The organism is Streptomyces altiplanensis (assembly GCF_053591575.1).
Window position 1 is genome coordinate 1 of record NZ_JBSFUB010000051.1, and the last position, 50,567, is coordinate 50,567.

Annotated in this window: 44 protein-coding genes and 2 pseudogenes; 30 read left to right on the plus strand and 16 right to left on the minus strand. The window is 72.1% G+C overall.

Features of this window, described 5'->3' with window-relative positions; genetic code table 11:
• The first annotated feature begins 273 nt into the window (after nt 1-273).
• The 10 genes from ACWD0Y_RS21725 to ACWD0Y_RS21770 all read left to right on the plus strand — a co-directional run bounded on the left by ACWD0Y_RS21725 (nt 274) and on the right by ACWD0Y_RS21770 (nt 8,419).
• Complete coding sequence (locus ACWD0Y_RS21725; protein WP_450261975.1) at nt 274-1,251, plus strand: Rossmann-like and DUF2520 domain-containing protein; 978 nt, start codon at nt 274-276, stop codon at nt 1,249-1,251.
• Entirely contained in the window at nt 1,248-2,369 is a 1,122-nt protein-coding gene (gene panC, locus ACWD0Y_RS21730) for a pantoate--beta-alanine ligase (protein WP_450261976.1), read from the plus strand. Before ACWD0Y_RS21725 ends, panC begins: the two co-directional genes overlap by 4 nt.
• Nucleotides 2,366-4,105 carry an L-aspartate oxidase gene (locus tag ACWD0Y_RS21735; protein WP_450261977.1) on the plus strand — a complete coding sequence of 580 codons (1,740 nt, stop codon included), beginning with the start codon at nt 2,366-2,368 and terminating at the stop codon, nt 4,103-4,105. Before panC ends, ACWD0Y_RS21735 begins: the two co-directional genes overlap by 4 nt.
• A gap of 2 nt (nt 4,106-4,107) precedes the next feature.
• Nucleotides 4,108-5,109: a carboxylating nicotinate-nucleotide diphosphorylase gene (nadC, locus tag ACWD0Y_RS21740; RefSeq protein ID WP_450261978.1), complete on the plus strand. Its 1,002-nt coding sequence runs from the start codon at nt 4,108-4,110 to the stop codon at nt 5,107-5,109.
• 3 nt (nt 5,110-5,112) lie between these two features.
• Nucleotides 5,113-5,919 (plus strand): type III pantothenate kinase, encoded by an 807-nt coding sequence (locus tag ACWD0Y_RS21745; protein WP_138904395.1) that lies wholly within the window; start codon nt 5,113-5,115, stop codon nt 5,917-5,919.
• 175 nt (nt 5,920-6,094) lie between these two features.
• Complete coding sequence (locus ACWD0Y_RS21750; protein ID WP_450262008.1) at nt 6,095-6,661, plus strand: hypothetical protein; 567 nt, start codon at nt 6,095-6,097, stop codon at nt 6,659-6,661.
• A gap of 14 nt (nt 6,662-6,675) precedes the next feature.
• Complete coding sequence (locus ACWD0Y_RS21755; protein WP_093799725.1) at nt 6,676-6,861, plus strand: hypothetical protein; 186 nt, start codon at nt 6,676-6,678, stop codon at nt 6,859-6,861.
• Between the two features lie 109 nt (nt 6,862-6,970).
• Nucleotides 6,971-7,411 (plus strand): BlaI/MecI/CopY family transcriptional regulator, encoded by a 441-nt coding sequence (locus ACWD0Y_RS21760; protein WP_450261979.1) that lies wholly within the window; start codon nt 6,971-6,973, stop codon nt 7,409-7,411.
• 9 nt (nt 7,412-7,420) lie between these two features.
• Complete coding sequence (locus ACWD0Y_RS21765; protein WP_093799724.1) at nt 7,421-7,939, plus strand: amino-acid N-acetyltransferase; 519 nt, start codon at nt 7,421-7,423, stop codon at nt 7,937-7,939.
• A gap of 144 nt (nt 7,940-8,083) precedes the next feature.
• The gene (locus tag ACWD0Y_RS21770; protein WP_344495277.1) at nt 8,084-8,419 is read left to right on the plus strand and encodes a histone-like nucleoid-structuring protein Lsr2; all 336 of its coding nucleotides are present in this window, start codon (nt 8,084-8,086) and stop codon (nt 8,417-8,419) included.
• Here ACWD0Y_RS21770 and ACWD0Y_RS21775 read toward each other — a convergent pair.
• Nucleotides 8,398-9,018 (minus strand): SCO3374 family protein, encoded by a 621-nt coding sequence (locus ACWD0Y_RS21775; RefSeq protein WP_450261980.1) that lies wholly within the window; start codon nt 9,016-9,018, stop codon nt 8,398-8,400. The genes ACWD0Y_RS21770 and ACWD0Y_RS21775 overlap by 22 nt on opposite strands.
• A gap of 430 nt (nt 9,019-9,448) precedes the next feature.
• Here ACWD0Y_RS21775 and ACWD0Y_RS21780 point away from each other — a divergent pair, with 430 nt between their 5' ends.
• On the plus strand, nt 9,449-11,977 hold the full coding sequence (locus tag ACWD0Y_RS21780) for an ATP-dependent Clp protease ATP-binding subunit (RefSeq protein ID WP_450261981.1): 2,529 nt from the start codon (nt 9,449-9,451) through the stop codon (nt 11,975-11,977).
• A gap of 202 nt (nt 11,978-12,179) precedes the next feature.
• Here ACWD0Y_RS21780 and dacB read toward each other — a convergent pair whose 3' ends face one another.
• Nucleotides 12,180-13,820: a D-alanyl-D-alanine carboxypeptidase/D-alanyl-D-alanine endopeptidase gene (dacB, locus tag ACWD0Y_RS21785; protein WP_450261982.1), complete on the minus strand. Its 1,641-nt coding sequence runs from the start codon at nt 13,818-13,820 to the stop codon at nt 12,180-12,182.
• Between the two features lie 166 nt (nt 13,821-13,986).
• Nucleotides 13,987-17,319 carry an NACHT domain-containing protein gene (locus ACWD0Y_RS21790; RefSeq protein WP_450261983.1) on the minus strand — a complete coding sequence of 1,111 codons (3,333 nt, stop codon included), beginning with the start codon at nt 17,317-17,319 and terminating at the stop codon, nt 13,987-13,989.
• 440 nt (nt 17,320-17,759) lie between these two features.
• Here ACWD0Y_RS21790 and ACWD0Y_RS21795 point away from each other — a divergent pair, with 440 nt between their 5' ends.
• Entirely contained in the window at nt 17,760-18,467 is a 708-nt protein-coding gene (locus ACWD0Y_RS21795) for a M23 family metallopeptidase (protein WP_450262009.1), read from the plus strand.
• On the opposite strand, the gene ACWD0Y_RS21800 is transcribed toward ACWD0Y_RS21795, so the two are convergent.
• A complete protein-coding gene (locus tag ACWD0Y_RS21800) occupies nt 18,457-19,029 on the minus strand; it encodes a TetR/AcrR family transcriptional regulator (protein ID WP_450261984.1) in 573 nt (190 codons plus the stop codon). The genes ACWD0Y_RS21795 and ACWD0Y_RS21800 overlap by 11 nt on opposite strands.
• A gap of 144 nt (nt 19,030-19,173) precedes the next feature.
• On the opposite strand from ACWD0Y_RS21800, the gene ACWD0Y_RS21805 reads away from it, so the two are divergent.
• The 3 genes and pseudogenes from ACWD0Y_RS21805 to ACWD0Y_RS21815 form a co-directional block, all read left to right on the plus strand.
• A complete protein-coding gene (locus tag ACWD0Y_RS21805) occupies nt 19,174-20,721 on the plus strand; it encodes an MDR family MFS transporter (RefSeq protein WP_450261985.1) in 1,548 nt (515 codons plus the stop codon).
• Between the two features lie 163 nt (nt 20,722-20,884).
• Nucleotides 20,885-20,965, plus strand: a pseudogene (locus tag ACWD0Y_RS21810) (helix-turn-helix transcriptional regulator); the annotation flags it as partial.
• Nucleotides 20,966-21,245: pseudogene (locus tag ACWD0Y_RS21815) on the plus strand (VOC family protein); the annotation flags it as partial. It lies immediately after the preceding pseudogene.
• 19 nt (nt 21,246-21,264) lie between these two features.
• Here the strand turns inward: ACWD0Y_RS21815 and cseC are convergent.
• The 5 genes from cseC to ACWD0Y_RS21840 form a co-directional block, all read right to left on the minus strand.
• Nucleotides 21,265-22,554 carry a two-component system sensor histidine kinase CseC gene (cseC, locus tag ACWD0Y_RS21820; protein WP_450262010.1) on the minus strand — a complete coding sequence of 430 codons (1,290 nt, stop codon included), beginning with the start codon at nt 22,552-22,554 and terminating at the stop codon, nt 21,265-21,267.
• Between the two features lie 74 nt (nt 22,555-22,628).
• The gene (cseB, locus tag ACWD0Y_RS21825; RefSeq protein ID WP_450261986.1) at nt 22,629-23,333 is read right to left on the minus strand and encodes a two-component system response regulator CseB; all 705 of its coding nucleotides are present in this window, start codon (nt 23,331-23,333) and stop codon (nt 22,629-22,631) included.
• A gap of 30 nt (nt 23,334-23,363) precedes the next feature.
• Nucleotides 23,364-24,032, minus strand: coding sequence for a hypothetical protein (locus ACWD0Y_RS21830; protein WP_450261987.1), 669 nt, complete (start codon nt 24,030-24,032; stop codon nt 23,364-23,366).
• Nucleotides 24,020-24,577 (minus strand): SigE family RNA polymerase sigma factor, encoded by a 558-nt coding sequence (locus ACWD0Y_RS21835; protein ID WP_450261988.1) that lies wholly within the window; start codon nt 24,575-24,577, stop codon nt 24,020-24,022. The genes ACWD0Y_RS21830 and ACWD0Y_RS21835 overlap by 13 nt, the downstream gene beginning before the upstream one ends.
• Before the next feature lie 195 nt (nt 24,578-24,772).
• Entirely contained in the window at nt 24,773-25,693 is a 921-nt protein-coding gene (locus ACWD0Y_RS21840) for an A/G-specific adenine glycosylase (protein ID WP_450261989.1), read from the minus strand.
• 102 nt (nt 25,694-25,795) lie between these two features.
• Between ACWD0Y_RS21840 and ACWD0Y_RS21845 the strand changes: the two genes are divergently transcribed.
• Nucleotides 25,796-27,511 carry a sensor histidine kinase gene (locus ACWD0Y_RS21845; RefSeq protein WP_450261990.1) on the plus strand — a complete coding sequence of 572 codons (1,716 nt, stop codon included), beginning with the start codon at nt 25,796-25,798 and terminating at the stop codon, nt 27,509-27,511.
• 5 nt (nt 27,512-27,516) lie between these two features.
• Nucleotides 27,517-28,194 carry a response regulator transcription factor gene (locus ACWD0Y_RS21850; RefSeq protein ID WP_450261991.1) on the plus strand — a complete coding sequence of 226 codons (678 nt, stop codon included), beginning with the start codon at nt 27,517-27,519 and terminating at the stop codon, nt 28,192-28,194.
• Here ACWD0Y_RS21850 and ACWD0Y_RS21855 read toward each other — a convergent pair.
• Entirely contained in the window at nt 28,184-28,837 is a 654-nt protein-coding gene (locus ACWD0Y_RS21855) for a phosphatase PAP2 family protein (RefSeq protein WP_450261992.1), read from the minus strand. The genes ACWD0Y_RS21850 and ACWD0Y_RS21855 overlap by 11 nt on opposite strands.
• A 289-nt stretch (nt 28,838-29,126) precedes the next feature.
• On the opposite strand from ACWD0Y_RS21855, the gene ACWD0Y_RS21860 reads away from it, so the two are divergent.
• Nucleotides 29,127-29,903 (plus strand): hypothetical protein, encoded by a 777-nt coding sequence (locus tag ACWD0Y_RS21860; protein WP_450261993.1) that lies wholly within the window; start codon nt 29,127-29,129, stop codon nt 29,901-29,903.
• Between the two features lie 52 nt (nt 29,904-29,955).
• Here the strand turns inward: ACWD0Y_RS21860 and disA are convergent, their stop codons facing one another.
• Together disA and radA are read right to left on the minus strand one after the other, a co-directional pair.
• Complete coding sequence (disA, locus tag ACWD0Y_RS21865; RefSeq protein ID WP_093799712.1) at nt 29,956-31,080, minus strand: DNA integrity scanning diadenylate cyclase DisA; 1,125 nt, start codon at nt 31,078-31,080, stop codon at nt 29,956-29,958.
• A gap of 91 nt (nt 31,081-31,171) precedes the next feature.
• A complete protein-coding gene (gene radA / locus ACWD0Y_RS21870) occupies nt 31,172-32,587 on the minus strand; it encodes a DNA repair protein RadA (RefSeq protein WP_093799711.1) in 1,416 nt (471 codons plus the stop codon).
• A gap of 139 nt (nt 32,588-32,726) precedes the next feature.
• On the opposite strand from radA, the gene ACWD0Y_RS21875 reads away from it, so the two are divergent.
• Nucleotides 32,727-34,427: a BACON domain-containing protein gene (locus ACWD0Y_RS21875; RefSeq protein WP_450261994.1), complete on the plus strand. Its 1,701-nt coding sequence runs from the start codon at nt 32,727-32,729 to the stop codon at nt 34,425-34,427.
• Between the two features lie 69 nt (nt 34,428-34,496).
• Here ACWD0Y_RS21875 and ACWD0Y_RS21880 read toward each other — a convergent pair whose 3' ends face one another.
• Nucleotides 34,497-35,324, minus strand: coding sequence for a hypothetical protein (locus ACWD0Y_RS21880; RefSeq protein WP_450261995.1), 828 nt, complete (start codon nt 35,322-35,324; stop codon nt 34,497-34,499).
• 41 nt (nt 35,325-35,365) lie between these two features.
• Between ACWD0Y_RS21880 and ACWD0Y_RS21885 the strand changes: the two genes are divergently transcribed.
• The 4 genes from ACWD0Y_RS21885 (at nt 35,366) to ilvD (ending at nt 39,965) form a co-directional block, all read left to right on the plus strand.
• On the plus strand, nt 35,366-36,301 hold the full coding sequence (locus ACWD0Y_RS21885) for a Ppx/GppA phosphatase family protein (protein WP_450261996.1): 936 nt from the start codon (nt 35,366-35,368) through the stop codon (nt 36,299-36,301).
• A gap of 112 nt (nt 36,302-36,413) precedes the next feature.
• Nucleotides 36,414-37,232: a sugar phosphate isomerase/epimerase family protein gene (locus ACWD0Y_RS21890; RefSeq protein WP_093799707.1), complete on the plus strand. Its 819-nt coding sequence runs from the start codon at nt 36,414-36,416 to the stop codon at nt 37,230-37,232.
• A gap of 38 nt (nt 37,233-37,270) precedes the next feature.
• Nucleotides 37,271-37,906, plus strand: a complete 636-nt coding sequence (locus tag ACWD0Y_RS21895; RefSeq protein WP_450261997.1) for a TetR/AcrR family transcriptional regulator — start codon at nt 37,271-37,273, stop codon at nt 37,904-37,906.
• A gap of 208 nt (nt 37,907-38,114) precedes the next feature.
• Nucleotides 38,115-39,965: a dihydroxy-acid dehydratase gene (gene ilvD, locus ACWD0Y_RS21900; protein WP_450261998.1), complete on the plus strand. Its 1,851-nt coding sequence runs from the start codon at nt 38,115-38,117 to the stop codon at nt 39,963-39,965.
• A gap of 82 nt (nt 39,966-40,047) precedes the next feature.
• Here the strand turns inward: ilvD and ACWD0Y_RS21905 are convergent, their stop codons facing one another.
• Complete coding sequence (locus tag ACWD0Y_RS21905) at nt 40,048-42,297, minus strand: protein kinase domain-containing protein (protein WP_450261999.1); 2,250 nt, start codon at nt 42,295-42,297, stop codon at nt 40,048-40,050.
• Between the two features lie 127 nt (nt 42,298-42,424).
• On the opposite strand from ACWD0Y_RS21905, the gene ACWD0Y_RS21910 reads away from it, so the two are divergent.
• The 6 genes from ACWD0Y_RS21910 to proC all read left to right on the plus strand — a co-directional run bounded on the left by ACWD0Y_RS21910 (nt 42,425) and on the right by proC (nt 47,254).
• A complete protein-coding gene (locus tag ACWD0Y_RS21910; RefSeq protein ID WP_450262000.1) occupies nt 42,425-42,787 on the plus strand; it encodes an SH3 domain-containing protein in 363 nt (120 codons plus the stop codon).
• A gap of 399 nt (nt 42,788-43,186) precedes the next feature.
• The gene (locus tag ACWD0Y_RS21915) at nt 43,187-43,729 is read left to right on the plus strand and encodes a hypothetical protein (RefSeq protein WP_450262001.1); all 543 of its coding nucleotides are present in this window, start codon (nt 43,187-43,189) and stop codon (nt 43,727-43,729) included.
• 97 nt (nt 43,730-43,826) lie between these two features.
• Nucleotides 43,827-44,144, plus strand: a complete 318-nt coding sequence (locus tag ACWD0Y_RS21920) for a hypothetical protein (protein WP_450262002.1) — start codon at nt 43,827-43,829, stop codon at nt 44,142-44,144.
• 614 nt (nt 44,145-44,758) lie between these two features.
• Nucleotides 44,759-45,547 (plus strand): ABC transporter ATP-binding protein, encoded by a 789-nt coding sequence (locus tag ACWD0Y_RS21925; RefSeq protein ID WP_450262003.1) that lies wholly within the window; start codon nt 44,759-44,761, stop codon nt 45,545-45,547.
• Nucleotides 45,544-46,281, plus strand: a complete 738-nt coding sequence (locus tag ACWD0Y_RS21930; RefSeq protein ID WP_450262004.1) for an ABC transporter permease — start codon at nt 45,544-45,546, stop codon at nt 46,279-46,281. Before ACWD0Y_RS21925 ends, ACWD0Y_RS21930 begins: the two co-directional genes overlap by 4 nt.
• A gap of 163 nt (nt 46,282-46,444) precedes the next feature.
• On the plus strand, nt 46,445-47,254 hold the full coding sequence (gene proC, locus ACWD0Y_RS21935; protein WP_093799695.1) for a pyrroline-5-carboxylate reductase: 810 nt from the start codon (nt 46,445-46,447) through the stop codon (nt 47,252-47,254).
• A gap of 8 nt (nt 47,255-47,262) precedes the next feature.
• On the opposite strand, the gene ACWD0Y_RS21940 is transcribed toward proC, so the two are convergent.
• Complete coding sequence (locus tag ACWD0Y_RS21940; RefSeq protein ID WP_450262005.1) at nt 47,263-47,916, minus strand: cysteine hydrolase family protein; 654 nt, start codon at nt 47,914-47,916, stop codon at nt 47,263-47,265.
• A 74-nt stretch (nt 47,917-47,990) separates the two neighbouring features.
• On the opposite strand from ACWD0Y_RS21940, the gene ACWD0Y_RS21945 reads away from it, so the two are divergent.
• A complete protein-coding gene (locus ACWD0Y_RS21945; RefSeq protein ID WP_450262006.1) occupies nt 47,991-49,004 on the plus strand; it encodes a GlxA family transcriptional regulator in 1,014 nt (337 codons plus the stop codon).
• On the opposite strand, the gene trpS is transcribed toward ACWD0Y_RS21945, so the two are convergent.
• Complete coding sequence (gene trpS / locus ACWD0Y_RS21950; protein WP_450262007.1) at nt 48,971-49,969, minus strand: tryptophan--tRNA ligase; 999 nt, start codon at nt 49,967-49,969, stop codon at nt 48,971-48,973. The two genes, ACWD0Y_RS21945 and trpS, sit on opposite strands and share 34 nt — an antisense overlap.
• Nucleotides 49,970-50,567: the final 598 nt, after the last annotated feature.

Sequence of the window (50,567 nt, forward strand, 5' to 3'; positions counted from 1 at the left end):
CGCGGGGCGCGCCGCCGCTGCGCCGGCCGCTCCCCGGGCGCCGTCCGCGCGGAGGAGCGCGAAAGTACGCGACCGGAGCCCTTCCACGCGGTGAGCCCGCGCCTGCGCTGCTCCTGCTCACCGGTGTCCGTCATCAGCGGGCATCGCGTACGGCTGTGCCCGTGCCCACAGCCTGTGGACAGCGAAGCGGACGCGCGAAACGCTGGCGTAGCATGACGAGAAATCGTCCGGTACCCCCTGCGGACTGGAACGGAAGGCCGTCCCCGCGTGAACGTGAACGCACCAAACGCAGCACATGAGCCCCTGGACGCCAGGGACCGCCCTGCCCGCCTCACCGTCGGCGTGGTCGGAGCCGGCCGGGTCGGCCCCGCGCTCGCCGCCGCGCTGCGGCTCGCGGGCCACCGCCCGGTCGCCGTCTCCGGCGTCTCGGACGCGTCCGTACGCAGGGCCGCCGCGCTCCTGCCCGACGTCCCGATCGTCACCCCCGCCGAGGTCCTGGCCCGTGCCGAGCTCGTCCTGCTGACCGTCCCCGACGACGCCCTGCCGGGCCTGGTGGAGGGCCTCGCCGAGACCGGCGCCGTCCGTCCGGGACAGCTGATCGTGCACACCTCGGGGCGGTACGGGACGGGCGTCCTCGCACCCGCCCTGCGCGCCGGCGCGCTGCCCCTCGCCCTGCACCCCGCCATGACGTTCACGGGAACGTCCGTGGACGTCCAGCGGCTGGCCGGCTGTTCCTTCGGCATCACCGCGCCCGATGAGCTGCGTCTCGCCGCCGAGGCCCTGGTCATCGAGATGGGCGGCGAGCCCGAGTGGGTCGCGGAAGAGGCGCGTCCGCTCTATCACGCGGCTCTCGCCCTCGGCGCGAACCACCTGGTCACCCTGGTCGCCCAGTCCATGGAGCTGCTCCGTACGGCAGGCGTCGGGGCCCCCGACCGGATGCTCGGCCCGCTCCTGGGCGCCGCCCTCGACAACGCCCTGCGCTCCGGCGACGCGGCCCTCACCGGACCCGTCGCGCGCGGCGACGCGGGAACGGTCGCCGCGCACGTCACGGAGCTCCGCAAGCACGCGCCGCAGACCGTCGCCGGATACCTCGCCATGGCCCGTACGACCGCCGACCGCGCCCTCGCGCACGGGCTGCTCAAACCGGAGCTCGCCGAGGACCTTCTGGACGTACTGGCCGACCGGGCCGGGACCGACGGGGCCGGGACCGACGGGGCCGGGACCGACGGGGCCGAGGGAGACGACCGATGAGCAGCACCTCCGAGACCTCGGAGACCTCCGGGGCCTTCCGGCTGGTCCCCACGCGCGAGGACCTCCAGCACGTCCTCGGCCAGTACGCCCCCGGCCGCTCCGGCGCCCCCGGCCGCACCGCCGTCGTCATGACCATGGGCGCCCTGCACGAGGGCCACGCGACGCTCGTCCGCGCCGCACGGGACCACGTGGGGCCCGAGGGCTTCGTCGTCGTCACCGTCTTCGTCAACCCGCTCCAGTTCGGCGCCGGCGAGGACCTCGACCGCTACCCCCGCACCCTGGACGCCGACCTCGCCCTCGCCGCACAGGCCGGTGCGAACGCCGTGTTCGCGCCGTCCGTGGACGAGGTCTACCCGGGCGGCGAGCCGCAGGTCCGTATCGCCGCCGGGCCGATGGGCGAACGCCTCGAAGGGGCGTCCCGCCCCGGCCACTTCGACGGCATGCTGACCGTCGTCGCGAAGCTGCTGCACCTGACCGGGCCCGACGCCGCCTTCTTCGGGCAGAAGGACGCCCAGCAGCTCGCCCTGATCCGCCGCATGGTGCGCGACCTGAACTTCCCCGTCGAGATCGTCGGCGTACCGACGGTCCGTGAGGACGACGGCCTGGCCCTGTCCAGCCGCAACCGCTACCTCTCGCCGGCCGAGCGCCGCACCGCGCTCGCCCTCTCCCGCGCGCTGTTCGCCGGCCGTGACCGGCTCGCCGCCCAGGAGGCACTGCACGCGCGCGCGACCGCTCTCGGCGGCCCGCACCCCGCCCGCGCCGCAGCCCTCGCGGCCGTCGGCGAGACACGCGCGGCGGCCGACGCGCACGCCGTCGAGCAGGCGGGCCACGCGGACCTGAGCGGTCCCGCGGCCGTCCGCGCGGCGGCATCCGCCGTCCTGGACACCGCCACGCGCTCCGACCCGCCGCTCACCCTCGACTACGTCGCCCTGGTGGACCCGTCCGACTTCACCGAGGTCCCCGACACCTACCGCGGCGACGCGGTCCTCGCCGTGGCCGCCAGGGTCGGCGCCACACGGCTGATCGACAACATCCCGCTGACCTTCGCCCACGGAGCCGGCGAAGACAGCGAAGACAGCGAAGACGGCCAGGACAGCGAGCAGGGAGCTTCGGCATGACCCGTACCGGTATACGGCTGAAGGCCCCCGCCCCCGGCTGGACCGTCGAGGCCGACGTCGTGGTCGTCGGCTCCGGCGTCGCCGGCCTCACCGCCGCCCTGCGCTGCACCGCCGCCGGCCTGCGCACGGTCGTCGTCACCAAGGCCCGCCTCGACGACGGCTCCACGCGCTGGGCGCAGGGCGGTATTGCCGCCGCCCTCGGCGACGGGGACACCCCGGAACAGCACCTGGACGACACGCTCGTCGCGGGCGCGGGCCTGTGCGACGAGGAGGCCGTGCGGACCCTGGTCACCGAGGGCCCGGACGCCGTACGCCGCCTGATCGACACCGGCGCCCTCTTCGACACCGACCCCGAATCGGGCGCCATCCAGCTCACCCGCGAGGGCGGCCACCACCGCCGCCGCATCGCCCACGCGGGCGGCGACGCGACCGGCGCGGAGATCTCCCGGGCGCTCGTCGAGGCGGTACGGTCCGCCTCTCTTCGTACGATCGAGAACGCCCTGGTCCTGGACCTGCTGACGGACCTCGACGGGCGCACGGCGGGCGTCACCCTGCACGTCATGGGCGAGGGCCAGCACGACGGCGTCGGCGCCGTCCGGGCCCCGGCCGTCGTCCTCGCCACCGGCGGCATGGGGCAGGTCTTCTCGGCCACCACCAACCCGTCCGTCTCGACGGGCGACGGCGTCGCGCTCGCCCTGCGCGCCGGTGCGGAGGTCTCGGACCTCGAATTCGTCCAGTTCCACCCCACCGTGCTCTTCCTGGGCGCCGACGCGGAGGGCCAGCAGCCGCTGGTCTCCGAGGCGGTACGCGGCGAGGGCGCCCACCTGGTCGACGCGGACGGCGTGCGCTTCATGGTCGGGCAGCACGAACTGGCGGAGCTGGCCCCCCGCGACATCGTCGCCAAGGGCATCATGCGGCGGATGCGCGAGCAGGGCGCCGAGCACATGTACCTCGACGCCCGGCACTTCGGCGCCGAGATGTGGGAGTCCCGCTTCCCGACCATCCTGGCGGCCTGCCGCTCCCACGGCATCGACCCGGTCACCGAGCCGGTCCCGGTCGCCCCGGCGGCCCACTACGCGTCCGGCGGCGTACGGACGGACCTGCACGGCCGTACGACGGTCCCGGGCCTGTACGCGTGCGGCGAGGTGGCGTGCACGGGCGTGCACGGCGCGAACCGGCTCGCGTCCAACTCCCTCCTGGAGGGCCTGGTCTTCGCGGAACGCATCGCCGAGGACATCGCGGCCCGCCCCGCCGCCCCCGGCCCCGCCGTACGGAGCGAGGAGGCCCCCGGCCCGCTCCTCGACCCGGCCACCCGCATCGAGATCCAGCGGATCATGACGGCGGGCGCGGGAGTGCTCCGGTCGGCGGCCAGCCTCGACCACGCGGCGGACGCCCTGGAGGCCCTGTACCGCAGCGCGGCCGCCGAAGCGGACCGGGACCGGGACCCGGGGAACGGCGCCGACGGCACCAAGGACACCAAGGACACCAAGGACACGGAGCCCGGCGTCGACGCCTGGGAGGCCACCAACCTCCTCCTCGTCTCGCGCGTCCTGGTCGCCGCCGCCCGCGCGCGCGAGGAGACCCGCGGCTGCCACTGGCGCGAGGACCGTCCCGACCGCGACGACGACACCTGGCGCAGCCACCTCGTCGTACGGCTCACGCCCGGCCGCACCCTCGCCGTACACCGCACCGAATCCGCCTCATTCCCGCCCGTACACCTCCCGAGGGAGCAGTAACCGTGAGTACGCCCGACAACCCCCAGCTCCTGCCGACCGCGTCCGGCGGCTGCGGCGACTCCTGCGGCTGCGAAGGCGACGGGACGGAGGCGACGTACGAACTCGACACCGCCGAGTGCGGCCTCGACCCCGATCTCGTCCAGCTCCTCGTCGCGGCGGGCCTCGACCCCGTCGAGGTCGAGGACGTCGCGAACGTCGCCCTGGCCGAGGACCTCGCCCACGGCCCCGACGTCACCACCGTCGCGACCGTCCCCGAGGACGCCGTCGCGACCGGCGACTTCACGGCCCGCGAGGCCGGCACCGTCGCGGGCCTGCGCGTCGCCGAAGCGGTCCTGTCCATCGTCTGCACGGACGAGTTCGAGGTCGAGCGGCACGTCGAGGACGGCGACCGCGTCGAGGCCGGGCAGAAGCTGATCAGCGTCACCACCCGCACCCGCGACCTGCTCACCGGCGAGCGCAGCGCGCTCAACCTGCTGTGCCGCCTGTCGGGCATCGCGACCGCCACCCGCGCGTGGGCGGACGCTCTGGAGGGCACGGGCGCCAAGGTCCGCGACACCCGCAAGACGACGCCCGGCCTGCGCGCCCTGGAGAAGTTCGCGGTCCGCTGCGGCGGCGGCGTCAACCACCGCATGTCCCTCTCGGACGCGGCGCTCGTCAAGGACAACCACGTGGTCGCGGCGGGCGGTGTGGCCGAGGCGTTCACGCTCGTGCGCAAGGCGTTCCCCGAGGTCCCCATCGAGGTCGAGGTCGACACGCTCGCCCAGGTCACCGAGGTCCTGGAGGCGGGCGCCGACCTGATCCTCCTGGACAACTTCACCCCGGAGCAGACCGCCGAGGCGGTCGCTCTCGTGAACGGCCGCGCGACCCTCGAATCCTCCGGCCGCCTCACCCTGGAGAACGCCCGCGCGTACGCGGACACGGGCGTCGATTACCTCGCCGTCGGGGCTCTCACGCACTCCTCCCCGATCCTCGACATCGGCCTCGACCTGCGCGAGGCGGAGTAACCCATGCTGCTCACCATCGACGTCGGCAACACGCACACCGTCCTCGGCCTGTTCGACGGGGAGGAGATCGTCGAGCACTGGCGCATCTCCACCGACGCCCGCCGCACGGCTGACGAGCTCGCCGTACTCCTCCAGGGCCTGATGGGCATGCACCCGCTCCTCGGCGACGAACTGGGCGACGGCATCGAGGGCATCGCGATCTGCTCCACCGTCCCGTCCGTCCTGCACGAGCTGCGCGAGGTGACCCGCCGCTACTACGGCGACGTCCCGGCCGTGCTCGTCGAGCCGGGCATCAAGACGGGCGTGCCGATCCTGATGGACAACCCGAAGGAGGTCGGCGCGGACCGCATCATCAACGCGGTCGCGGCGGTCGAGCTCTACGGCGGCCCGGCGATCGTCGTGGACTTCGGCACGGCGACGACGTTCGACGCGGTGTCGGCGCGCGGCGAGTACACGGGTGGCGTCATCGCCCCGGGCATCGAGATCTCGGTCGAGGCGCTCGGCGTCAAGGGAGCCCAGCTGCGCAAGATCGAGCTGGCCCGCCCCCGCAGCGTGATCGGCAAGAACACCGTCGAGGCCATGCAGTCGGGCATCGTGTACGGCTTCGCGGGCCAGGTCGACGGTGTCACGCAGCGCATGGCGCGCGAGCTCGTGGGCCCCGACGGCGACCCGGACGACGTGACCGTCATCGCGACGGGCGGCCTGGCCCCGATGGTGCTCGGCGAGTCCTCGGAGATCGACGAGCACGAACCGTGGCTGACCCTGATCGGCCTGCGCCTGGTGTACGAGCGCAACGTCGCCCGGATGTGACGCCGGGCGGAGGTGAGGCCGGGCCGGGCGGAGGTGACGTCGCCCGGAGGTGACGCCGGGCGGGTGCGACCGCGGAAAGGCCGTCCGGCGCGCCGTCATACATGCATTAAGCAGATTGTGTCTGTTTAGTGCGTATTGTCACTGCATGCCCACGCCATACGGTTCCCGTGGCGGCATGGCGTTCGGCGCGGACGAGCTGCGTGTGCTCCGACGCGCCCTCGCCATCGCCCTCCATCCCGCGTCACTGTCCGACGAAGACGTCCAGGACTGCCTGCGCCTCGCCGGCACCCTGGACGAGGCGGTCCGCGAGGCGGGCCGGCTGCGCGCGTTCCTCCTCGCCGACCTCGCCCGATACCGCGCCGCACTCCCCGCGGCCGCCAGCGGCTACCTGGGGCTGCTCCAGGACGCCCTGGCCACCGGCTACCAGCCGACCCCCGACGACCTCGTGGCGCTGCGCACCCTGCGCGGCATGCCGGCCGGCGAGCTGCTCCACGACCACTGCCGGGCCATCGTGGAACAGTCCGTACGGGCCCGCCTGGCCGGCCGCAGCGACGCGCCCCTCCCGCGCGCCCGGCTGCTGGCCATCGCCGGCGGCCGCGCCACGGCCGACGACGAACCGTCGAAGCCCAGGGGCCCGTCGCCGGGACGCGAGCCCGCGCAGCGTCCGACGCCGAAGCCTTCCGAGGTGTTCCCGCCCCGCAGGCGCCCCGCGCCCCCGCGGGAGCGAAGGGTGGCGGGGTAGCTACCCTGGACGGCATGGACTACGTTTCCGCGCTCCTGCCCCCCGTGGTGATGGCCGCGTTCTTCATCGCCCTGGTCACCACGATCGTCAAGACGCAGGGCGGCTCCAACAAGGCCAAGGAAGACGCGGCCGTGGACGCCACCCTCGCCCGCGCCGAGTCCGCCCGGCAGGCGGGAACCCCCAAGACCGGCGGCGCCTGACCCCGCCCGCCCCGCACTTCACCAGGGCGTACGACTCGTTTCGAGCCGTACGCCCTTTTCGCTGCGCAAATAACCTGCCATTACCGATATTTCCTACTATGGTGGCGCTGTGCCTCGCCAATTGGGAGAGCTGGAAGACGCCGTCATGACGCGCGTGTGGCAGTGGAACCGACCGGTCACCGTCCGGGAAGTCCTCGAGGACCTTCAGAAGGAACGGTCCATCGCCTACACCACGGTCATGACCGTAATGGACAATCTCCATCAGAAGGGCTGGGTGCGCAGGGAAGTCGACGGCCGTGCCTATCGATATACGGCCGTGTCCACCCGGGCCGCCTACTCGGCCGCACTGATGAACGAAGCCTGGTCGACGAGTGACAACCCCGCGGCGGCTCTTGTCGCGTTCTTCGGCATGATGTCGGCGGAGCAGCGCGAAGCCCTTCAGGACGCGATGCGCGTCGTTCAGCGCGACGATCCCGCGACCGATCCCGCAACTGATACGGCAACCGGACCGGCAGAGGGTGACGAGAGCCCCGGCGCTCCGGGGCGATAGCGTCCAGGTATGTCTTCAGAGCTAAAAGCCATCACCGTCCGGCGGGCGAGGACCAGTGATGTGCCGTCCGTACGCCGCCTCGTGGACACGTACGCGCAGAAGCGGATCCTGCTCGACAAAGCGAACGTGACCCTTTACGAGGACATCCAGGAGTTCTGGGTCGCCGAACGCGACGAGGACGGGGCCGTGGTCGGCTGCGGTGCGCTGCACGTGATGTGGGAAGACCTCGCCGAAGTCCGCACTCTCGCCGTGGACCCGTCCTTCAAGGGCGCCGGAGTCGGACATCACGTGCTGGACAAGCTGCTCCAGACCGCCCGCTGGCTCGGTGTGCGCAAGGTTTTCTGTCTCACCTTCGAAGTCGAGTTCTTCATCAAGCACGGCTTCGTGGAGATCGGAGAGGCGCCGGTCGACGGAGATGTCTACAGCGAGCTGCTGCGTTCCTATGACGAGGGTGTAGCAGAGTTCCTCGGTCTCGAACGAGTGAAGCCGAACACCTTGGGCAACAGCCGGATGCTTCTGCACCTGTGATCGACAGAAGCGGTCAGATCCCTATGTCCGAAACGCGCACGTTTCCCGTCTTCTTGAGGTACTGAACCTCCTCCGGGGGTTTGTGTTTTCCAGGGAAAAGCGGTTTCCTTTCCGCGTACTGCATTTTCGATGAAAGGAAATCCGGTGGCACAGAAGGTTCAGGTCCTTCTTGTCGATGACCTCGACGGCGTCGAGGCGGACGAGACCGTGACGTTCGCTCTGGACGGCAAGACCTACGAGATCGACCTCACCACCGCGAACGCGGACAAGCTCCGTAGCTTGCTCGACCCGTACACCAAGAGCGGCCGGCGCACCGGTGGCCGTGCGGCTTCGGGCCGTGGCAAGACGCGCGCGGCCGCGGGCGGCAACCAGAACACCGCCGAGATCCGTAAGTGGGCCAAGGCCAACGGTTACAACGTGAATGACCGCGGCCGCGTCCCGGCCGACATCCGTGAGGCCTACGAGAAGGCCAACGGCTGAGCATTCGCGTGAGCGGAATTCGCACGCAACAACTGGGCCCGGTGGCATTCCGTCGCCGCCGTGCTCACGAGTCGTACGAGATCGGGTGTTTCCCCACGGCATCCGAGCCCGGCGAAGGCCGGCAGCGTCGGTTCCACCTCGTGCCGCGGCTCGGGGGGCCGCAGCCAGACGGCGGCCCCCTGCGACCCGTCGCCCGGTGATCCGCCGCTCCGCCGGCCGGCCCACCCCGGCGGCGAGGGCGCGGTCATCTGCCCGCCCGCGCCGATCGCGCGCAGATCCAGGGCGACGCCGCCCCACTCCAGCCAGTCGAGCAGCCCGGGCAGTTCCTCGGCGCTCCCCGCGGCCACCAGCAGCCGCATCCGCCGCCCTCCGAGCGCGACGGGACCCGTGAGCCCCGCGTGACGCCGCAGTACGGCGAAACCAGCGTCCTCGGGCAGCTCCAGCACGTCGAAGCGGAGCCCCGTCAGCAGCCGGACCGGCAGGCCCTCCGTGGCGGCCGGTGCGGAGGCCCAGCCGAGTTCGTGCTCGTACCACTGTGCGACGCCGTCCCCGGGCGGCAGGGGCAGCGGTGTGCGCGGCGGCGGAACCGTGGGCGTCATGTCCGGACCAACTGCCGAAGCGCTCCGAAGTTACGCTGCGTACCCGTCCGGGTGCGCTGCGTTGCCTCCGCGGGGGCGTGCGGAGGCATTCGGCGGCGCAAAGATGTTCGCCCATAGCTGAGGGAACCAGCGCGCGCCGCATGGAGTGTCAGTGCTTGCGGGTAAGACATCCCTAGTGGGAAGGGGCGACACGCTGGCCGGAGCGTCTCACGTTCGCCATCGGCGTAGTGGATGAACGGGTATCTGCTTGGCCTGCGGGAACATCGTCTCGCACCATCAGGTTGGAGCAGTTGTCGGCTGTTCGGGGCAGGAGGCCAAGGACGGGTGTCGGCAGTTGGAATGAGCTGTCCTGCCCAGCGGGACTAGCATGCGGAAGGACAGGGAGGGGACCGACCCCTAACTGCCTGACCGCTCTGAGGAGCGATTAACGATGTTCGAGAGGTTCACCGACCGCGCGCGGCGGGTTGTCGTCCTGGCTCAGGAAGAAGCCCGGATGCTCAACCACAACTACATCGGCACCGAGCACATCCTCCTGGGCCTTATCCACGAGGGTGAGGGTGTCGCCGCTAAGGCCCTGGAGAGCCTCGGGATTTCGCTCGAGGCGGTCCGCCAGCAGGTGGAGGAGATCATCGGTCAGGGCCAGCAGGCTCCGTCCGGTCACATCCCCTTCACCCCCCGTGCCAAGAAGGTCCTGGAGCTGTCGCTCCGCGAGGCTCTTCAGCTCGGCCACAACTACATCGGTACGGAGCACATCCTGCTCGGCCTGATCCGCGAGGGCGAGGGCGTCGCAGCCCAGGTCCTCGTGAAGCTGGGTGCCGATCTGAACCGGGTGCGGCAGCAGGTCATCCAGCTGCTCTCCGGCTACCAGGGCAAGGAGACCGCCGCCGCCGGCGGCCCGGCCGAGGGCACGCCCTCGACCTCCCTCGTCCTGGACCAGTTCGGCCGCAACCTGACGCAGGCCGCCCGCGAATCCAAGCTCGACCCGGTCATCGGGCGCGAGAAGGAGATCGAGCGGGTCATGCAGGTGCTGTCCCGCCGTACCAAGAACAACCCGGTCCTCATCGGCGAGCCCGGCGTCGGAAAGACGGCGGTCGTCGAGGGCCTGGCGCAGGCGATCGTCAAGGGCGAGGTGCCCGAGACCCTCAAGGACAAGCACCTCTACACCCTCGACCTCGGCGCGCTCGTCGCCGGTTCCCGCTACCGCGGTGACTTCGAGGAGCGCCTGAAGAAGGTCCTGAAGGAGATCCGCACCCGCGGCGACATCATCCTGTTCATCGACGAGCTCCACACCCTGGTGGGTGCGGGCGCCGCCGAGGGCGCGATCGACGCGGCTTCGATCCTGAAGCCGATGCTCGCCCGTGGTGAGCTCCAGACCATCGGTGCGACGACGCTCGACGAGTACCGCAAGCACCTCGAGAAGGACGCCGCGCTGGAGCGCCGCTTCCAGCCGATCCAGGTGGCGGAGCCTTCCCTCCCCCACACGATCGAGATCCTCAAGGGCCTGCGCGACCGCTACGAGGCGCACCACCGCGTCTCCATCACGGACTCGGCGCTGGTCGCGGCGGCCACCCTGGCCGACCGCTACATCTCGGACCGCTTCCTGCCGGACAAGGCGATCGACCTGATCGACGAGGCCGGTTCCCGGATGCGCATCCGCCGGATGACCGCACCGCCGGACCTCCGTGAGTTCGACGAGAAGATCGCCGGTGTCCGCAGGGACAAGGAGTCCGCGATCGACTCGCAGGACTTCGAGAAGGCGGCCTCTCTTCGCGACAAGGAGAAGCAGCTCCTCGCGGCCAAGACCAAGCGCGAGAAGGAGTGGAAGGCCGGCGACATGGACGTCGTCGCCGAGGTGGACGAGGAACTGATCGCGGAGGTCCTGGCCACGGCCACGGGCATCCCGGTCTTCAAGCTCACCGAGGAGGAGTCCTCCCGCCTGCTGCGCATGGAGGACGAGCTCCACAAGCGCGTCATCGGCCAGAAGGACGCCATCAAGGCCCTCTCGCAGGCGATCCGCCGTACGCGAGCCGGTCTGAAGGACCCGAAGCGCCCCGGTGGCTCGTTCATCTTCGCCGGTCCGTCCGGTGTCGGTAAGACCGAGCTTTCCAAGACGCTCGCCGAATTCCTCTTCGGCGACGAGGACGCGCTGATCTCCCTCGACATGTCGGAGTTCAGCGAGAAGCACACGGTTTCCCGCCTCTTCGGTTCTCCCCCCGGTTACGTGGGATACGAAGAGGGCGGACAGCTCACCGAGAAGGTGCGCCGCAAGCCGTTCTCCGTCGTTCTCTTCGACGAGGTCGAGAAGGCCCACCCCGATATCTTCAATTCCCTGCTCCAGATTCTGGAAGACGGTCGCCTGACCGACTCCCAGGGCCGGGTCGTGGACTTCAAGAACACGGTCATCATCATGACGACCAACCTCGGGACCCGGGACATCTCCAAGGGCTTCAACCTGGGCTTCGCGGCCCAGGGCGACGTCAAGACCGGTTACGAGCGGATGAAGAACAAGGTCAACGAAGAGCTCAAGCAGCACTTCCGCCCCGAGTTCCTCAACCGTGTCGACGACACGGTCGTCTTCCACCAGCTCACCGAGGAAGACATCATCCAGATCGTCGACCTCATGCTCGCCAAGGTGGACGAGCGCCTGAAGGACCGCGACATGGGCATCGAGCTCAGCTCGGAAGCCAAGTCGCTGCTCGCGAAGAAGGGTTACGACCCGGTCATGGGCGCCCGGCCGCTGCGCCGGACGATCCAGCGGGAGATCGAGGACATCCTGTCCGAGAAGATCCTCTTCGGCGAGCTGCGTCCCGGCCACATCGTGGTCGTCGACGTCGAGGGCGAGGGTGAGGCGAAGAAGTTCACCTTCCGCGGCGAGGAGAAGTCGGCCCTGCCCGACGTCCCCCCGATCGAGCAGGCGACGGGCGGCAGCAGCGGCCCGAACATGTCGAAGGACGCGTAACGGCGCCCTGACAGCCCGAAGGGGCGGCCCCGGAACCCTCGTGGTTCCGGGGCCGCCCCTTTTGTCCGTGCCCGCTGCTGCCGCTGGAGCTGCCGCCGACGGCGCCCCGGACGACGCGCGGGCGAGGTCTTCCCCGGTCGGCGGCAGAGCCTTGGCCGCGGGCGGCGGCACGGAGCAGGTGCTGACAGGGGCTGATGCCGTCTCAGCAGGGAGCCGGTTTGCGCCAGGAGCATTCGAGGGTGGTGTCGGTGGCGGGGGCGGCGGCCCGGGGGGCGGGCGGGCGTACCGGGGTGGTGGTGGTCCTGGTCGAGGAGGCGAGGGTGGTCACGATCGCGTCCTCGATGCCCTTGACCGAGGAGGCCAGGTAGTTGTTGAGGACGATGCTGTAGACCAGCTCGCGGCCGCCCGCGTCCGTGACGTACCCGGAGAGGGCGGAGGCGCCGGTCAGGGAGCCGGTCTTGGCCCGGGCGTTCAGGGCGGCCGGGGTCTTGCACATGCGGGAGCGGAGGGTGCCGCCGACGGCGCGGTCCGGGGCGCAGGCGACGGGGAGGGACGCGTACCAGTCGGCGTACCAGGGCGCGGTGCGTACGGCGAGGAGGAGCTTGGCGAGCTGGGCGGCCGGGATGTTGTTCATCCGGGAGAGGCCGGAGCCGTCGACCTGGCGGAGGGTGGCCGTGTCCACTCCCTCTGTGGCGAGGTGGGCGGAGATGGCGGCGAGGCCGGCGTTCCAGGTGCCCTTGCCGGCCGTCTCGTGGCCGATGGTCTTGGTGAGGGCCTCGGCGTGCATGTTGTTCGACAGCTTCATGAAGGGGTGCATCAGCTCCTTGAGGGGCATGGACGTGTGGGTGGCGAGAGGCTTGGCGTCCTGGGGGGTGGGGCGGCCGAGGCGGGTGGGGCCTGTGACGCGTACGCCGTGGGCGGTCAGCGCGTCGGCGAAGACGGCGGCGGCGTAGCCGGTCGGCTCCCAGACGGTGACCCACTCCTTGGTGGGGTTCGCGCCGACAGGGATGTTGCCGGTGATGCTGATGGTGTTCGAGCCGTGTTGGCGTTCGACGGTGAGGGTGTCCGGCTGACCGGCGGGGACGGTCTTGGCGGCGCGGGCGTCGATGTCCACGTAGTCGGTGGGCGGGGTGAGGGTGAAGCGGGGAGCGGCGCCCGGCCCGGCGCCCGGGGCGGCCTCGACGACGACCGTGCCGGAGTCGTAGTCGGTGTCCGGGGCGACGGTGAGCGCCGAGATCTGGGCGGAGTAGTACGACGACTCGTCGTCGGCGGCCCACGAGCGGCCGAGGCGCTGGGTGTCGAAGCGGGTGTCGTCGGCGATCAGGCGGCCGGTGATCCGCTTGATGCCGGATTTCGCCACCTGGGCGGCGAGTTCGTCGTAGTCCTCGGCGAGGGTGGTGGGGTCGCCGGTGCCGCGCAGGTAGAGGTCGCCGCGGAGCACGGAGCCGTGGCGGCTGCCGGTGGAGAGGGCGTCCGTACGGTAGCGGTAGTCGGGGCCGAGGAGGGCCATGGCCGCGACGGAGGTGGGCAGCTTGGTGTTGGAGGCGGGCATGAGGCGGTCGGCGCCGTCGCGCTGGTAGAGCGTCTCGCCGGTGGTGGCGTCGGCGATCACGACGCTCGCGGCACCGCCGTCGAGGCGGGCGTCGGTGAGGATCGTGTCGATGGCGCCCTTGAGGCCGGTGTCGGAGGGGCCGGCTCCGGCGGGTGAGCTCCAGGTGAGCGTGCAGGCGAGACCGACGGCCACGGGCCAGATCCAGGGGCGGGTGCGGCGGGCGCGGGCGCGGGTGGGGGCGGGGTGCGTAGGGAGCGTGCGGCGCTTGGCGCGGATCACGGGTCTGCTCATGGCACAGGAGCATCCCGGACGGGGGCGGTTCCGGGAAGGACGCCCGGCCGCCCCTGTCCCGGCCGCGTCCGTCCCGGTGGCGTGCGGGGTGTGCGGGGTGTGCGTGTCGCGCATCTGCGGGCAAGAGGCCGGGGGAGGGGGGAAGGGAGGGAAGGGGGGCGGGGTTTCAGCTCGGACCGGCCGTGGGGCGCCGGTGGTCGTATCCGTACACCTCGATGTGCCCGGGGAGGCGGTCCAGGCCGTACACGGTGTGGGTGCGACGGGAGAAGTCGAGGACGCGGAGCTTGGGCAGTGACACCAGGGGCGTGACGTCGAAGGACTCCAGGACGGAGCCTTGGAGCGTCAGTTCTTCGAGGTGGGGGAACAGTTCCGGGACCCTGGCGAGCGAGGGCTCCGGAGTTTCGTCGTGGAGCCAGAATCCCGTGACGGACGGGAGGGACAGGGAGCGGGGGGCCCGGGCGACGGAGTCGCCGGTCACCGCGAGGGTGGACAGTCCGGGCAGCCGGCTGATCTCCGCCCACTCCTCCGGTTCCTGCGGCGCGCTCCGCGAGCCCAGGTGGAGGGCGGTCAAGGTCTCGCCGTACTTCCGGAGTCCGCGGAGGCCACCGGCCGGCCCGGCCGTCCTCTCCAGGTTGAGGAGAGCGAGGGGTGCCGACGCGGGCAGGTCCCGCAGCGACCAGCGGGCCCCGTTCCCCCTGAGGGTGAGGGACTCCAGGCGTTCCAGGGACGACAGCGGGCCGGGAGCGGCATCGTCGGCCAGGTCCAGGGTGAGCGCCCGCAGGGGCAGCCCTTCGAGCCCCGCGAGATCCGTCAGCCGGGGGCACTCGGAGACGAACAGTTCCGTGAGTCCGTCCTGGCCCCGGAGGAACGACACATCCCGCAGGGACGGATTCTCGCGGATGCGGGCATGGGTGAGCGACGCCTCGGCCGTGTACGTCCGCAGGGCGTGTGCGGAGAGGTCGCCTCTCGCGTCGAGCATCGGCCGGGTGCCGAGCGCGGCCAGGGCCGCGAGGTGGTCGTCCGCCGTGGCGGTGAAGTACAGCCCGGCGGGGTCGATCCGGGCGATGACCTCTTCGGCGTACGGGCCGGTCTCGAACCGGGCCCAGGACCAGATGAGTTGGGCGCGGACACGTCGGCCTTCGTACCCGGAGAACCGGGCGAGGTACGCGATCGCACGGTCCGACGGCACGTGGGACGCGGCGACGACCACCAGTACGGCGGTGGGTTCGTCCAGGTCCTCCGGACCCGGCAGCAGGTCCAGGATCATCGGGCCGGCCGCCGCGAGTTCGCGGGCCGCCCGGGTGTCCGCCGGCGGGATCAGGACCGCCGCGCGGCGCTCGGTCTCCTGGCGTACGGCCGGGGACAGTTCGGCGGCTTCCTCCAGGCAGGCCGCCGCGAGGAGGTGGACGCGGGTCCGCACGGCGGGGTCCGCGTGGGCGTCGCCGTGGGCGAGCAGGCCGGTGAAGAACTCCGCGCGCTCGCGCGGGCGCGCGTGGGCGACCGCCATGCGGATGACGTCCTCCCACTGGTCGTCGGCCGCGTGGCCGGTCAGGACGCCGAAGTCGCCCTCGTCGACGGCGGCCCGTGCGCCGAGGAAGTCCTGGAAGGTGCGGTGGATGAACTCTACGGTCGCCGGGCCCGGTTGGCGGAGCAGGCCGCTGCGGTGCAGGAAGTGGTCGAAGACCGCCTTCGCGTCACCGAGCGCGGCCACCTCCGGGACGGCGGGCAGGGTGTCGGCGATGATGCTCTCGGCGCGCGAACGGTCCATCTCGGTGCGGCCGTTGCGGATCAGCCAGTACGCGAGGCGCTGGAGGAGCTGGACCTGCGGTTCTTCGCGCAGTTCGGGTACGCCGCCCATGTCGCGCTCGCGGTCGCGGCGGACCAGCAGCATCGAGAGCGCCGCCGTGTAGAGGTCCTTGCGGCCGAGGGGGAGGAAGCCGCGGCGGTCCCGGTGCAGGGCGCAGATCAGGGCGCACATCAGGGGGTTGGTGGCGAGACGGCCCAGGTCGGGCTTGGCGCGTACCGCTGCGAGGAGCTGGCGCTCGTACGACACCAAGGACGCGTCCTCGCCGTCCGAACCGGTACGGGCCGCCGCGTGCCAGCGCTTGACGAACGCCGCCACGTCCGCCGGGCTCATCGAGGAGAGCGTCAGCTCGGTGAAGCCCTCGTCCGCCAGCCAGTCCTCCCGTACGGCCGAGGGGCGGGACGTCACCAGCCAGCGGTTCCCCGGGTACGTGTCGATCAGGTCGCCCAGCCAGGCGCGGGTGCGGGAGCGTTCGGTCTCCGGGATCTCGTCGATGCCGTCGACCAGGACGAGGGCGCGGCCCGCCGTCAGGACGCGGGACTCCCATCCGGCGGGCTGCTCGCCGGCGAGCGGGGAGCCGACGGCGGCCAGGAAGTCCTTGGGGGCGGGGAGGCGCTCGCCGTGGCGGGTCAGGGTACGCAGGGGGAGGACGAAGGGGATCCGGTCGTGGAGGTACGCCATCCGGCCGGTGCCGTCCCGGCCGGTGCTGTCCCGGCGGGCGGCGGAGACCGCGAGCCACTGGACGAGCGTGGTCTTGCCGGAGCCCGCCTCGCCGCGCAGCAGGACGCGTTCGTGGCCGGCGAGGGCCTGGTCGGCGGGGCGGGTTCCGGGGAACGCGCGCGGGAGCGCCTCGGTGCCGCCGGGCCCGGAGGCCGGGGTCGTCTTCCAGTCGATCCGGCCCGCCAGGAGCCGGTGGTGGCCCCCGTACTTGGCGCGCGACTCCCGGAAGACCTGGGCCAGGTCGTCCTCGGCGGGTGCGGTGGCCGCCGCCTCCAGGCTCAGGTACGCCGCGTCCAGCGGCCACTTCCCCGGCGAGTTGGCCAGGTCGATGCCGAAGATCGTCAGCTTGCTGTGCTTCTTCGCCATGTGTGCCAGGTAACGCCCCTCGAAGGCCACGTCCTCGGCCCCCGGCAGCGGGCTGCGGGCGATGAGGGCGTCGACCTTGGCGATCAGTTCGCCCTGGCGGCGGCTCTGCGCGACGAGGGTCGCCGCGACGAAGGTCGAGCGCTGGGTGAAGAAGTGGACGATGTGCAGGCAGGTGGCGGTCAGGAGGCACTCGTAGAAGTACGTCTCGTCGGCCGACAGGTGGCGCTCGGGGCTGTCGCTCGCACGGCGCAGTTCCGTGGCCAGGGCGGTGTGGCCCAGGCCGACGGCCTCAACGTCCGTGAGGGTGAGGTCCCCCAGGGCGTACAACGTCGTGGTCAGGGCGTCCACGACCGCCTGGTCCTCGCCGGCGGGCAGCGGGCGCTCACCGGGGCCGGCCGCGCGCAGCGCCTGCTTGACCAGCTCGGCGGCCAGTCTGCGCAGGTCGGAGTGGGCGAGGGTGCGCTTCTCGCCCCGGAAGGAGACGTAACCGGCCAGGCGGACCGGTCGGTCGACCAGGCCGGCGCCGGGGGGCTGCGCCACGAAGAGCTTCTTCACCAGTGGCCCGGCGACGCTCGATGCGAGACGGGCTCCGACGACTGCGGGATCCACGTGCGGTCCCTCCCCCGAGGTCTGTGCTGAGCGCTGTTGGATCAGCGTATCGGGGGGCCTCGCGGTGACAAGGCGCACAGCGGTTTCGGGGCCTACGAGGCGCGGTAGTGGGCCCGCCGCGTGCCGGGCGGGGGACTTTCGGGTGGTGGGCGGCAGGACCTTCGGTCCCTGGGGGATGAGGGATGGAAACCTGGGCCGAAGGCCGGTTTGTACTGGTCTGGCGTGCCTTTAAACCACCCTAAGAGGGTTTATTTCCAGGCTTAGAGAGGGTGGTGGGGATACCGTCAAGAGTCGAATAGTTGATGACGGTAATACGGCCATTGGTAGTAGATAGGGCGTTTTGGGTGTGGTGGGGGCGCGGGTTACCAATGTGGAGCCAGCCCGGCGGACTGCCGGGTTCACTCACTCCCGGAGGTCCCTCCCGTATGCCGAAGTTCGACATGTTCTCCCGAGCCCGCTCCTCGTCCGTCCGTACCCGTCGCAACGCCGTCGTGGCCGCCGGGCTCGGCGCGTCGATGATGCTCGGCACGGCGGGCGTGGCGTTCGCCGTCGAGGGGACCGCTGCCACTGCCGTCGAGAAGCAGGCCGAGGTTCAGGCCAAGGCGGCAGTCAGTGCGAAGAAGGCCGCCGCCGACGCGAAGAAGGCGGCTGCCGACGCCAAGAAGGCGGCGGCAGTGAAGAAGGCCGCCACGGCGGCGGCGGCGAAGAAGGCGGCGGCCAAGAAGGCGGCCTCCTGGATGAAGCCGGTCCAGCACTACACGCTCAGCGCCACGTACGGCAAGGGCGGCAGCATGTGGGCCAGCAAGCACTCCGGGCAGGACTTCGCGGTGCCCGTCGGCACCGCCGTCGACGCTGTGCACGGCGGCACCGTCGTGAAGGCGGGCCCGAACGGTGCCGGTGACGGGCCGGCGTACGGCAACGCGATCGTGGTCAAGCACGACAACAACACGTACTCGCAGTACGCGCACCTGTCGAAGATCAACGTGTACCCCGGCCAGCAGGTCAAGACGGGCCAGCGCATAGCCCTCTCCGGCAACACCGGAAACTCCAGCGGCCCGCACCTGCACTTCGAGATCCGTACGACGCCGAACTACGGCACGGCGATCAACCCCGTGATGTTCCTCCGCTCGGAGGGCCTCAGCGTGTGACCCCCGGAGCCCGGCCGTGTGCCTGGCTCACCAGATCGATGGCGACCTCGAGAGCGGCCTTGCGCTTCTCCTCGGGGTCGCCTTCGGCGTCCCTGAGCACGAACATCCCCGCGTGCATCGTGAAGAGCGCGCTGACGCAGCGGACCTGGTCGGTCAGCACCGCGTCCGGGTCCTTCACCAGCTCCAGCAGCACGAACATGCGCTCCTTGAACGTCTCGCCGATGCTCAGGTCGCGCATCGTCGCCTGGTTCTCGTGCATGAAGCGGAAGAGGGGGGCGGCGGCGGAGAGGGCCTTGCTGTAGCGGGTCAGGATCTCCTTCTTCGTCTCCAGGGTGCGCGGCTGCTCCTGCCCCCAGGCGATCAGCTCGTCCACGGGCCTGGTGAGGTCCTGGAAGAGGCTGACGATGATGTCTTCCTTGGTCTTGAAGTGGTAGTAGAGCGCCGCCTTCGTGACGTCGAGCCGCTCGGCGATCTCGCGCAGCGAGGTCTTCTCGTACCCCTGCCCGGCGAAGAGCTCCAGGGCGACGTCCTGGATGCGCTGGCGAGTGTTGCCTCTGGACACGCTGCTCTCCCAAGAAAACTTACTTGACGCCCGGCTAGTTGGGGGTCTACTTTCACCCAGTGTAGTCAACTTGCCGGGCGGCAAGTAAGTGGCGGTAGGCAGCACTGCGGGCGGTAATGCGGGCAGTGGACAGGGAGCAGGTACATGAGCGCGACCGCGGAACAGACGAAACCGGTGAAGGCGGAGCCCCAGCCGCGCAGTGTGCGGGTGGTGCTGCTCGCGCTGATGATCGCGATGCTGCTGGCCATGCTCGACAACATGATCATCGGCACCGCCATGCCGACCATCGTGGGCGAGCTCGGCGGTCTGGAGCACCTGTCCTGGGTGGTCACGGCGTACACCCTGGCCACCGCGGCCTCGACACCCATCTGGGGCAAGCTCGGCGACCTGTACGGACGCAAGGGCGTCTTCCTCACCGCCATCGTCGTCTTCCTCCTCGGATCCGTGCTCAGCGGCATGGCCCAGGACATGGGCCAGCTGATCGGCTTCCGCGCCGTCCAGGGGCTCGGCGCCGGCGGTCTGATGGTCGGCGTCATGGCGATCATCGGCGACCTGATCCCGCCGCGCGAGCGCGGCAGGTACCAGGGCATGATGGCCGGCGTGATGGCGCTCGCCATGATCGGCGGGCCGCTCGTCGGCGGCACCATCACCGACCACCTGGGCTGGCGCTGGAGCTTCTACATCAACCTGCCGCTCGGCGCGATCGCGCTGGCGATGGTCACCGCCGTACTGCACCTGCCGAAGAAGGAGCGGTCGCAGGCGCGGATCGACTACCTCGGCGCGGGGCTGCTGACGGTCGGCATCACGGCGATCGTGCTGGTCACGACCTGGGGCGGTACGGAGTACGCCTGGTCCTCGGCCGTCATCATGGAGCTCATCGCCCTCGGTGTCGCCGCACTCGTCGGCTTCCTCTTCGTCGAGTCCAGGGCCGCCGAGCCGATCATGCCGCTGCACATCTTCCGCAACCGCAACTTCACGCTGATGTCGGTGATCGGCTTCCTGACGGGCTTCGTGATGTTCGGCGCGGTGCTCTTCCTGCCGCTGTTCCAGCAGTCCGTCCAGGGTGCCTCGGCGACCAACTCCGGTCTGCTGCTGCTTCCGATGCTGATGTCGATGATGGTCGTCTCGCTGATCGCGGGCCGGATGACCACCAGCAACGGCAAGTACAGGATCTTCCCCATCCTGGGCGGCGCGCTGATGGTCGTCGGGCTGCTGCTGCTCTCCCGGATGGACACGGACACGTCGCGGCTGACCTCGGGCGTCTACATGGCCGTACTGGGCGCCGGCATGGGCTTCCTGATGCAGATCACGATGCTCGTCGCGCAGAACAGCGTCGAGATGAAGGACATGGGCGTCGCGTCCTCCTCGGCGACCCTCTTCCGTACGCTCGGCAGCTCCTTCGGCGTCTCGGTCATGGGCGCGCTCTTCAACAGCCGGGTGCAGGACGCGATGACCGAGCGGGGCGGGGCGGCCGTCACCCAGCAGTCGGCGCAGCTGGACGCGGCGAGCCTGACGAAGCTGCCGGACCAGGTGCGGGAGGCGTACCAGTTCGCGGTGGCCTCCGGGACGCAGGCGGCGTTCCTGCTGGGCGGACTGATCGCGGTGATCGGGTTCGCGGCGGCCTTCTTCGTGAAGGAGGTGCCGCTGCGGGGCGCGGGGCCGCAGCCGGCGCCGGCGCCGGCTGCCGACTGAGCGGCGGGAAAAGCTTCCCCCGCGGTCCTGCGGGACGTGTGGGAGGTGTGGGGCGGCCCCCGGTGTTCGCGCCGGGGGCCGCCCGCTGTCAGTGCCGCACGGCAGCATCGAAGACGTGGACACCGCGGCCCCGGCCACCGCGCACCTCGCCCGTCTCGCCCACCTGCGGCAGCTGCGCCTCGCCAAGGACGCGATGGACCGCGACTGGGCCGAGCCGCTCGACCTGGACGCGGTGTCCGCGCACACGCTCATGTGCCCGGGACCGCCCGCGATGGATCCCGAGTCCGCCGACGCGCTCAGGAAGCTCGTCTCCCAGGGGGGTTCTGGGAGCCGGTGTGCTGGCCACGGACGACGTCCACGGCGATTACGAGACGTTGAAGGCGCGCGGGGCGGAGTTCCTCCAGGCCCCGCAGGAGCGCCCGTACGGCACGGAGGCGATCTTCCGGGACGACTCCGGGAACTGGTTCTCGTCCACCCGGGCGCGGGAGGGCGGCCTCGACATGGAGAAGGACTGGACCTGCTAGGACCGCCGGGGCCCGCCCGCTAAGGGCGGGTCCCGGCGTCCGGGAGCTGTACGACCGGGAAGCTGCCGGTGGCGGTCGGCGCGTGCTCCGGCAGCCACAGGACCGCGATCGCCCCGCCGTCCCGTTGCGCGTTGCGGAAGGTGAGGCGTGCCCCGAGGACGCGCGCCTGGCCGGCCGCGATCGTCAGGCCCAGGCCGTGCCCGCGCCCCGCCCGGTCGCTGCTGCCCGTACGGAACCGGCTCGGCCCCTCCTTGAGCAGCGCCTCCGGGAATCCGGGCCCGTGGTCGCGGACCCGGACGACCCGGCCCTCGACCGTGACCTCGAAGGGAGCCCTGCCGTGCTTGGCGGCATTGCCGAGGAGGTTGACGAGGATGCGTTCCAGGCGGCGCGGGTCGGTGTTCACCCACGACTCGTGCACCACCCGGACCACCGCGTCCGGGTCGAAGAGCGCGACCCGGCGGCCGACGAACTCGCCGAGCGCGATCTCCTGGAGCTCCGCCCGCTCCGCCGCGCTGTCGAGCCGCGCCACCTCCAGCACGTCCTCGACGAGCGTGCGCATGGCCTGCGCCCGGTCCCGCACGAGCTCGGTCGGACGGCCGGGCGGGAGCAGCTCGGCCGCCGTGAGCAGGCCGGTGACCGGGGTGCGCAGTTCGTGGGCGATGTCCGCGGTGACGCGGCGCTCCGCTTCCAGCCGCTCCTGGAGGGCGTCGGTCATGGCGTCGACCGCGCGCGCGAGCTCGTCGGTCTCGTCGCGTACGACGCCGCCGATGGCGTCCCGCACGCGTACCTCCGTGTTTCCCTGCGCGACCTTGCCCGCGGCGGCGGCCGCCTTGCGCAGGCGGCGGGAGAGCTGGCCGCCGATCAGCACGCCGAGCGCGCAGCCGCCGAAGACGACCGAGACCGAACCGATGACCAGGGCGCGGTCGAGGTCGTCCATGACGGTGGCGCTGCGGTCGGTGAACCGGGTGTGCAGCGACAGGACGTCCCCGTTGGCGAGGGGCGCGGCGGCCCACACGTCGGGCACGTCGTCGCGGCCCTCCGTGACGTAGGTGGCCCGGCGGCCGTTGGCCATGCTGGCCTTGAGCTCTTCGGGCAGGGCCGGATCGTTGAGCTTGGTGCCGAACCGGGGCTCGCGCGAGGACTCGTACCACCGCTGGGCGAACTGCAGGCGCTCGATCTGCACGTCACGGGCGTTGTCGAGCATCGAGACGCGGGCGGCGTTGTGCACGACGAGGCTGAGCGCGACGGCGATGAGCGCGCCGACGGCGGCGATCGCGATGCTGATCTTCCAGCGGACACCGGTGCGCAGGGCGGGACGCGGAGCGGCCGGGGCGCCGCCCCGCGCCCCGGCCCCCGGACGCCGGACGGGCCGGAAACGCCGGCTCACGGCTTCAACTTGTAGCCGAAGCCGCGGACCGTCTCGATGCGGTCCTGGCCGATCTTGGTACGCAGGCGCTGCACATGGACGTCCACCACCCGGGTGTCCCCGCCCCACCCGTAGTCCCAGACCCGCCCCAGCAGCTTGTCGCGCGACAGCACCGTGCCCGGCGCGGACGAGAACTCCAGCAGCAGCCGCATCTCCGTCGGCGTCAGCCCCACCGGCTCACCGCTCCTGCGGACCTCCATGCCCTCGGTGTCGACTTCCAGCTCGCCGAAGACGAGCAGCCCGCCGTCCGGCCCCGCGTCCCCGTCGGACGTACGGCCGTCCGGCCCGCCCGCGTGCCCGAAGCGGCGCAGCACCGCGCGGATCCGGGCCACGAGCACCGCCCCGTCGAAGGGCTTCGTCACGTAGTCGTCGGCCCCCGCCTCCAGGCCCAGTACGACGTCGATCGAGTCGGCCCGCGCCGACAGCATGATCACCGGCACCGTCGACTCGTCCCTGATGCGCCGGCACAGGCTCACGCCGTCCAGGCCGGGCACCATCACATCGAGCAGCGCGATGTCCGGCCGGTCGCTGCGGAAGGCCTCGAGGCCCGACAGCCCGTCGGGCATGGCGGTGACGGTGAAGCCGTCGCGCTCCAGCGCGAGCTGTGTCGCCTCGCGGATGACGTCGTCGTCCTCCACGAACAGGACATGGGTCTCGGCCATCGGCTGCTCTCTGCTCTCTCGGTGGTTCTCTCAGCCGTCCGACGGGCCGGTCGGAGCAGCCTCGGGTCCGACCGCGTCGCCGTCCCCGCCGACCGCACGGCTGAAGTCGTTGTGCACGTGGTCCTGCACGGTGAACTTGCTCCCGGACCAGCGGTAGGTGATCACTTCTTCGCCGGACGGGTACGCCATCGGGTCGTCCTTCCCGTAGACCGGCTTGGTCAGCACCAGGTCACCGCGGTCGATCTCCGCGTAGACCGCCGGGCTCTCGGCCGCGAAGACGTTCTTGTACGCGCCCTCGTCCTCGCGGTACACATACGTCCCGATGCCCACGGCGTCCCCGCACGTCATCACGTTCACCACGACGTCGTTGGCGGTCCCGCCGGTCAGCTTCCCGTACGACGTGTCGACCGGGTACTCGTCCTTGACGCACGGCTTCAGGTCCCGCTTCACCGTGGCGCTGACCTCCGGGTCCCCCTGGAGCAGCGCCACCGCGTCGACCCGCTTGGCGGCGGGCTGCGACGGCTCGTCCTCCGAGAGGGTGGCCCTGGCCACCGGGTCCGTACGCGCCGGACCCGCGTCCCGCGCGCCCGTCCCCCCGGCGTGGCACGACACCACGAACAGGCCGACGACGGCGGCACCGGCCATCGCCGTGCCGCCCGCCGCCAGTGAGGACCTGCTGCCCCTGCCTAGGCCGCGCAACGCTCCATCTCCCGTTCGTCGCCCTGCTCCGCACGCTCCAGGGCGTGCGCGTCCAGTTCGCGGCTCTCCAGCTCCTGCCGGAGTCGGGCCAGTGCCCGGTGCAGCGTGCTCTTGACCGTACCCGCCGACATGCCGAGGGCCGCGGCGGTCTCCTCCGTGCTCATCTGCTCCCAGTGTCGCAGCACGACCACACTGCGCTGCTTGGGTGCCAGTACGCCGAGTATGTCCATCAGCAGGGCGCGGTCCGCACGCTGCTCGGTGCCGTCCTCGACGCTCGCGTCGGGCAGCTGCTCGGTCGGGACCTCTTCGAGCCTGCGGGCGCGCCACCACTCGGTCCGCGTGTTGATCATGACGCGGCGCAGGTAGGCGTCGGCCAGCGACTTGTCCGCTATGCCGTCCCAGCGGCCGTACGTACGCGCCAGCGCGGTCTGGAGGAGGTCCTGGGCGTCCACCGGGTCGGGGACCAGACGTCTGGCACTGCGCAGCAGGGCATCCTGCCGAGTGCGTACGTACTCTTCGAATTCGAGCACCTCGCCGTGCGCCATCAAGAACCGCCTCCGTCCCACTTGCCAACCCCGTGACCTGCTTGCTTACGGCGATGACGCTACGGAGGCGTTGTCACGGCACTGTCCGGGGCAGCCGTCGGCAAACGCACGGCTACCCATCGGTTGTGTAACGGCGGACGCGCGACGGCGGCTGTGTACGGGCTGTGTGCGGGCTGTGCCCGGACGGCGCTGCGCTCAGGCGGCGGGGAGCCGGTAGAGGCCGTTCCCCAGGGGCTCCACGAGCCCGTCCGCGACCAGTCCGTCCAGCGCCCGCGCCCGCTGCACCGGTTCGTGCCACACCGCGTCGAGCGCGGCCTGCGGAACCGGCTCGTCCGCGTCCCTGAGGACGGCGAGGAGCTTGCCGCGCACCTGGCGGTCCGTACCGGCGTACGTCTGACCGCGCCGCGGCGGCCCGTCGTGCGCCGGCTTGCCCGCCAGCCGCCACGCGCACTGTCCGGAGACCGGGCAGACCCCGCAGTCCGGGCTCTTCGCGGTGCACACGAGCGCGCCGAGCTCCATCGAGGCCGCCGCCCACCGGGCCGCACGCGCCTCCTCGTCGGGGAGGAGGGCGCGGGCGATCCTGCGCTCGGCGGCGGTGGTGGCGTTCGGCGGGTACTGGACGCCGGTGACCGTACGGGCGAAGACGCGGCGGACGTTCGTGTCGAGGACGGGGTGGCGCTGCCCGTACGCGAAGGAGGCGACGGCCGCGGCCGTGTACTCGCCGACCCCGGGCAGGGCGAGGAGCTGGGCGTGGTCGCTCGGTACGTCGCCGTCGTGCCGGTCCGTCATCGCGACGGCCGCGCCGTGCAGCCGCAGCGCGCGGCGCGGGTAGCCGAGCCTGCCCCAGGCGCGGACCGCTTCGCCGGGGGCGTCGGCGGCCAGGTCGGCGGGGCGCGGCCAGCGCCGCATCCACTGCTCGTACACCGGCAGGACACGGCTGACCGGTGTCTGCTGGAGCATGAACTCGCTGACCATCACACCCCAGGCGCCGGCTTCGGGCCGGCGCCAGGGCAGGTCGCGGGCGTTCGCGTCGAACCACGCGATGACGGGGGTGTGGAGGGCGGTGGCGGCGGTGGCGGCGGTCGCGTTCGTGGGGGTTTCACTTGTGGCAGTCATGGCACCACCGATCCTGACACGTTTCGGCGCGCGATCCCGGCACGCCAGGACCTGACGATCGGCAGGGGCGCGGACGGCACGGCCGCTTGTAGCGTCGGCGGGATGCCGCCCGCCCGCTTCCGCCCCCCTGGTCCCGCCCGCTTCCGCACCCTTCGTCCCACCCACTCCCGCCCCCCTCGTCCCGCCCGCCCCGCCCGTCGCTCCCCGCGTTCCCTCCTCACCGACGCCCTGCTCTGGGCGGCGCTCGCCGTGCCCGCCCTCGCCGTCGACCGGATCGGCCTGAACGAGCCGCGCCCGGGGTGGCAGGAGGCCGCCGGCCTCGTGGTGCTGGCCGCGGCCGCGTCGGTCCGGCGGACCCGGCCCGTGGTGGCGGCGGGCCTGGCCGCGGCGCTCGGCCTGGCCGCGTCGCGCTCGCTCCTCACCCTCTCGTACGGGCCCGCCCTCTCCCTCTTCTGCCTGCTGCTCGGACTCCGCGCGGCGCGGGTGCGCGACGCGTCGCTCGTTCTCGGTGCGGTGGCCGCGGCGGGCACCGCGGTGATCGCCGTGCGCCGCGTCGACCCGGTCGTGGAGTGGCTGGTCCTGCTGGGGACGCTGCTGTTCGGGGCGGTCTTCCCGTGGCTGGCGGGCCGGTACTGGCGCCAGCGCCGCGAACTGGTCGTCGCCGGATGGAGCCGGGCCGCGCAGCTGGAGCGCGAACAGCGGATCGTGGCGGACCGGGCGCGGCTGCTGGAGCGGGCCAGGATCGCCCAGGACATGCACGACTCGCTGGGCCACGAACTCAGCCTGATCGCCGTACGGGCGGGCGCGCTCCAGGTCGCGCCCGGTCTGGCGGCGCCGCACCGGGACGCGGCGCGGGAGCTGCGGGCCGCGGCGTCCGACGCGACGGACCGGCTCGGGGAGATCATCGGCGTACTGCGGGAGGGGGAGCCGCCGGCCGGGCCCCCGCTCGCTCCGGCGGGGGAGACGATCGAGGACCTGGTGGCACGGGCGGCGGACTCCGGCCTTCCGGTGCGTCTGCTGTCGTCACCGCCCGCTTCGGCGGTACGTCCGGCCCGGTCCGGGGTGCCGGAGCGCACGGCGTACCGCGTGGTCCGGGAAGCACTCACGAACGCGGCGAAGCACGCGCCGGGGGCGGCGGTGACGGTCGACGTCAGCACGGCCCCGGGCAGTGGCGCGACGACGGTCACGGTCACGAACGGGCCCTCCCGGCGCCCTTCCGGCGAAGGCTCCCCGGGCGCGGGCGCGGGCTCCGGCCTGCTGGGCCTGCGGGAGGGCGTGGCCCTGGTGGGCGGTGCGTTCGGCGCGGGCCCGCACGGCGACGGCTTCCGCGTGACGGCCGTGCTCCCGGGCCCCGGTGAGGCGCGGCCGCGCGGCGGCGGCGCCGGGGCCGCCGCGGAGAGCCGCGCCCCCGAAGCCTTCCTGCTGGCGCGGCGGCGGGCCCGGCGCCGCGCCGTCGTGTCGTTCGCCGTCGCGGGGAGCGCCGGAGCCGTACTGGTCGCGGGCGCCCTCGGCTGGTACGCGTACACCAGGTCCCACTCCGCCCTGGCCCCCGCCGACTACGCGCGCCTGCGCGTCGGGGAGAGTGAGGCCGGGGCCGCACGGGTCCTGCCGGACCGGTCCGTCACCGACCCGCCCGTCGAGCGCGCGCCCGCGCCGCCGCCCGGCGCCGACTGCCGCTACTACCGGGCGAGCCGCGAACTCTTCGTGGCGGTCGGCCACTTCAGGGTCTGCTTCGCGGACGGCCGTCTCGTGTCGAAGACGGTGGTGCCCACGCTGAGCACCACTCAGGAACGCACCGGAGAAGGGGAGAAGGAGTGAACGCGGTGATCCGTGTGGTGCTGGCGGACGACGAGACGATGATGCGGGCGGGGATACGGGCGATCCTCGCCGCGGACCCGGGGATCGAGGTCGTCGCGGAGGCCGCCGACGGCCACGAGGCCGTCGAACTGGTCCGCGCCCACCGCCCCGATGTCGCCCTGTTCGACATCCGCATGCCGCGCCTCGACGGCCTCGCCGCCTGTGCGGAGGTGACCAGGGCCGTTCCGGGGACCGCCGTGGCGATCCTGACGACGTTCTCGGCGGACGCGTACATCGCCCGCGCGCTGTCCGGCGGCGCCACCGGATTCCTCCTCAAGTCCGGCGATCCGCACGAACTGATCGCGGGCGTACGGGCGGTGGCCGAGGGCGCCGCCTTCCTCTCGCCGAAGGTGGCCCGCCATGTCATCGCGGAGCTCGGCGGCGAGAAGCTGGGCCGCGCCGCCGCAGCCCGCGCCCGCACCGAGCGGCTGACGCCCCGTGAGCGCGAGGTGCTCGCGCTGGTCGGCGCCGGGCTGTCCAACCCGGAGATCGCGGCGCGGCTGCATCTCGTCGAGGGCACGGTCAAGGCGTATGTGAGCGCGGTCCTGGAGCGGCTGGAGGTCAGGAACCGCGTCCAGGCGGCGATCGTCGCGTACGAGGCGGGGCTGACCGGCGGGGCGGACGGCGCCGGCGCTACGGCCTGAGGCCCCGGCCCTGATCCGGGCCCGGCCTCGGTCCCGGACCCGGTCTCGGTCCCGGCCCCGCGAGCCAGGCCGCGAGGGCGAGCCGGCTCGTACGCATCGCCGTGACGGCCGCCTGCGCGAGGCGCGCGAGGGTCCGGAGCGCGACCGCCGCCACCACCGCGCCGAGCAGCAGTCCCGCGGCCACGTCATGCGGGTAGTGCACGCCGACGAAGACGCGCGAGAAGGCCATCAGCAGGGCCGTCGAGGCGGCGAGGAGCGCGAGCCGCCGCCAGGCGACGGCGAGGCCGACCGCCGCCGCGCCCGCGATCGTCGCGTGGTTGCTGGGGAACGACCAGTCCCCGGCCGGCGGGCACGGCACGAGCGAGACCGCCGCGTGCGCGACGGCGCGGCACGGCCGCTCCTCGTCGGCCACCGTCTTCAGCAGCTCGCTCGCCCCGTAGGCGGCGGCGGTCGCGAGCGGCGCGAGCACCGCCGGCGCGACGGCGCGCGCGTCCCCGTTCCGCGCGCGCCACCACGCCGCGGCGAAGAGGACGCCGAAGAGCAGGATGCCCGCCTCCGTCCAGACCTCGGCGAGGTGCCGGACCCAGGAAGGGGTGGTACGGGCGAAGGCGGTGATGTCCCGGTAGAGCTCGGTGCTGTCCATGGTCACGGACCGTATGGATCCCGGCGTCGCCGTGACATTGAGCGATCGTCAGGAGCCGTACCCCGACGAAAGACAGGGGTTGCCGCGGCGAACCGAAATGATGATCGTGAAAAGTTGGGGTTGCAGGCGGCGGGTGGGGCAGGAGTTGGCTGCGATCTCTCGTACAGTTTGCGCCGTGGGATCTATGCGCAATCCAGTCGGGCCGCTTCCCTCCTCCATTTACTGGCGCCGGAGGGCAGTCGCGCTGTCCCTGATGGTGCTGCTCGTACTGCTGACCCTATGGATTGTCATGTCCACTGGCGGCGAGGGCGACAAGGACGACAGGGCCCACAGCGGCGCCACACCCGAGCCGACCACCACCATCACCCCCGGGCCGGACTCGTCGGGTCCCGCCATCAGTGAGGACCCGGGTGGCCGCGACGACACGGGCGGCTCCGGCAGCGGCGATGGCGGCGGCGGCAACGGCGGCGGCGGAGACGACGGCGGCGAAGACGGCGGTACGGACGCGGGCGGCGACGGCAGCGGTGGCGACGGCGCGGCCGACGGCGGCGGTGACGGCGACAGCGACAGCGACGGTTCCGGCGGCGGCGGCAGCGGCGGCGCGGGAGCGGGCACCGGCGGCGCTTTCGGTGGCGGCACCGGCGGCGGTCAGCGCGTACCGGCCGGCTCCAGCATTCCCGACTGCACCGCCGCGACCATCGAGTTGACCCTGCGCAGCTTCAAGAACGAGTACGAGGCGGGCGAGAAGCCCAAGTTCGAGCTGATCGCGGAGAACACCTCGGGCGCCGCCTGCAAGATGGACTTCGGACCGAAGGCCGCCGTGCTCACCATCACCGACGACGACAACGAGACGGTGTGGTCCTCCAAGCACTGCCCGCGGACCCCCGGCAGCCTGCTGCTCCGGGTCCCCGCGCACAGCACCGTCAAGCACACCGTCCAGTGGGACCTCAGCCAGAGCGCGCCGAAGTGCGCGACACCGCCCGCCACGTCCGTCGGCGACGGCACCTATCTGCTGGAGATGCCGGGCGCGAAGTCACCGGCCACGTTCACACTGAAGAAGGACTAGGGAAGGGCCCGGGCCCGGGCCCGCCCGCCGGGGCCGGGCGCCGCCGCCCGGCTCAGACGTAGCGCTCCAGGATCGACGACTCGGCCAGCCTGGACAGGCCCTCGCGCACCGAGCGCGCCCGCGCCTCGCCGACGCCGTCGACCGCCTGGAGGTCGTCGACGCTCGCGGCGAGCAGCTTCTGGAGGCCGCCGAAGTGCTCGACGAGCCGCTCGATGATCGCACCGGGCAGCCGCGGGACCTTGGCGAGCAGCCGGTAGCCGCGCGGCGAGACCGCGGAGTCGAGCGTCTCCGGGGAGCCGCTGTAGCCCAGCGCCCGCGCCACGACGGGAAGTTCGAGCAGCTCGGTGTGGGACAGCGCGTCCAGCTCGGTCAGCGCTTCGTCGACCGTGCGGGAACGCTTCGCCGTCGGCTCCGGTACGTAGTCCCGGACGACCAGTTCGCGCTCCGGCTCGACGCCCGCGATCAACTCGTCGAGCTGGAGGGAGAGGAGACGTCCGTCGGTGCCCAGTTCCACCACGTACTCGGCGATCTCGGTGGCGATGCGGCGCACCATCTCCAGGCGCTGCGCCACCGCCGTCACGTCGCGGACCGTCACCAGGTCCTCGATCTCCAGCGCGGACAGCGTGCCGGCGACCTCGTCGAGGCGGAGCTTGTAACGCTCCAGGGTGGCCAGGGCCTGGTTGGCGCGGGACAGGATCGCCGCCGACTCCTCCAGGACCCGGCGCTCCCCGTCGACGTACAGCGCGATCAGGCGCATCGACTGTGAGACCGACACCACAGGGAAGTTGCACTGCTTGGAGACGCGGTCCGCCGTGCGGTGGCGGGTGCCGGTCTCCTCGGTCGGGATGGACGCGTCCGGGACCAGCTGGACGCCGGCCCGCAGGATCTTGGTGATGTCCTTGTCGAGGATGAGCGCGCCGTCCAGCTTGCACAGCTCGCGCAGACGGGTCGCGGTGAACTCCACATCCAGCACGAAACCGCCGGTACACATCGATTCGACGGTTTTGTCCATGCCGAGGACGATGAGACCGCCGGTGTTGCCGCGGAGGATGCGCTCCAGGCCGTCGCGCAGGCCCTTGCCGGGCGCGACAGCGCTCAGCGAGGCGCGCATCAGCGCTTCGGTGCCCGAGCCTGAGCCGGACTTTCCGGATGCTGCTGCCCGGTCATTGGCTGCCACTGCACTCCTCCGGTCACGGGGTTGCGGTGCCCTGGAGGGCACTGAACTTCGCCTCGCGTGCTCGTACGGGTGGGCGAGACCAGGGCAAAGTCTACCGGCGCTGTTCCTCGCCTTGTGGGGCCTGTGCGCGAGAGCGGCGGGGAAGGACTCTGAGGGCGTCGCCCATGTCGGCGACCTCGGTGACCTTCATGCCGGCCGGGACCTTCCCCGGATCGGTCGGGACCAGGGCGTGCGTGAAGCCGAGCCGGTGGGCCTCGGCGAGTCTGCGCTGCACGCCCGTGACCCTCCTGACCTCCCCCGCGAGGCCCACTTCGCCGATCGCGACCAGGTTCTTCGGCAGCGGGGTGTCGCTGGCCGCGCTGGCGAGCGCGAGGGCCACCGCGAGGTCGGCGGCCGGTTCGGAGAGCTTCACGCCACCCACCGTCGCGCTGTAGATGTCGCGCTTGCCGAGGGCGGTGATGCGGCCGCGCTGCTCCAGCACGGCGAGCATCATCGACACGCGTGAGGTCTCCAGGCCCGAGGTGGTGCGCCGGGGGGAGGGGATCTGCGAGTCGACGGTGAGCGCCTGCACTTCGGCGACGAGCGGGCGGCGTCCTTCGAGCGTGACGGTCAGGCACGTCCCCGGGACGGCCTCGGCGCGCCGGGTGAGGAAGAGCCCCGAGGGGTCGGCGAGGCCGGTGATGCCTTCGTCGTGCAGCTCGAAGCAGCCGACCTCGTCGGTCGCGCCGTACCGGTTCTTGACGCCCCGTACGAGCCGCAGGCGCGCGTGCCGGTCGCCCTCGAAGGACAGCACGACGTCGACGAGGTGCTCCAGCAGGCGCGGTCCCGCGATGGCGCCGTCCTTGGTGACGTGGCCGACCAGGAGCGTCGCCATGCCGCGCTCCTTGGAGGCCCGGATGAGCGCGCCCGCGACCTCGCGGACCTGGGCCATGCCGCCCGGTGCGCCGTCGATCTCGGGCGACGCGACCGTCTGGACCGAGTCGAGGACGAGAAGGGACGGCTTGACCGCGTCGAGGTGTCCGAGGACGGCCGACAGATCGGTCTCGGCGGTGAGGTAGAGGTGGTCGTTGAGCGCGCCGATCCGGTCGGCGCGCAGGCGCACCTGGCTCGCGGACTCCTCGGCGGTGACGTACAGCGTGCGGTGGTCCTCGCTCGCCGCCTTCGCCGCCACGTCCAGGAGCAGCGTCGACTTGCCGACGCCCGGCTCGCCCGCGAGCAGCACGACGGCGCCGGGGACGAGACCGCCGCCCAGGACGCGGTCCAGCTCGTCGACGCCGGTGGAGCGGGCGGTGGCGGTGCGGCCGTCGACCTGGCCGATGGGGAGCGCGGCGGAGCTCACCCGGCCGGCCGCGGTGGTCCGTACGGCGGGCGCGCCGGTTTCCTCGATCGTCCCCCAGGCCTGGCATTCGGGGCAGCGGCCGAGCCACTTCGCGGTCGTCCAGCCGCATTCGGTGCAGCGGTAGGACGGCCGGTCCTTCGCGGATGAACGAGATGTACGGGCAGCCATGGTGGTGACCGTACAGGCTGGGTCCGACAGTCACGGAATTCCGAATTCCTGTCCCCTTTCGGGGGATCTGTTCACCCGTACGGGTTAAAACTGCTCAAGGGGTACGAAGAGGCATGTCTCCTTTGCCTACGGTCGCCGGGTGACGAGCAGCAGGCTGGAACCCCCTACGCACACCACCGGCGCACACCGGGCGCACAGCCGTGCGCCCCGGCCCACGCCCGCGCAGGCCCCGCCCGCCCGGTACGAGCCGTACGAGCCGTATCTGGACGGCCTGTTCACCTACTGCCTGTCCGTGCTCTGCGACCACGACGCGGCGACGGCGGTGCTCGGTGACGTACTGGCCGTCGCCGAGCGGCAGCAAGGACGCTGCCCGTCCCGCGAGCCGGAGCGCAGGGCCTGGCTGTACGCCCTGGCGCGCTGGGCCTGCCTGCGCAGGCTCGCGGAGCAGAAGCGGCGCCGGCCGGGGGCGCACAGCGGGCACCGCGCGCCGGACCCCGCCCCCGGGCAGGCGGGCGCCGAGACGGACGAGACCGCCCTGCGCCGCCGGCGCGAGCTGGCCCTGCTGGCCTGGCCCGAGGCCGCGGGCACCACCCCCGAGCAGCGCGAGGCGCTGGAGCTCGCCGTGCGCCACGGACTCGGCCCGCGCGAGGTCGCCTCCGTCCTGGGCATGGACTATCCCGCCGCCCGCGAACTGCTGGCCGCCGCGGCCTGCGAGGTGGAGCGCACCCGGGCCGCGCTCGCCGTCGTGGAGAGCGGCAGCTGCCCGATCGTCTCCCGTCTGACCGGTGACAACCAGGTGCTGCTCGGCGCGGCCCTGTGCCGCGAGCTCGTACGGCACGTCGACGACTGCCCGCGCTGCCGGCGCTCCGCCGAGCGGGCCGGGGCGGGCGGCCCGTGGCCGGGGACGGGCGCCGCGCCCGCCACGCTGCCGCTCGTCGCGGCACCGCGGGCGGCCGCTTACGCGGCGGGGACGAGCGCACCCCGGACGCGCGGGGGCTCGCCGCGGTTCGGCCGCAACGGCTTCCCGCTGGACCCCAAGGACCACGCGGCGCGGCGCGACCGGCTGCGGACCAGGGCGGTCACGACGACGGTCGTCGCGACCGTCGTCGCCGCCCCCGTGTTCGCCCTCTGGGCGGCCTACCGGGGCGCGCCGCTCACCGGCGAGAGCCACGGCGCGTCGGTCAGCGCGAGCGAGGCGGACCACCCCGACGGGCTCGGCGGCGACCCGTACGGCGGCCCCGGCGGCACGGGCAACGGCGCGTACGAGAACACGGGCAACGCGCGCACGACCCCCGACCCCCGCTTCACGGCGGGCGGCCGGTCGCCGGACGTGTCCGTCGAGGTCGTCAGCGGCGGTACGGCGATGCCGGGCGGCGCGGGCCGGCTGGCGGTGGAGGCCAGGTCCGCGGGCAGCACGACCGTCGTCACCCTGCGGGCGACGGGCGGCTCACCGGTGTCCTGGTCGGCGTGGACGAACGCGTCCTGGCTCTACCTGAGCCGGTCCTCGGGCACGCTCGCCCCTGGAGAAACGGTCACGCTGTACGTGTCCGTGGACCATGAGCGGGAGCCGGCGGGCCCGTGGCGCGCGCGCATCGGCGTGGACCCGACGGGCGCGGTCGTCGTGGTGCAGGGCCACGGCCGCACCGCGCCGACGCCGTCGTCCCCGGATCCGACGCCCCCGCCGCCGCCCCCCTCGCCGGACCCGACACCGCCGCCCACGTCCGCGTCCCCCACTCCCACGGCCCCGACGACGCCGCCGGAGCCCACTCCGACGGACCCGACGACTCCGCCGCCGTCACCGGACCCGACCCCGACGGACGCGACCTCACCGGCGCCCTAGCCCCGGCCCCGGCATTCCGGGGCCGGGGCCGCCGGGAGCGTCAGGCCGGGGCCGGGTGCGCCGGGTGCGTCAGGCCGGGGTCGGGTCCGCCGGGTGCGGGGCCATGGGAAGCAGCGCCGCCAGACGCTCCTCGCACAGCTCCACGAGCCGGTCGTACGCCGCCTTCCCCATCAGCTCCGTCAGCTCCGGCCGGTACGAGACGTACACCGGCTCCCCCGCCCCGTGCGCCGAGGTCGCCGACGTGCACCACCAGTGCAGGTCGTGCCCCCCGGGGCCCCAGCCCCTGCGGTCGTACTCGCCGATCGAGATCTGCAGGACACGCGTGTCGTCGGGCCGGTCGATCCAGTCGTACGTACGCCGTACCGGCAGCTGCCAGCACACGTCCGGCTTCGTCTCCAGCGGCTCCTTGCCCTCCTTCAGCGCCAGGATGTGCAGCGCGCAGCCCGCGCCGCCCGCGAACCCGGGGCGGTTCTGGAAGACGCAGGAACCGTTCCAGCGGCGCGTCTGGCGCTCGCCGTCGTCGTCGGTCTGGGTCCAGCCGGACTCCGTACCGACGTCGTGGAACTGCCACACGTCGGGGGTGAGGCGAGCCACATGGCCCGCGACGCGCTTCTCGTCGTCCTCGTCCGAGAAGTGCGCGCCCAGCGTGCAGCAGCCGTCGTCGGCGCGGCCCGCCTGGATGCCCTGGCAGCCGCTGCCGAAGATGCAGCTCCAGCGTGATGTCAGCCACGTCAGGTCGCAGCGGAAGACCTGCTCGTCGTCGGCGGGGTCGGGGAACTCCACCCAGGCACGGGCGAAATCGAGCCCGCCCTTCTCGTCCTGGACGGCGGGGACCGGCGGGTTCGTCTTCGGCTGCTTCGTGGCTTTGCCCGGCTTCGCCTTTTTCGTCTTCGACACGTGGCCAAGGGTAAGCGCGGGGCCGCAGTAGCGTTCCGTCCATGAGACTCGGAGTCCTCGACGTGGGTTCGAACACGGTTCATCTGCTGGTGGTCGACGCGCACCCCGGCGCCCGCCCCCTGCCCGCGCACTCGCACAAGGCCGAGCTCCGGCTCGCCGAGCTCCTCGACGTGGACGGGGCCATCGGCGCCGCCGGCATCGACCGCCTCGTGGCGACGGTCGGCGACGCGCTGCAGGCCGCCGAGGACAAGGGGTGCGAGGACGTCCTGCCGTTCGCGACCTCCGCCGTGCGCGAGGCGACCAACGCCGACGAGGTCCTGGGCCGGGTCAAGGCCGAGACCGGGGTCGGTCTCCAGGTGCTGAGCGGCGCGGAGGAGGCGCGGCTGACCTTCCTCGCCGCCCGCCGCTGGTTCGGCTGGTCGGCGGGCAAGCTCCTGGTCCTGGACATCGGCGGCGGCTCCCTGGAGATCGCGTACGGCATCGACGAGGAGCCCGACGCGGCGGTGTCGCTGCCGCTCGGGGCGGGCCGGCTCACCGCGGCCTGGCTGCCGGGCGACCCGCCGGACCCGCAGGACGTGAAGGCGCTGCGCCGTCACGTACGGGCGCAGATCGCCCGTACGGTCGGCGAATTCAGCCGCTTCGGCCGGCCCGACCACGTGGTCGCGACGTCCAAGACCTTCCGGCAGCTGGCGCGGATCGCGGGCGCGGCCCGTTCCGCCGAGGGACTGCACGTCCAGCGTGAGCTCAGTCGCAGATCGCTGGAGGAGTGGGTGCCCAAGCTCGCCGCGATGCCGATAGTCCAGCGCGCCGGCCTGCCCGGAGTCTCGGAAGGCCGCGCCGCGCAACTGCTGGCGGGAGCCCTGGTGGCGGAAGGGGCGATGGACCTTTTCGGGGTGGACACGCTGGAGGTCTGTCCGTGGGCGCTGCGCGAAGGCGTCATCCTGCGCCGCCTGGACCACCTGCCGCCGCCCGTCTGACCGCCCGCCCGTCTGACCGCGCACCTGCTCACCCGCCCGGCTGCCCGCCGGTCCACCCGCCTGCCACCGCCCGCCCGACATCCGCCCGGGAAGGGCCCGTACGCTGTTCCTCGTGGCAGAACCAGTGGTGCGCATCCCCGATGCGAAGGTCGCGCTGTCCACGGCGTCCGTGTATCCGGAGTCGACGGCGACGGCCTTCGAGATCGCCGCACGCCTCGGTTACGACGGTGTCGAGGTCATGGTGTGGACCGACCCCGTCAGCCAGGACATCGAGGCGCTGCGCAGACTCTCCGACTACCACGGCGTCCCCGTCCTGGCCATCCACGCGCCCTGTCTGCTGATCACCCAGCGCGTGTGGACCACGGACCCGTGGACGAAGCTCCGGCGGGCGCAGGCCGCCGCCGAGAAGCTCGGCGCGTCGGCCGTGGTCGTACACCCGCCGTTCCGCTGGCAGCGGCAGTACGCCCGCGATTTCGTCACCGGGATCTGGCGGATGGCGGAGGAGACCGACGTCCGTTTCGCCGTCGAGAACATGTATCCGTGGCGCTACCGGGACCGCGAGATGCTGGCGTACGCCCCCGAGTGGGACGTGACCAAGGACGACTACCGGCACTTCACCGTCGACCTGTCGCACACCGCGACCGCCCGCACCGACACCATGGCCATGGTCGACCGGATGGGCGACCGGCTCGGGCACGTGCACCTCGCGGACGGCAAGGGCTCGGCGAAGGACGAGCACCTCGTCCCCGGGCGCGGCAACCAGCCCTGCGCCGAGCTGCTGGAGCGCCTGGCGCTCAGCGGCTTCGACGGCCATGTCGTCATCGAGGTCAATACACGGCGGGCCATGTCGTCCGCCGAACGCGAGGCCGACCTCGCGGAGGCCCTCGCTTTCACCCGGCTGCACCTGGCGTCCCGGGTGTCGCAGCAGTGAGCGGACACGAGTGAGCGAGCAGCAGTGAGCGGGGACCAGTGAGCGGTACGGCGAGCGGCGGTACGGCGCCGGAGCCCCGCCGCCGGGGCCGCCCCCGCCGGTCGCCCGGGGACGCCGGCCCCGGAGCCCGCGAGCGGATCCTCCAGTCCGCCCGCGACGAATTCTCCGAGCGCGGCTACGACAAGACGTCGATGCGCGGCATCGCGAAGGCGGCGGGCGTCGACGCGGCGCTCGTCCACCACTACTTCGGTACGAAGGACGACGTCTTCGCGGCCGCCATCGAGATGTCCTTCGAGCCCGCCCTGGTGATCCCCGCGGTCCTCGGCCAGGGCGGCACGGACGGCATCGGGGAGCGGCTGGCCCGCTATTTCATCGGCATATGGGAGAACCCGGCGACCAGGGCACCGCTGCTCGCGGTCGTCCGGTCCGCGCTGACGAACGAGACGGCGGCGAAGGTGCTGCGCACGTTCGTGCTGCGCCGGCTGCTGGAGCGGGTGGCGGCGGAGCTCGACGTACCGGACCCGACCTTCCGGGCGGAGCTCGCGGCCTCGCACATGGTCGGGATCGCGATCCTGCGGTACGTCATCCGGGCGGAGCCGCTGGCGTCGGCGGATCCGGAGCGGATCATCGCGATGGTGGCCCCGACGCTCCAGCGGTACCTGACGCAGGAGTGACACGGGCGTGACGCGGGGCACGGCGCGAGGTCCCGCTGGGCGCCCGGCCCGTGTCCGGCCCGTGGCCTGCCCGGGGCCGTGACCGCAGGCCGAGCACCCCGTCCCGCATACCGGACGCGCTGTCCAGATCGTGGATCCGAGGCGTACGCTCGAAGTTACTCTCGTGAGTAAGCCTCGTACGTCCCATCTGCCTAAGGAGCGAGCGACGATGCCCGAGCTGAGGTCCCGCACAGTCACCCACGGCCGCAACATGGCGGGCGCGCGCGCCCTTATGCGGGCGTCGGGCGTAGCGAGCGCGGACATCGGCAAGCCGATCATCGCGGTCGCCAACTCCTTCACCGAGTTCGTCCCGGGGCACACCCACCTCGCGCCGGTCGGCCGGATCGTCTCCGACGCGATCCTGGCCGCGGGCGCCGTCCCCCGCGAGTTCAACACGATCGCCGTCGACGACGGCATCGCGATGGGCCACGGCGGCATGCTCTACTCCCTGCCCTCCCGCGACCTGATCGCCGACTCCGTCGAGTACATGGTCGAGGCGCACTGCGCGGACGCGCTGATCTGCATCTCCAACTGCGACAAGATCACGCCGGGCATGCTGATGGCCGCGCTGCGCCTCAACATCCCCACGATCTTCGTCTCCGGCGGCCCGATGGAGGCCGGCAAGGCCACCCTGGTCGACGGCACGGTCCGCAAGCTCGACCTGGTCGACGCGATCTCCGACGCGGTCAACGACAAGATCTCGGACGCGGACATCCTCCGTATCGAGGAGAACGCCTGTCCGACCTGCGGCTCCTGTTCCGGCATGTTCACCGCCAACTCGATGAACTGCCTCGCCGAGGCCATCGGCCTGGCCCTGCCCGGCAACGGCTCGGTCCTCGCCACGCACACCGCCCGCAGGGCCCTGTACGAGAACGCCGGCCGCACGATCGTCGAGATCACCAAGCGCCACTACGAGCAGGACGACCTCAGCGTCCTGCCCCGCAACATCGCCACCCGCGAGGCCTTCGAGAACGCCATGGCGCTCGACATCGCCATGGGCGGCTCCACCAACACGATCCTGCACCTGCTGGCCGCCGCCCAGGAGGCCGAGCTGGACTTCGGCCTCGACGACATGGACGAGGTCTCGCGCCGCGTCCCGTGCCTGGCCAAGGTCGCGCCGAACGTCGCCCCCGGCGGCACGTACTACATGGAGGACGTGCACCGCGCGGGCGGCATCCCCGCCATCCTGGGCGAGCTCTACCGCGGCGGCCTCCTCAACGAGGACGTGCACACCGTCCACTCCGCCACCCTCGCCGAGTGGCTGAAGACGTGGGACGTGCGCGGCGGCTCCCCGTCCGACGAGGCCGTCGAGCTGTGGCACGCGGCCCCCGGCTGCGTCCGCTCCGCGACCGCCTTCTCGCAGTCCGAGCGCTGGGACACCCTGGACACGGACGCCGAGGGCGGCTGCATCCGCTCCGTCGAGCACGCGTACTCCAAGGACGGCGGCCTGGCCGTCCTCAAGGGCAACCTCGCCGTCGACGGCTGCGTCGTGAAGACCGCCGGTGTCGACGAGTCGATCTGGACCTTCGAGGGCCCGGCGGTCGTCTGCGAGTCGCAGGACGAGGCCGTCGACAAGATCCTCCGCAAGGAGATCAAGGACGGCGACGTCGTCGTCATCCGCTACGAGGGCCCCAAGGGCGGCCCCGGCATGCAGGAGATGCTCTACCCGACGTCCTTCCTGAAGGGCCGCGGCCTCGGCAAGACCTGCGCGCTCGTCACGGACGGCCGCTTCTCGGGCGGTACGTCGGGCCTGTCCATCGGCCACGCCTCCCCGGAGGCGGCGTCGGGCGGCACGATCGCGCTCGTCGAGGACGGCGACCGCATCCGCATCGACATCCCGAACCGCACGATCGAACTCCTCGTCGCGGAGGAGGACCTGGCGGCCCGCCGCGAGGCACTCAGCGGCGTGTACGCCCCGAAGAACCGCGACCGCAAGGTCTCGCAGGCCCTGCGCGCGTACGCCGCGATGGCCACCAGCGCCGACAAGGGCGCGGTGCGGGACGTCTCGAAGCTGGGCTGAACGGAGCCTTCACCGGCGTGACCGGGCGGGACGGAGCAACCCACTCCGCCCCGCCCGGCCCCGTTCTCCCACCCGCTCTTCCTCACCAGCGCGCCGGATCCCCGTCCCCCACGGCGAAGACGGACCCGTCGGGCGCGGTGGCGAACACCTTGCCGGGAGCGGTGACGGGGGCGGGGAGCGAGGCCGCGAAGGTGTACGGTCCCTCACCCATGCGGGGCGTGGTCTGGCCCAGCAGCCTGCCGTCGGCGGCGTCGACCGCCAGCAGCCGCCCGTCGGCGGCCGACAGGTAGACGCGGCCTTCGGCCGTTACCGGTCGTGAGGCGCGGCTGACCGACGTCTCCAGTCGCCACCGCTGCGCGCGCTCAGCACTTCCCGCACCCCCCGCCCCCTCCGTACCGCGCATGTCGACGGCGATCAGCGAGCCGTTGACACCGAAGAGGTACGCCGTGTTCCCGCGCACCGTGGCCTGCGCCTGGTCGAGCGGTGCGACGAGGGGAACGCGGCGGGCGGTGCGCGCCGTGGTGTCGAGGCGTACGACCGCCCGCGTCACGCCGTCGGTGTCGTCCTCCAGCAGGAACAGAGCGCCGTCCGAGGTGCTGACCGGGCTGAGTATCCCGCTCAGCCGCTGTTCCCACTGCGCTTCGCCGCTGTCCGGATCGACCGCGACGACCGTGGTCGACGTACCGTCGTCCGACGCCGTGACCGCGTAGACCGGCCCCCGGCGGCCGGGCGATGCCACCCACCGGGTGCCGACGCCGCCGTGCCGCTCCGACCAGAGGGTTCTGCCCGTGGTGTGGTCGACGGCCCTGACGGTTCCGTCCGGGCCGGCCAGAAGCGCCGACGTCGCGGTGTGGAGGGCGACGGTGCCGCCGGAGGCACCGATACCGGTACTCCACCGGCGGACGCCGGTCCGCGGATCGAGGGCCTCCAGCCGGTCTCCGCCGGGTGTCACGACGTGCAGGAGCCCTCCGGCGAGGACGGGAGCGCTGTCGTCCGAGCGGGAACGGGGTGCGTCGCCGGCCGTCTTCTCCGACCAGTCGGCCTTTCCGTCGGCCGGGCTCAGACGGGAGGCCTTGACGCCGGTGGCGCTGCAGTAGAGGGCGCCGTCCGCGTACGAACAGGCAGGCGCGTGACTCCGCGCGCCGGCCGACAGGGAGACGCTCCAGGGACGGGCGGCCTCACCCGCCCCGGCCCGTTGCGCGACAGGTGCGGGACCGGGGCGGCCGTCGTCCGCCAGCGCGCGTACGCCGAGAACGCCGCCCACGACCAGCGACGAGGCCAGCGCCACGGTGAGCGCGGCCCGCCGGGGGCCGCCCTCGCGCCGGCGGGCGGGAGCGGCGGCAACGGCCCCGGCCGGTCCGGCCTGCGCGTCGGTCCCAGCAGCCGGCTCGGCTCCCGTGGCGCTCGCCGCCTTCGCCGGAGGCTTTCTCCTTGCGGCAGCTTCCTCCGCCCCGCCCGGAATCCTCTGCGCCGGTATGAACACCTGGGTGTCGTCGGCGGTCCGGTACGCCGCGGACCGCAGCGCGGCCATCAGCGCGTCCGGCGTGGGCCGGTCGGCGGGATCCTTCGCCAGGCACCGCGTGAACAGCGGGACCAGGGCTTTTGGTACGTCCGTCAGGTCCGGCTCGTCGTGCACCACCTGGTACGCGACGATGTACGGGCTGTCGGAGTCGAAGGGGCCGCGCCCGGTCGCCGCGTGGACGAGCACGGACCCCATCGCGAACACGTCCGCTGCCGGCCCCACTTCGCGCGGGCGCTGGAACTGCTCGGGTGCCATGAACGGCGGCGTACCGATCAGCTTGCCGGTCTCCGTCCGCAGATCGCTGTCCGCCGGCCGGGAGATGCCGAAGTCGATGACCTTGGGCCCGTCGGCCGCCAGCAGCACGTTGCTCGGCTTGAGATCGCGGTGCACCACACCCGCGCGGTGGATGTCGCGCAGCGACTCGGCGAGTCCAGCGCCGAGTCTGAGCAACTCCTCTGTACTCAGAGGGCCGTTCCGCTTGACGCGTTCGGCGAGGGTGGGGCCTTCGATGAACAGGGTGGCCATCCAAGGCCGTTCCGCATCCGTGTCGGCGTCCACGACGGGTGCGGTGAACGCTCCGCTCACCCGGCGGGCGGCGGAGACCTCCTGCCGGAAGCGAGCCCTGAACTCGGGATCTGCGGCAAAGTCGGCGTGCACCACCTTGACGGCGAGACGCAACCCGGAGCCGGAGGTGGCCAGATGGACCACACCCATGCCTCCTGAGCCGAGCACGGCTTCGAGCTGGTACTGCCCGGCGTAATCCGGATGCTCCGCTTCCGGTCCTGTCCCGGTGCTGCGCAGCGGCGGCATCGTCCACCCCCGTGTGAATCGTCCGCAAGCGAGACGCACGGAGCCTAGTCGATGATGCGTGCGATGTCGGTGTGGCTTGCTAGCCTGCGCGGCGTACGAAATACGTACATCAACGGGGGAGGGCCTCATGGCCGTGGGAGAAGACGCGGGCACCATCGAGAAGACCGCCGAGAAGACCGCCGAGAACACCACCGGGGAGGCAGTCGCGACCATGGCTGCCACCGCCACCGCGGAGACGCTGGCGGTGCGGTATCCCGTCGCTCCGGGCTACCGGGTGAACGTGCGCAGCGGCCCCGGCACCAACTACCGGATCGTCAAGGTCCTGCCGTACGACGCACGCGTGCCGATCAACTGCCAGTGCCCCGGGACGACCGTGTCGGGGCCGTACGGGACGACGAACCTCTGGTCCAACATCGCGAACAGCCAGTTCGTTTCGGACGCGTACATCAACACCGGCAGCGACGGCTATGTCGCCGTGCGCTGCGCCTGACGACGACGAGGGGAGCACACCACATGCTTCCCACCGGGCCCGCCGTCACCGTCGGCGGCACCCTGGCCGCATTCGGACGGGTGGCGGGCGCCGCCGGAGCGACGGCAGTGCCCGCCCCGGCCGGGTGCGCGGCCGCTCCCGGGAACGCAGTACCGGCTGATCAATACCCTGCCGTACGACGTCGGAGTTCCCGTCTGCTGCTCCACTGCTCCACTGCTCCACTGCTCCATTGCCAGAAGCCGGGCGAGACGGTCACGGCCCGTACGGGACGCCGAAGCCGTGGGACGGCACCGTGTCCGGGCAGTCCATTTCGACGCATACGCGAATACGGACCGCGATGGTTGCGTCGCCGTGCGCTGCGCCTGACCGCCCACCCCTCCCACCGGGGATAATCGACCCGTGAGCGAAAACGCCAGCGGCACCCCGACCACCCCCGACGCCCCCACCACTCCGGGCGACGGCGGAGGCGGCGGTCCGCAGCCCGAGCCCATCCGGTTCTTCGGCACGACCTGGGTGGACCACGGCAACGGCTACGGGCTGCGCCGGGCCGGGGCCGCCGTCGGTTCACTGGCCGCCGCTGCCGCCGGCTGCTTCGTGCTGCGCTTCGCCTACCAGGGCCTGGCGATCGCCGACGTCGGCAGCTTCCTGAACATCCTGGTGGTCGCCATGTTCGCGATCTGCAGCGCGATCGCCTTCCGCCGCACCTGGACGGGGTACGCACGCCGCCCCGACCCCGCCACCGAGGCCTCGCTGCGCAGCCTGAAGAGCATCGGCTTCATCGGCGTACTCCTCGCGTACTTCTTCCGCTCGCTCACCGAGGCCCCGGGCGAGAAGCTGCACCGCAGTGAGTACGAGACGGCCCTCATCCAGTACGAACGCCGCCGGGGCTCCCGCACGGGCAACCCGGCGGCCCGCAAGAAGAAGCCCAAGCGACGCCGTTAGCCGACCCGGCAACAGGAGGCCGCGCGGACGGACCCCTGCCCGTGGATGTCCCCGACCGCCCCGACCGCCCTGACCGCCCCGGGCGAGGACCGGCTCCATGGCGGACCTGGACGCGTTCGAGGAACAGCACACACGCCTCCGGGGCACCGCCTGCCGCATCACCGGACCGGTCGCCACCACCGCCGATGCCGCCGTAGAGGAGACCTGGCCGCGCCGACAGGCGCTCCCGGACGGCGGGGCCCGCGATCCGCGCCCGTACGCCGGCACGACCTCGCCGCCGGCGCCCGCCCCTCCTCGCCCCCCCGCTGTCCCGGTTCCCCGGGGCACCGGCGTCCAGCACGACGCCGCCCGCGCCACCGCCGTCGGCGGCGACTTCACCAGCATCGGGACGGCCGCCACCGAGCCCGGCTGTTGACCGGCGGGCAACTCACCCCGGGCCCCTCCTCCCGCGACCGCCCCCTGTCTGTACGACGCTCGAAACGCTCGGAGTGCGCGTCGAAGAGGGTCACCACGTCGACGACTCCGACACGGTCGACGCCGGTACCGTCGTCCGGGCCGGCGCGCTGACCGCGCGCACCGGGCCAGCGACCGCCGACGAGACCGGCCCTCGACGGCACGGGCCGCATCCGCGTGGACGCGGCCCTGCGCCCGGTCTCGCACCCCGGGACCCGCGCCGCAGGGTTACTCGGCCGCCGCGAGGGCCGGATCCGGTTCGTACGCGCCGACGACTCGCGCCGACGAATCGCCCCGCGACCGCGTCCTCACCGGCCGGCCGCGCGGTCGCCCTCGTGAAGGAGCAGATCGTACGTTCCACGATCCGCACTCTGCGCCTGGCATCCCGCCACCCCGCCCTGACCCGCAGCCTCCCGGCCCCGGAACTGGCTCCACGGCCCACGGCTCCACGGCCCCACGGCCCCACGGCCCCACAGACCCGCGGTTCCCAACCCACCACCGCCGGGCCGTGACCCGGCGGCGTATCAACCGCCCGGGTCCTTGACGCGCGTCACCACCGGGAGCATTATTCAACACATGATGAATTACGCCCCCGAGCCCGCGGTCACGGCAGACGGGGCCGCCGTGACCGCCCACGGCCTCACCGTCGTACGAGGCCGGCGCACCGTCCTGCGAAACCTCGGCTTCGCCGTCCCCCGAGGCAGAATCACCGGCCTCCTGGGCCCCTCCGGCTGCGGCAAGACGACCCTCATGCGAGCCGTCGTCGGCACCCAGGCCAAAGTCACCGGCACCCTCGAAGTCCTGGGCCGCCCGGCCGGCGACGCGACCCTCCGCCCCCGCATCGGCTACGTGACCCAAGCCCCCTCCGTCTACGCCGACCTCACGGTCCGCCAGAACCTGGACTACTTCGCGGCCGTTCTCCAGCCCGGCCGCGACCACCGCGAAGCCCGCCACGACGCCGTCACCCGCGCCATCGCCGACGTCGACCTCACCTCGCACCAGGCCGCCCTGGCCGGCAGCCTCTCGGGCGGCCAGAGCAGCCGCGTGTCCCTGGCCGTGGCCCTCCTCGCCACGCCCGAACTCCTCGTCCTGGACGAACCGACCGTCGGCCTCGACCCGGTCCTGCGCCGCGACCTGTGGAACCTCTTCCACACCCTCGCGGACCGCGGCGCCACCCTCCTCATCTCCTCCCACGTGATGGACGAGGCCGAGCGCTGCCACCGCCTCCTCCTCATGCGCGAGGGCGAGATCCTGGCCGAGGGCACCCCCGAAGCCCTCCGCTCCCGTACGCACCGCGCCACGGTGGAAGAGGCGTTCCTCCACCTGGTCGACGAGGCGAACTCCCGCCAGGAGGCAACCCGATGAACGCTTCCCGCACCCTCGCCACAGCCGCCCGCGTCCTGACCCAGCTGCGCCACGACCCCCGGACGATCGCGCTCCTGCTCCTCGTCCCGGTAGTGATGATCACGCTGCTGCGCTTCGTCTTCGACGCGTCGCCGCGGACCTTCGACTCCATCGGCGCGTCCCTGCTCGGGATCTTCCCCCTCATCACGATGTTCCTGGTGACATCGATCGCCACCCTGCGAGAACGCACCTCGGGCACCCTCGAACGCCTCCTCGCCATGCCCCTGGCCAAGGCCGATCTGATCGCGGGCTACGCCCTGGCCTTCGGCCTCCTGGCCGTAGTCCAATCAGCCCTGGCCACAGGAGCCTCCCTCTGGTTCCTGGGCCTGGACGTGGTCGGCTCCCCCTGGCTGCTGCTCCTGATCGCCCTCCTCGACGCCCTGCTGGGCACAGCACTGGGGCTGTTCGTCTCGGCCTTCGCGGCGTCGGAATTCCAGGCCGTCCAGTTCATGCCGGCGGTGATCTTCCCGCAGCTGCTTCTGTGCGGCCTGTTCACTCCCCGCGACACGATGCAGCCGGCCCTGGAGGCGATCTCGAACGTGCTCCCCATGTCGTACGCCGTGGACGGCATGAACGAAGTCCTGCGCCACACGGACGTGACGTTCACCTTCGTCCGGGACGCCGCGATCGTCGCGGCCGTGGCCCTCCTGGTCCTCATCCTGGGCGCAGCCACCCTCCGCCGCCGCACCACGTAGTAACTCACCCCACCGGACCACCCCACCTCACCCCGCCCCAGGTCACCCACCCCGTTCCGCCCACCGGACACCCCGCCCCCACCCCGCCCCCCGGTGCGAAGATGTCCCCTGAACGGCAGAGAAGCCAGACGCACCAGACGCGCCCACCGGCGAGGTGAACCGCATGACCCAGACAGTCGCATTCCTCGGCACCGGAAAAATCGGCGAGGCCCTGCTCAGCGGAATGATCCGAGCCGGCTGGCGCCCCGCCGACCTCCTGGTCACCGCCCGCCGCCCCGAGCGCGCCGAAGAACTCCGCACCCGCTACGGCGTCGAACCGGTGACCAACGCCGAAGCCGCCAAGCGCGCCGACACCCTCATCCTCACGGTCAAGCCGCAGGACATGGGCAAACTCCTCGACGAACTCGCCCCCCACGTCCCCGCCGACCGCCTGGTCATCAGCGGCGCCGCCGGCATCCCCACCGCCTACTTCGAAGAGCGCCTCGCCCCCAACACCCCGGTCGTCCGCGTCATGACGAACACCCCCGCCCTCGTGGACGAGGCGATGTCCGTCATCTCGGCCGGCACCCACGCCACCCCCGAGCACCTCCTCCACACCGAGGAGATCTTCGGCGGCGTAGGCAAGACACTCCGCGTCCCCGAGTCCCAGCAGGACGCGGCCACAGCCCTCTCCGGCTCCGGCCCGGCGTACTTCTACTACCTCGTCGAGGCGATGACCGACGCCGGCATCCTCCTCGGCCTGCCCCGCGCCCAGGCCCACGACCTGATCGTCCAGGCAGCCATCGGCGCGGCCGTGATGCTCCGCGACAGCGGCGAGCACCCGGTGAAGCTCCGCGAGGCAGTCACCTCACCCGCCGGAACCACCATCAACGCGATCCGCGAGCTCGAGAACCACGGTGTACGAGCCGCCCTCATCGCGGCCCTCGAAGCGGCCCGCGACCGCAGCCGCGAGCTCGCCTCGGGCAACGGCTGACCCAGCGACTACCCGACACCCGCGCCCGCACCCGCACCCGGGACCGGCGAACCGGAAACCCCCACCCGCTCCGCCGCCCGCACCAGCTCCTCCGTCCCCACCACTTGCGCGAACCCACCGTCGTGCAGCGACACGGCGGTGGCCCGCGCCAGCTCATCGGCGCTCAGCGTCCACCCCCACGGCCCGGCCCCGTCGAAGGTGTACGTCGCATCCAGCGCGAACAGCACCTCGTACCCCAGGTTCCCGCCCATCCGAGCCGTCGTCTCGGCGCACATGTTGGTCTGGATCCCGGCCACGACGATCTGCCGCACTCCGCCCGCGCCCCCCACCCCCTTCAGCCACGCATCCAGGTCCGGCGTCCCGTAGAAGGCCGAGTTCACGCTCTTGGTGACGAAGAGCTCCGCCCCGCCGCCCTTCCCGCGCCGCTGCTCCACGTACTCCTTGAACCCGTTCCCCTCGTACCCGGCCCGCAGCGGCGAATCGGGCTTCTGCGAGTCGTGCCGTACGAAGACGACCGGCCGCCCCGTCGCCTGCCACGTGTCGATCAGAGCGGCGATGTTCTCGTCGGCCGCCGGATTGTTCCGAGGCCCCCAGTGCTCCTCCTCCTCGAACCCCTTCTGTACGTCGACAACCACCAGCGCTGCGTTCTCTGCGATCTCCATACCGACGATGCTGCCGCCCGCCACCGGCTCCTCCCATACGGAGGAAAGCCATCGCTCGATGGTTTACTGCCAAGGTGACTTCCCGAGCGACCCCTCACCGCATCGCGCTCCTCACCTTCCCGGGAATCCGTGCGTTCGACGTCTCCGTCATCACCGAGGTCTGGGGTGTCGACCGCACCGACCGCGGCGTCCCCGCCTTCGACCTCCGCCGGGTCGCCGTCGACCGCACCCCCGTCCTTATGCGGGGCGGCCTCACCCTCACCCCCGACCGCACCCTCGACTGGCTGGCCGGCACCCGCACCGCCCCCCACCTGATCGTCGTCCCAGGCCTGGACGACCACCTCACCCCGGCCCCGCCCCAGGTCCTGGACGCCCTCCGCCGAGCCCACACCCGAGGCACTCCCATCGCCGCGCTCTGCGGAGGCGCTTTCACCCTCGCTCAGGCCGGCCTCCTGGACGGCCGTCGGGCCATCACCCACTGGAACCTCACCGACCTCTTCCGTACGCACCACCCCCACGTCACCGTCGTCCCCGACGCCCTCTTCATCGAGGACGACAACATCTGGACCTCCGCCGGAACCGCCGCCGGCATCGACCTGTGCCTCCATCTCCTCCGTACGACGCACGGCGCCGAAGCCGCCGCGACCGTCGCCCGCTCGATGGTCACCGCCCCCTTCCGCACCGGCACCCAGGCCCAGTTCATCGAGCACCCCACACCCCGGGCCGACCGCGACGCGGACACCCTCGCCTCCGTACGCGAATACGCCCTGCGCCACCTGCACGAACCGCTCACCGTCACCGGCCTCGCAGCCCGCGCCGGCATGTCCCCCCGTTCCTTCGCCCGACACTTCTCAGCGACCACCGGCACCACTCCGCAGCGCTGGCTCATCACCCAGCGCCTCGCCGCCGCCCAGAAGCTGCTGGAACGCACCGACCACCCCATCCCCGAGGTGGCCCGCCGCGCGGGTTTCGGCAGCGAGGTGACCATGCGCCAGCACTTCGCGGCCCACCTCGCCACCAGCCCACGCGACTACCGCGCGGCCTTCCGCCGCCCTCAGCCCGCAGGCAGCAGCCCGATGGCCCGATAAGCGGCGTCCACCGTCGGCCGCGCCATCCCCCGAGCCCGCTCCGCCCCCTCCCTCAGCACCTGATCCACATAACCGGGATCGGCCGCCAGCTCCGCGTGCCGCTCCCGCACCGGCCTCAGCAACTCGACGACAGCCTCCGCGGTGTCCTTCTTCAACGCCCCGTACGACTCGTACACACCGGCCAGCTCCTCCGGGTTCCCACCCTCACAAGCCGCGAGCACATCCAGCAGATTCGCGACCCCGGGCTTCTCCTCCCGGTCGTACTCCACCTCGCGCCCACTGTCCGTCACGGCCCGCATGATCTTCTTCCGCACCACTTCGGGCTCGTCGAGCAGATAGACGATCCCCGCGGTGGCCGCGTGCGACTTCCCCATCTTCGAAGTCGGCTCCTGAAGGTCCATGACCCGAGCGGCCACCTCCGGACGCGTGGCCTTCGGCACCACGAAGGTGTGCCCGTACCTCTGGTTGAACCGCACCGCCAGATCCCGGGTCAGCTCCACGTGCTGGGTCTGGTCGTCCCCCACCGGCACCTCATCGGTCCCGTACGCCAGGATGTCCGCCGCCATCAGCGCCGGATACGTCAGCAGTGACAGCCGCACACTCTCCCCGGCCGCCCGCGCCCGCGCGCTCTTCTCCTTGTACTGGATCATCCGCCGCAGCTCACCGTCCGTGGCCGTGCATTCCATTACGTACGACAGCCGCGCGTGCTCATCCACATGGCTCTGCACGAACACGGTGCACAGCGCCGGATCGAGCCCGGCCGCCAGCAGCAGCGTGGCGGCCTGCCGACTGAGCCGCCGTACCCGCGCCGGATCGTGTTCGACGGTCAGCGCGTGCAGGTCCACGACACAGAACAGCGCGTCGGCCCGGTGCTGATCGGCCTCGGCCCACCGCCGCACGGCCCCGAGATAGTTGCCCAGCGTCAGGTGCCCGGTCGGCTTGACCCCGCTGAAGATCCGCGTCATCTCTCTTGCCTCCTGGTAGGAGCCGCCACCACCGGCGACCGGCCTCCCGGAGGGAGAAACACGAACGGCCGCCGAAGCGGCGGCCGTTGAGCGCATACGTGTCTGCCGGCCGCCGTCAGGCGGCCCGCCACCCCTGGGTGTACGTACGCGAAGTCATGGCCCCCACCATAGCGGCGGAGCCCCCGGTTGACAGGGGATTGACACCTACGTAGTGTTCTCCGAGTTGTCCGACGTGAGCACCGGCCCCGGCCGGCCCCGGACAGCCATTCCGCAGAAACCACTGGAGCGAACGACAGTTGTCGTCCCACTTTTGTGCGTTTTTGCGAAATGAAGAATCCGCGTTCGAAGGAACGCTCCCGATTAGCTCGGGAGCCAGGATTCCGCTAAAGTCTCACTCGTCGGAACGGCCCAGCGGCCGGAAAGACAAACCCCGCCGACCGGGGATCGGGCCCGAAAGGATCTGATAGAGTCGGAACCGCCGGAAAGGGAAACGCGAAAGCGAAGAACCGGAAGGCGCCGAGGAAGTCGGGCCGGAAAGGGTCTGATAGAGTCGGGAACACGAAATGCCGAACGAAAGCCCGGAGGAAAGCCCGCGAGG

Coding starts and splice junctions, on each gene's coding strand:
- ACWD0Y_RS21855 (WP_450261992.1), bottom strand. CDS start 28,837: ATGGACAGCACCGAGCTCTACCGGGACATCACCGCCTTCGCCCGTACC.
- cseB (WP_450261986.1), bottom strand. CDS start 23,333: ATGGCCGAGACCCATGTCCTGTTCGTGGAGGACGACGACGTCATCCGC.
- ACWD0Y_RS21765 (WP_093799724.1), top strand. CDS start 7,421: ATGTCTTCAGAGCTAAAAGCCATCACCGTCCGGCGGGCGAGGACCAGT.
- ACWD0Y_RS21780 (WP_450261981.1), top strand. CDS start 9,449: ATGTTCGAGAGGTTCACCGACCGCGCGCGGCGGGTTGTCGTCCTGGCT.
- ACWD0Y_RS21860 (WP_450261993.1), top strand. CDS start 29,127: ATGTCCACTGGCGGCGAGGGCGACAAGGACGACAGGGCCCACAGCGGC.
- ACWD0Y_RS21805 (WP_450261985.1), top strand. CDS start 19,174: ATGAGCGCGACCGCGGAACAGACGAAACCGGTGAAGGCGGAGCCCCAG.
- ACWD0Y_RS21775 (WP_450261980.1), bottom strand. CDS start 9,018: ATGACGCCCACGGTTCCGCCGCCGCGCACACCGCTGCCCCTGCCGCCC.
- radA (WP_093799711.1), bottom strand. CDS start 32,587: ATGGCTGCCCGTACATCTCGTTCATCCGCGAAGGACCGGCCGTCCTAC.
- ACWD0Y_RS21925 (WP_450262003.1), top strand. CDS start 44,759: ATGATGAATTACGCCCCCGAGCCCGCGGTCACGGCAGACGGGGCCGCC.
- ACWD0Y_RS21930 (WP_450262004.1), top strand. CDS start 45,544: ATGAACGCTTCCCGCACCCTCGCCACAGCCGCCCGCGTCCTGACCCAG.
- ACWD0Y_RS21885 (WP_450261996.1), top strand. CDS start 35,366: ATGAGACTCGGAGTCCTCGACGTGGGTTCGAACACGGTTCATCTGCTG.
- ACWD0Y_RS21910 (WP_450262000.1), top strand. CDS start 42,425: ATGGCCGTGGGAGAAGACGCGGGCACCATCGAGAAGACCGCCGAGAAG.
- trpS (WP_450262007.1), bottom strand. CDS start 49,969: ATGACGCGGATCTTCAGCGGGGTCAAGCCGACCGGGCACCTGACGCTG.
- ACWD0Y_RS21940 (WP_450262005.1), bottom strand. CDS start 47,916: ATGGAGATCGCAGAGAACGCAGCGCTGGTGGTTGTCGACGTACAGAAG.
- ACWD0Y_RS21920 (WP_450262002.1), top strand. CDS start 43,827: ATGGCGGACCTGGACGCGTTCGAGGAACAGCACACACGCCTCCGGGGC.
- panC (WP_450261976.1), top strand. CDS start 1,248: ATGAGCAGCACCTCCGAGACCTCGGAGACCTCCGGGGCCTTCCGGCTG.
- ACWD0Y_RS21905 (WP_450261999.1), bottom strand. CDS start 42,297: ATGCCGCCGCTGCGCAGCACCGGGACAGGACCGGAAGCGGAGCATCCG.
- ACWD0Y_RS21745 (WP_138904395.1), top strand. CDS start 5,113: ATGCTGCTCACCATCGACGTCGGCAACACGCACACCGTCCTCGGCCTG.
- ACWD0Y_RS21845 (WP_450261990.1), top strand. CDS start 25,796: ATGCCGCCCGCCCGCTTCCGCCCCCCTGGTCCCGCCCGCTTCCGCACC.
- ACWD0Y_RS21735 (WP_450261977.1), top strand. CDS start 2,366: ATGACCCGTACCGGTATACGGCTGAAGGCCCCCGCCCCCGGCTGGACC.
- ACWD0Y_RS21750 (WP_450262008.1), top strand. CDS start 6,095: ATGGCGTTCGGCGCGGACGAGCTGCGTGTGCTCCGACGCGCCCTCGCC.
- dacB (WP_450261982.1), bottom strand. CDS start 13,820: ATGAGCAGACCCGTGATCCGCGCCAAGCGCCGCACGCTCCCTACGCAC.
- ilvD (WP_450261998.1), top strand. CDS start 38,115: ATGCCCGAGCTGAGGTCCCGCACAGTCACCCACGGCCGCAACATGGCG.
- ACWD0Y_RS21840 (WP_450261989.1), bottom strand. CDS start 25,693: ATGACTGCCACAAGTGAAACCCCCACGAACGCGACCGCCGCCACCGCC.
- ACWD0Y_RS21835 (WP_450261988.1), bottom strand. CDS start 24,577: ATGGCGCACGGCGAGGTGCTCGAATTCGAAGAGTACGTACGCACTCGG.
- ACWD0Y_RS21755 (WP_093799725.1), top strand. CDS start 6,676: ATGGACTACGTTTCCGCGCTCCTGCCCCCCGTGGTGATGGCCGCGTTC.
- proC (WP_093799695.1), top strand. CDS start 46,445: ATGACCCAGACAGTCGCATTCCTCGGCACCGGAAAAATCGGCGAGGCC.
- ACWD0Y_RS21795 (WP_450262009.1), top strand. CDS start 17,760: ATGTTCTCCCGAGCCCGCTCCTCGTCCGTCCGTACCCGTCGCAACGCC.